General features: G+C 73.5%; 63 protein-coding genes and 1 tRNA gene (1 of these 64 running past the window's edge). 40 read left to right on the top strand and 24 right to left on the bottom strand.

The annotated features are described in order from the left end of the window. Together FVA95_RS12005 and FVA95_RS33690 are read right to left on the bottom strand one after the other, a co-directional pair. A protein-coding gene (locus tag FVA95_RS12005) for a response regulator transcription factor (protein WP_149664283.1) crosses the window boundary here: on the bottom strand, positions 1–136 show its beginning. 533 nt of this gene lie to the left of the window's left edge; only the first 136 of its 669 coding nucleotides appear in the window; its start codon is at positions 134–136; the stop codon falls past the left edge of the window. After that, positions 133–1,422: a sensor histidine kinase gene (locus FVA95_RS33690; RefSeq protein ID WP_149664282.1), complete on the bottom strand. Its 1,290-nt coding sequence runs from the start codon at positions 1,420–1,422 to the stop codon at positions 133–135. The genes FVA95_RS12005 and FVA95_RS33690 overlap by 4 nt, the downstream gene beginning before the upstream one ends. Positions 1,423–1,589: 167 nt before the next feature. On the opposite strand from FVA95_RS33690, the gene FVA95_RS11995 reads away from it, so the two are divergent. From FVA95_RS11995 to FVA95_RS32855, 3 genes are all read left to right on the top strand, one after another. Then, on the top strand, positions 1,590–2,123 hold the full coding sequence (locus tag FVA95_RS11995; protein WP_149664281.1) for a DUF1707 domain-containing protein: 534 nt from the start codon (positions 1,590–1,592) through the stop codon (positions 2,121–2,123). A 102-nt stretch (positions 2,124–2,225) separates the two neighbouring features. Beyond that, entirely contained in the window at positions 2,226–2,549 is a 324-nt protein-coding gene (locus FVA95_RS32860; RefSeq protein ID WP_149664280.1) for a helix-turn-helix transcriptional regulator, read from the top strand. Further along, positions 2,542–3,027, top strand: a complete 486-nt coding sequence (locus FVA95_RS32855; protein ID WP_149664279.1) for an SRPBCC family protein — start codon at positions 2,542–2,544, stop codon at positions 3,025–3,027. The genes FVA95_RS32860 and FVA95_RS32855 overlap by 8 nt, the downstream gene beginning before the upstream one ends. A 95-nt stretch (positions 3,028–3,122) precedes the next feature. Here FVA95_RS32855 and FVA95_RS11980 read toward each other — a convergent pair whose 3' ends face one another. Continuing rightward, the gene (locus FVA95_RS11980) at positions 3,123–3,638 is read right to left on the bottom strand and encodes a DUF1992 domain-containing protein (RefSeq protein ID WP_149664278.1); all 516 of its coding nucleotides are present in this window, start codon (positions 3,636–3,638) and stop codon (positions 3,123–3,125) included. Between the two features lie 73 nt (positions 3,639–3,711). Between FVA95_RS11980 and FVA95_RS11975 the strand changes: the two genes are divergently transcribed. From FVA95_RS11975 to FVA95_RS11950, 6 genes are all read left to right on the top strand, one after another. Further along, positions 3,712–4,368: a nuclease-related domain-containing protein gene (locus FVA95_RS11975; protein WP_161992286.1), complete on the top strand. Its 657-nt coding sequence runs from the start codon at positions 3,712–3,714 to the stop codon at positions 4,366–4,368. A gap of 58 nt (positions 4,369–4,426) precedes the next feature. Then, positions 4,427–6,589, top strand: a complete 2,163-nt coding sequence (locus FVA95_RS11970; RefSeq protein ID WP_149664276.1) for a chorismate-binding protein — start codon at positions 4,427–4,429, stop codon at positions 6,587–6,589. Positions 6,590–6,626: 37 nt separating this feature from the next. Further along, positions 6,627–7,544 (top strand): alpha/beta hydrolase, encoded by a 918-nt coding sequence (locus tag FVA95_RS11965; protein ID WP_149664275.1) that lies wholly within the window; start codon positions 6,627–6,629, stop codon positions 7,542–7,544. 209 nt (positions 7,545–7,753) lie between these two features. Beyond that, positions 7,754–8,641 carry an alpha/beta fold hydrolase gene (locus tag FVA95_RS11960; RefSeq protein ID WP_149664274.1) on the top strand — a complete coding sequence of 296 codons (888 nt, stop codon included), beginning with the start codon at positions 7,754–7,756 and terminating at the stop codon, positions 8,639–8,641. Position 8,642: 1 nt separating this feature from the next. Next, positions 8,643–9,653: a TIGR03617 family F420-dependent LLM class oxidoreductase gene (locus FVA95_RS11955; RefSeq protein ID WP_149664273.1), complete on the top strand. Its 1,011-nt coding sequence runs from the start codon at positions 8,643–8,645 to the stop codon at positions 9,651–9,653. Then, the gene (locus FVA95_RS11950) at positions 9,650–10,801 is read left to right on the top strand and encodes an acyl-CoA dehydrogenase family protein (protein WP_020627417.1); all 1,152 of its coding nucleotides are present in this window, start codon (positions 9,650–9,652) and stop codon (positions 10,799–10,801) included. The genes FVA95_RS11955 and FVA95_RS11950 overlap by 4 nt, the downstream gene beginning before the upstream one ends. A gap of 64 nt (positions 10,802–10,865) precedes the next feature. Here the strand turns inward: FVA95_RS11950 and FVA95_RS11945 are convergent, their stop codons facing one another. The 6 genes from FVA95_RS11945 to FVA95_RS11920 all read right to left on the bottom strand — a co-directional run bounded on the left by FVA95_RS11945 (position 10,866) and on the right by FVA95_RS11920 (position 15,005). Further along, positions 10,866–11,270 carry a transglycosylase family protein gene (locus FVA95_RS11945; RefSeq protein WP_304627179.1) on the bottom strand — a complete coding sequence of 135 codons (405 nt, stop codon included), beginning with the start codon at positions 11,268–11,270 and terminating at the stop codon, positions 10,866–10,868. Positions 11,271–11,645: 375 nt separating this feature from the next. Further along, a complete protein-coding gene (locus FVA95_RS11940) occupies positions 11,646–12,029 on the bottom strand; it encodes a hypothetical protein (protein WP_149664272.1) in 384 nt (127 codons plus the stop codon). Between the two features lie 14 nt (positions 12,030–12,043). Then, on the bottom strand, positions 12,044–12,676 hold the full coding sequence (locus FVA95_RS11935; RefSeq protein WP_149664271.1) for a class I SAM-dependent methyltransferase: 633 nt from the start codon (positions 12,674–12,676) through the stop codon (positions 12,044–12,046). A gap of 31 nt (positions 12,677–12,707) precedes the next feature. Continuing rightward, positions 12,708–13,115 (bottom strand): hypothetical protein, encoded by a 408-nt coding sequence (locus FVA95_RS11930; protein WP_020627421.1) that lies wholly within the window; start codon positions 13,113–13,115, stop codon positions 12,708–12,710. Positions 13,116–13,350: 235 nt separating this feature from the next. Next, complete coding sequence (locus FVA95_RS11925) at positions 13,351–13,875, bottom strand: PadR family transcriptional regulator (protein ID WP_149664270.1); 525 nt, start codon at positions 13,873–13,875, stop codon at positions 13,351–13,353. Between the two features lie 17 nt (positions 13,876–13,892). Next, the gene (locus FVA95_RS11920) at positions 13,893–15,005 is read right to left on the bottom strand and encodes a hypothetical protein (protein WP_149664269.1); all 1,113 of its coding nucleotides are present in this window, start codon (positions 15,003–15,005) and stop codon (positions 13,893–13,895) included. A 256-nt stretch (positions 15,006–15,261) separates the two neighbouring features. Between FVA95_RS11920 and FVA95_RS11915 the strand changes: the two genes are divergently transcribed. The 11 genes from FVA95_RS11915 to FVA95_RS11865 all read left to right on the top strand — a co-directional run bounded on the left by FVA95_RS11915 (position 15,262) and on the right by FVA95_RS11865 (position 22,168). Continuing rightward, on the top strand, positions 15,262–16,287 hold the full coding sequence (locus FVA95_RS11915) for an NAD(P)-dependent alcohol dehydrogenase (protein ID WP_051050418.1): 1,026 nt from the start codon (positions 15,262–15,264) through the stop codon (positions 16,285–16,287). A gap of 102 nt (positions 16,288–16,389) precedes the next feature. Then, positions 16,390–16,716 (top strand): putative quinol monooxygenase, encoded by a 327-nt coding sequence (locus FVA95_RS11910; RefSeq protein WP_149664268.1) that lies wholly within the window; start codon positions 16,390–16,392, stop codon positions 16,714–16,716. Positions 16,717–17,030: 314 nt separating this feature from the next. Then, positions 17,031–17,573 carry a L,D-transpeptidase gene (locus tag FVA95_RS11905; protein ID WP_020627427.1) on the top strand — a complete coding sequence of 181 codons (543 nt, stop codon included), beginning with the start codon at positions 17,031–17,033 and terminating at the stop codon, positions 17,571–17,573. A 109-nt stretch (positions 17,574–17,682) separates the two neighbouring features. Continuing rightward, on the top strand, positions 17,683–18,576 hold the full coding sequence (locus FVA95_RS11900) for a trans-aconitate 2-methyltransferase (RefSeq protein WP_149664267.1): 894 nt from the start codon (positions 17,683–17,685) through the stop codon (positions 18,574–18,576). 30 nt (positions 18,577–18,606) lie between these two features. Then, positions 18,607–19,083 carry a hypothetical protein gene (locus tag FVA95_RS11895; RefSeq protein ID WP_149664266.1) on the top strand — a complete coding sequence of 159 codons (477 nt, stop codon included), beginning with the start codon at positions 18,607–18,609 and terminating at the stop codon, positions 19,081–19,083. A 277-nt stretch (positions 19,084–19,360) separates the two neighbouring features. Beyond that, a complete protein-coding gene (locus tag FVA95_RS11890) occupies positions 19,361–19,834 on the top strand; it encodes an Asp23/Gls24 family envelope stress response protein (protein ID WP_020627430.1) in 474 nt (157 codons plus the stop codon). After that, complete coding sequence (locus FVA95_RS11885) at positions 19,831–20,232, top strand: hypothetical protein (RefSeq protein WP_205015829.1); 402 nt, start codon at positions 19,831–19,833, stop codon at positions 20,230–20,232. The genes FVA95_RS11890 and FVA95_RS11885 overlap by 4 nt, the downstream gene beginning before the upstream one ends. Before the next feature lie 67 nt (positions 20,233–20,299). After that, the gene (locus tag FVA95_RS11880; RefSeq protein ID WP_149664265.1) at positions 20,300–20,512 is read left to right on the top strand and encodes a hypothetical protein; all 213 of its coding nucleotides are present in this window, start codon (positions 20,300–20,302) and stop codon (positions 20,510–20,512) included. A gap of 5 nt (positions 20,513–20,517) precedes the next feature. Next, on the top strand, positions 20,518–21,027 hold the full coding sequence (locus tag FVA95_RS11875) for an Asp23/Gls24 family envelope stress response protein (protein WP_226352263.1): 510 nt from the start codon (positions 20,518–20,520) through the stop codon (positions 21,025–21,027). Next, positions 21,024–21,569 carry a DUF6286 domain-containing protein gene (locus tag FVA95_RS11870; protein ID WP_149664264.1) on the top strand — a complete coding sequence of 182 codons (546 nt, stop codon included), beginning with the start codon at positions 21,024–21,026 and terminating at the stop codon, positions 21,567–21,569. Before FVA95_RS11875 ends, FVA95_RS11870 begins: the two co-directional genes overlap by 4 nt. Then, positions 21,569–22,168: an alkaline shock response membrane anchor protein AmaP gene (locus tag FVA95_RS11865; RefSeq protein ID WP_149664263.1), complete on the top strand. Its 600-nt coding sequence runs from the start codon at positions 21,569–21,571 to the stop codon at positions 22,166–22,168. Before FVA95_RS11870 ends, FVA95_RS11865 begins: the two co-directional genes overlap by 1 nt. Positions 22,169–22,233: 65 nt before the next feature. Here the strand turns inward: FVA95_RS11865 and FVA95_RS11860 are convergent, their stop codons facing one another. Together FVA95_RS11860 and FVA95_RS11855 are read right to left on the bottom strand one after the other, a co-directional pair. Further along, entirely contained in the window at positions 22,234–23,124 is an 891-nt protein-coding gene (locus FVA95_RS11860) for a hypothetical protein (RefSeq protein ID WP_149664262.1), read from the bottom strand. 106 nt (positions 23,125–23,230) lie between these two features. After that, positions 23,231–24,205 (bottom strand): aldo/keto reductase, encoded by a 975-nt coding sequence (locus tag FVA95_RS11855; protein ID WP_149664261.1) that lies wholly within the window; start codon positions 24,203–24,205, stop codon positions 23,231–23,233. Positions 24,206–24,291: 86 nt separating this feature from the next. Here FVA95_RS11855 and FVA95_RS11850 point away from each other — a divergent pair, with 86 nt between their 5' ends. From FVA95_RS11850 to FVA95_RS11835, 4 genes are read left to right on the top strand one after another with little or no spacing between them, the layout of a single operon-like run. Continuing rightward, positions 24,292–24,858 (top strand): Chromate resistance protein ChrB, encoded by a 567-nt coding sequence (locus tag FVA95_RS11850; RefSeq protein WP_149664260.1) that lies wholly within the window; start codon positions 24,292–24,294, stop codon positions 24,856–24,858. A gap of 15 nt (positions 24,859–24,873) precedes the next feature. Then, positions 24,874–27,402 carry a cation-transporting P-type ATPase gene (locus FVA95_RS11845; RefSeq protein WP_149664259.1) on the top strand — a complete coding sequence of 843 codons (2,529 nt, stop codon included), beginning with the start codon at positions 24,874–24,876 and terminating at the stop codon, positions 27,400–27,402. A gap of 20 nt (positions 27,403–27,422) precedes the next feature. Further along, positions 27,423–28,136, top strand: a complete 714-nt coding sequence (locus tag FVA95_RS11840; RefSeq protein ID WP_240051436.1) for a S9 family peptidase — start codon at positions 27,423–27,425, stop codon at positions 28,134–28,136. Positions 28,137–28,171: 35 nt separating this feature from the next. Further along, entirely contained in the window at positions 28,172–28,597 is a 426-nt protein-coding gene (locus FVA95_RS11835; RefSeq protein ID WP_149664294.1) for an acyl-CoA thioesterase, read from the top strand. Positions 28,598–28,658: 61 nt separating this feature from the next. Here the strand turns inward: FVA95_RS11835 and FVA95_RS11830 are convergent, their stop codons facing one another. The 4 genes from FVA95_RS11830 to FVA95_RS11815 form a co-directional block, all read right to left on the bottom strand. After that, positions 28,659–29,045, bottom strand: coding sequence for a hypothetical protein (locus FVA95_RS11830; protein ID WP_149664258.1), 387 nt, complete (start codon positions 29,043–29,045; stop codon positions 28,659–28,661). A gap of 327 nt (positions 29,046–29,372) precedes the next feature. Continuing rightward, positions 29,373–29,720 (bottom strand): hypothetical protein, encoded by a 348-nt coding sequence (locus FVA95_RS11825; RefSeq protein WP_149664257.1) that lies wholly within the window; start codon positions 29,718–29,720, stop codon positions 29,373–29,375. A 155-nt stretch (positions 29,721–29,875) separates the two neighbouring features. Further along, positions 29,876–30,403 (bottom strand): manganese catalase family protein, encoded by a 528-nt coding sequence (locus FVA95_RS11820; RefSeq protein WP_240051434.1) that lies wholly within the window; start codon positions 30,401–30,403, stop codon positions 29,876–29,878. Between the two features lie 30 nt (positions 30,404–30,433). After that, on the bottom strand, positions 30,434–31,363 hold the full coding sequence (locus tag FVA95_RS11815) for an oxygenase MpaB family protein (protein WP_149664256.1): 930 nt from the start codon (positions 31,361–31,363) through the stop codon (positions 30,434–30,436). Between the two features lie 99 nt (positions 31,364–31,462). Here FVA95_RS11815 and FVA95_RS11810 point away from each other — a divergent pair, with 99 nt between their 5' ends. Then, positions 31,463–32,092 (top strand): TetR/AcrR family transcriptional regulator, encoded by a 630-nt coding sequence (locus FVA95_RS11810; protein WP_161992285.1) that lies wholly within the window; start codon positions 31,463–31,465, stop codon positions 32,090–32,092. Here the strand turns inward: FVA95_RS11810 and FVA95_RS11805 are convergent. Together FVA95_RS11805 and FVA95_RS30820 are read right to left on the bottom strand one after the other, a co-directional pair. Then, positions 32,080–34,029 carry a hypothetical protein gene (locus tag FVA95_RS11805; RefSeq protein ID WP_149664254.1) on the bottom strand — a complete coding sequence of 650 codons (1,950 nt, stop codon included), beginning with the start codon at positions 34,027–34,029 and terminating at the stop codon, positions 32,080–32,082. The two genes, FVA95_RS11810 and FVA95_RS11805, sit on opposite strands and share 13 nt — an antisense overlap. Continuing rightward, a complete protein-coding gene (locus tag FVA95_RS30820) occupies positions 34,026–34,175 on the bottom strand; it encodes a hypothetical protein (RefSeq protein ID WP_161992284.1) in 150 nt (49 codons plus the stop codon). The genes FVA95_RS11805 and FVA95_RS30820 overlap by 4 nt, the downstream gene beginning before the upstream one ends. 87 nt (positions 34,176–34,262) lie before the next feature. Between FVA95_RS30820 and FVA95_RS11800 the strand changes: the two genes are divergently transcribed. After that, complete coding sequence (locus tag FVA95_RS11800; RefSeq protein ID WP_240051438.1) at positions 34,263–34,844, top strand: DUF5134 domain-containing protein; 582 nt, start codon at positions 34,263–34,265, stop codon at positions 34,842–34,844. 258 nt (positions 34,845–35,102) lie between these two features. Here the strand turns inward: FVA95_RS11800 and FVA95_RS11795 are convergent, their stop codons facing one another. Then, positions 35,103–35,690, bottom strand: coding sequence for a hypothetical protein (locus tag FVA95_RS11795; RefSeq protein ID WP_240051433.1), 588 nt, complete (start codon positions 35,688–35,690; stop codon positions 35,103–35,105). Positions 35,691–35,794: 104 nt separating this feature from the next. Here FVA95_RS11795 and FVA95_RS11790 point away from each other — a divergent pair, with 104 nt between their 5' ends. Beyond that, positions 35,795–36,400, top strand: a complete 606-nt coding sequence (locus FVA95_RS11790; RefSeq protein ID WP_149664252.1) for a TetR/AcrR family transcriptional regulator — start codon at positions 35,795–35,797, stop codon at positions 36,398–36,400. A gap of 139 nt (positions 36,401–36,539) precedes the next feature. Here FVA95_RS11790 and FVA95_RS11785 read toward each other — a convergent pair whose 3' ends face one another. Beyond that, on the bottom strand, positions 36,540–37,343 hold the full coding sequence (locus FVA95_RS11785; RefSeq protein ID WP_149664292.1) for an alpha/beta fold hydrolase: 804 nt from the start codon (positions 37,341–37,343) through the stop codon (positions 36,540–36,542). Positions 37,344–37,403: 60 nt separating this feature from the next. Between FVA95_RS11785 and FVA95_RS11780 the strand changes: the two genes are divergently transcribed. Both FVA95_RS11780 and FVA95_RS11775 read left to right on the top strand, forming a co-directional pair. Then, on the top strand, positions 37,404–37,829 hold the full coding sequence (locus tag FVA95_RS11780; protein WP_149664251.1) for a helix-turn-helix domain-containing protein: 426 nt from the start codon (positions 37,404–37,406) through the stop codon (positions 37,827–37,829). A gap of 307 nt (positions 37,830–38,136) precedes the next feature. After that, on the top strand, positions 38,137–38,592 hold the full coding sequence (locus FVA95_RS11775; RefSeq protein WP_205015828.1) for a hypothetical protein: 456 nt from the start codon (positions 38,137–38,139) through the stop codon (positions 38,590–38,592). Positions 38,593–38,608: 16 nt separating this feature from the next. Here FVA95_RS11775 and FVA95_RS11770 read toward each other — a convergent pair whose 3' ends face one another. After that, positions 38,609–40,306 (bottom strand): FAD-dependent monooxygenase, encoded by a 1,698-nt coding sequence (locus FVA95_RS11770; protein WP_205015827.1) that lies wholly within the window; start codon positions 40,304–40,306, stop codon positions 38,609–38,611. Between the two features lie 130 nt (positions 40,307–40,436). Between FVA95_RS11770 and FVA95_RS11765 the strand changes: the two genes are divergently transcribed. Genes FVA95_RS11765 through FVA95_RS11755 form a run of 3 tightly spaced genes read left to right on the top strand, consistent with a single transcriptional unit; the run spans position 40,437 to position 42,303 of the window. Beyond that, positions 40,437–40,850 (top strand): nuclear transport factor 2 family protein, encoded by a 414-nt coding sequence (locus FVA95_RS11765; protein ID WP_240051437.1) that lies wholly within the window; start codon positions 40,437–40,439, stop codon positions 40,848–40,850. Beyond that, positions 40,847–41,473, top strand: a complete 627-nt coding sequence (locus FVA95_RS11760) for a VOC family protein (protein WP_161992281.1) — start codon at positions 40,847–40,849, stop codon at positions 41,471–41,473. Before FVA95_RS11765 ends, FVA95_RS11760 begins: the two co-directional genes overlap by 4 nt. Then, the gene (locus FVA95_RS11755) at positions 41,470–42,303 is read left to right on the top strand and encodes a fumarylacetoacetate hydrolase family protein (protein ID WP_149664248.1); all 834 of its coding nucleotides are present in this window, start codon (positions 41,470–41,472) and stop codon (positions 42,301–42,303) included. The genes FVA95_RS11760 and FVA95_RS11755 overlap by 4 nt, the downstream gene beginning before the upstream one ends. Before the next feature lie 45 nt (positions 42,304–42,348). Here the strand turns inward: FVA95_RS11755 and FVA95_RS11750 are convergent, their stop codons facing one another. Further along, positions 42,349–42,936, bottom strand: a complete 588-nt coding sequence (locus tag FVA95_RS11750; RefSeq protein ID WP_240051432.1) for a TetR/AcrR family transcriptional regulator — start codon at positions 42,934–42,936, stop codon at positions 42,349–42,351. 337 nt (positions 42,937–43,273) lie between these two features. On the opposite strand from FVA95_RS11750, the gene FVA95_RS11745 reads away from it, so the two are divergent. The 3 genes from FVA95_RS11745 to FVA95_RS11735 are packed head-to-tail and all read left to right on the top strand — an operon-like array spanning position 43,274 to position 46,900. Then, positions 43,274–44,611, top strand: coding sequence for an MFS transporter (locus FVA95_RS11745; RefSeq protein ID WP_240051431.1), 1,338 nt, complete (start codon positions 43,274–43,276; stop codon positions 44,609–44,611). Further along, entirely contained in the window at positions 44,601–46,307 is a 1,707-nt protein-coding gene (locus FVA95_RS11740) for an FAD-dependent oxidoreductase (protein WP_149664246.1), read from the top strand. Before FVA95_RS11745 ends, FVA95_RS11740 begins: the two co-directional genes overlap by 11 nt. Beyond that, on the top strand, positions 46,304–46,900 hold the full coding sequence (locus tag FVA95_RS11735; RefSeq protein ID WP_149664245.1) for a VOC family protein: 597 nt from the start codon (positions 46,304–46,306) through the stop codon (positions 46,898–46,900). Before FVA95_RS11740 ends, FVA95_RS11735 begins: the two co-directional genes overlap by 4 nt. Before the next feature lie 27 nt (positions 46,901–46,927). Here the strand turns inward: FVA95_RS11735 and FVA95_RS11730 are convergent, their stop codons facing one another. Further along, complete coding sequence (locus FVA95_RS11730) at positions 46,928–47,125, bottom strand: response regulator transcription factor (protein ID WP_149664244.1); 198 nt, start codon at positions 47,123–47,125, stop codon at positions 46,928–46,930. A gap of 304 nt (positions 47,126–47,429) precedes the next feature. Between FVA95_RS11730 and FVA95_RS11725 the strand changes: the two genes are divergently transcribed. From FVA95_RS11725 to FVA95_RS11705, 5 genes are read left to right on the top strand one after another with little or no spacing between them, the layout of a single operon-like run. Next, the gene (locus FVA95_RS11725) at positions 47,430–47,636 is read left to right on the top strand and encodes a hypothetical protein (protein ID WP_149664243.1); all 207 of its coding nucleotides are present in this window, start codon (positions 47,430–47,432) and stop codon (positions 47,634–47,636) included. Between the two features lie 7 nt (positions 47,637–47,643). Next, positions 47,644–49,077: a hypothetical protein gene (locus FVA95_RS11720; RefSeq protein ID WP_149664242.1), complete on the top strand. Its 1,434-nt coding sequence runs from the start codon at positions 47,644–47,646 to the stop codon at positions 49,075–49,077. Next, positions 49,074–50,969, top strand: a complete 1,896-nt coding sequence (locus FVA95_RS11715; RefSeq protein WP_149664241.1) for a S8 family serine peptidase — start codon at positions 49,074–49,076, stop codon at positions 50,967–50,969. The genes FVA95_RS11720 and FVA95_RS11715 overlap by 4 nt, the downstream gene beginning before the upstream one ends. Next, a complete protein-coding gene (locus tag FVA95_RS11710) occupies positions 50,966–52,147 on the top strand; it encodes a lanthionine synthetase C family protein (RefSeq protein WP_149664240.1) in 1,182 nt (393 codons plus the stop codon). The genes FVA95_RS11715 and FVA95_RS11710 overlap by 4 nt, the downstream gene beginning before the upstream one ends. Then, entirely contained in the window at positions 52,090–53,265 is a 1,176-nt protein-coding gene (locus FVA95_RS11705; protein WP_161992279.1) for a hemopexin repeat-containing protein, read from the top strand. The genes FVA95_RS11710 and FVA95_RS11705 overlap by 58 nt, the downstream gene beginning before the upstream one ends. A gap of 227 nt (positions 53,266–53,492) precedes the next feature. Here FVA95_RS11705 and FVA95_RS11700 read toward each other — a convergent pair. Further along, positions 53,493–53,569: transfer RNA gene (locus FVA95_RS11700), tRNA-Thr, on the bottom strand. A gap of 214 nt (positions 53,570–53,783) precedes the next feature. After that, the coding region (locus tag FVA95_RS11695) for a transposase (RefSeq protein WP_193564333.1) at positions 53,784–54,194 on the bottom strand (411 nt) is incomplete at its 5' end.

Genomic DNA, 54,194 nt, shown 5'->3' with positions numbered 1-54,194 from the left:
GGTCGCGGACCGCCGCGACGGCCTGCGCGCCGTCGGCGGCCTCGGCGACCACGTCCAGATCGGGCTGGGAGCCGAGCAGCGCGCGGAACCCGGAGCGGACGAGCGCCTGGTCGTCGGCGAGCAGGACACGGATCACCTGTCGGCTCCCGGGGTCGCGGGGTGGTCGGGGACGTGGCCCCGCGCGAGGAGGTCGGCCGGGACGGGATCGGCGGCGGGTTCGGCGGTGGCCGGATCAGCGATGGCGGGGCTGGTGGTGGCGGGGTCGGCCGGGGGTGCGGGCAGGTGGGCGTGCACCCGGAACCCCTGCTCCGGGCCCGGGCCCGCCGCCAACGTCCCGCCGACCGAACGCGCACGCTCGCGCATGCCGGTCAGTCCCGTGCCGTCCACCGCGCCGGGGGCGGGGCCGGCACCGTCGTCGTCGACGGTCAGGTCCAGGGCGTCGTCGCCGAACCGCAGCGTGACCACCGCGGTGCCCGCCCCCGCGTGCCGACGCGTGTTGGTCAGCGACTCCTGCACGATCCGGTACGCGGCCAGGTCGACCCCCGTGGGCAACGGCCGCGGGGTCCCCTCGGTGGCGCGCCGCACCGGCAGCCCCGCGGCGCGCACCTCGTCGAGCAGCGCGTCGAGCCGGTCCAGGCCGGGGGTGGGCGCACGCGGGGCCTGCTCGTCGACCCCACGCAGCACCCCGAGGGTGGAGCGCATCTCGCGCAGCAGGTCGCGGCTGGCCCGTTTGATCTCGGTGAGCGCGGTGCGGGCCTGCTCCGGGTCGTCGTCCATCAGGTAGAGCGCGACCCCGGCCTGCACGTTGATCAGGGAGACGTGGTGGCCCAGCACGCCGTGCAGCTCCTGGGCGATACGCAGCCGTTCGGCGTCGGCGCTGCGCCGACGCTCGGCCTCGGCGGCCCGCCGGGCCTGCGCCGTGCGCTCGCGCCGCACCCGCCACAGGGCACCGGCCGCGACGAGTGCCGCCAGCCAGGCCAGCACCGGGGCGGTCGCCGGCCACGGGATCGGCCGCCCGGCCACGAGCAGCCACCCGGCCAGCACCGCCGCCGCGACGACCACCACCGCGAGGGCCCGATGATGGCGTCCCGCGGCGACCGCGGACACCAGCGCCACGGCGAACGCGAACCCCAGCGGCCCCGTCAGCGGATACCCCAGACCCAGGTAGACGACGACGGCGGCCGCGCACACCGCGAGCGCCACGACCCGGTTCAGGTGCCGGAACAGCAGCGCGACCGGCCCCGCCGCGAGCAGCACGACGGCGAGCACGTCGAGCGGGAGCGCCGTCGTGCCCGGGTCCGGGTACCGCGCGCTGCGGGCGACGGTGAACGCCGTCCCGCCCGCGGTGAGCAGGCCGACGACCAGGGCAGGGACGAGGACCCGCGCGATCGGACCCCACATCGGACGTCGGTCGGCGGGCACGCGGGACACCATAGACCGGGGCACCGACAGCGGGCGTCGTCCGGACGATGACCGGTGCCGTACACCCGAGGGAGTACGCGGACGGGCGTTCCTCCCCCGGTGGCGGCAGCGGGATCGGCCACCGCGGGCGGACGCGCGCGACCCCCGGCACCGCGACGCTGGCCGTCATGACAGCGACTCCGGACACCCGTCCCGCACCCGGACCGGACAGCACCCCGGTACCGGCCACGCCCCTCCCGGCCGCGGCCACACCGGCCACGCAGGGCCCGGCGACTCCGCTCCGGTCGGACGCCGTGCTCGCCTCCGACTCCGAGCGCGAGCACGTCACCGCCCGGCTGCGGACCGCCGCCGCCGAGGGGCGGCTGACCCTCGCCGAGTCCGACGAGCGGCAGGCCGCCGCCTACGCCGCCCGCACCCGCGACGAGCTCGTCCCGCTGCTCTCCGGGCTGCCCCGCCCGCCGCGGCCGCGGCACCCCCGGCGTGGTCCGCTCACTCCCCGCGCTCGGCGCAACCTGCGCATCCACGCCGGGGTGACCGTCGTCGTGCTGCTCCTGCTGGTCCTGGGCGCGGTGCTCGGGCCGGCGCCGCTGTTCGCGCCGATCGGGCCGGCGTTCTGGCTGGGACTGATCCTGTTCGTGCACTCCCGGCGGGCCGAGCGCGAGGTCTCGCCGGACGAGGAGCTGCCCGAGGAGCTGCGGTGACCGCCGTCGCCGAGCAGGCCGGGCGGACGGTGCACGTACTGCTCGCGGTCGTCTGGACCGGCAGCGATTGACAGGCAACCAAATAGTTGCATAATTGGCCGCGTGACCGACCTGGACGCCGTCTTCCGCGCACTCGCGGCCCCGACGCGACGGCGCATCCTCGACCGGTTGCACGAGCAGGGTGAGTCGACGCTCGGCGCGCTGTGCGAGGGGTTGGACATGAGCCGCCAGGCCGTGTCCAAGCACCTCGCGCAGCTGGAGGCCGCCGGACTGGTGACGACCCTGCGGCGCGGCCGGGAGAAGCTCCACCACCTCGACCCGGTCCCCATCCAGGAGATCCACGACCGGTGGATCGGGAAGTTCGAGCGCAGCCGGGTGCAGGCGGTCACCGCCCTGCGCGCGGCGCTGGAGGAGAACGATGAGTGAGCGTCGCTACGTCTACACGACCTACATCCGCAGCACCGCCGAGCAGGTGTTCCGGGCGCTGACCACGCCGGAGTTCACCATGCAGTACTGGGGCGGCGCGGAGCTGACCTCGGACTGGCGCGTCGGGAACCCGCTGGAGGCGATCCACCCCGACCACGACGACTTCATCGGCGAGATCCTCGCCGTCGAGCCGCCGCACCGGCTGTCCTACACCTTCACCGGCCGCGCCGAACGGGCCGCGGGGCGGCCGCCGACCGTCGTCGAGTTCGCGCTCTCCCCGTTCGGCGACGAGGCGGTCAAGCTGCAGGTCGTCCACACCGGTTTCACCGACGACGAGCAGGGCGCACGGGACGCCCGTGACGTCGGTGAGGGCTGGCCCGCGATCCTGTCCGCGCTCAAGACGCTGCTGGAGACCGGACGTCCGCTGGCCTCCCCCGGTCACTTCGCACCACGGACACCGGCGGCGCCTGCGCGGTGAGGCCACGCACGGACCTGCTCACCGTCGGTCCGGGCCGCCGATCGGGCCCGGCGACGCCCGGTCCCGGTGGCCGACGGGCGCCGTGAGCGACGGTCTCAGCGGCCGAGCAGACGGGCCCACCAGCCCCCACGGGACCGCGGTCCGGACTCCGACACGGTGCCGAGCCGTGCCGCGTCGGAAGGAGCAGCGGGCCGGGCGGCGGCGCGGCGGCGTTCCCGGGCCGCGTGCCACCGCGCGACGACCTCGTCGGCGTCGAGCCTGCGGATCGGGACGCGCGGGCCCATCGGGTGGCGCATGTGGTCGACGACCCGGGAGTTGACCTCCTCGACGTGCTCGCGCACGCGGCGCTCGTCGACGAAGCGGGTGACGGTCTCGTCGATCCGGTCCAGCTCCTTGCGCAGCTGGAGCGACGGCGGGAGCAGCGCGTCACCCGGGACGCCCTCCCGCTCCAGGTAGCCGCGGATCCACCAGTTCTCCTCGACCGGGCCGATCCGTCCCGCGCCGGGCAACGGCTTGCCCTTGCCGGGCAGGTCGTCGAAGTCGCCCCGCTCGACGGCCTCCCGGATCGCCCGGTCGACCGGCGACTCGAACCGCGGGTCCACACCGTTCATGGCTGCACCACCCCACCGCGAGGGTACCGGCGGGCACCGATTCCTGTCGGTGCTCGGGTGCACACTCCCGGCCATGACGACGACCTCCTCGACGACTCCCTCGACCGATCGTTCCCGCGCCCTCGACCTGGCGCGCCACTACCCCGGCCGGCGGGCCGGGCACGTCGCGGCGCAGCAGCGGAGCGCGGGGTTCCCCGACCGCAACTGGCGCCTCGGGGCCGACGGGGAGCAGCGCACCGCGCACCTGCTGACCGCGCTGACCGGCCGGACCCGACGGGATCGGCTGCTCGGCAGGCCCGCGGCGTGGCAGGTCCTGCACTCGGTCCCGCTCGACGGCGGCGCCGCCGATCTCGACCACGTCCTGATCGGGCCGCCCGGCATCTGTGTCATCGACACCCGCCATCACCGCGGCCGCTCCCTGCTGCTCGACGGAGAGCGGCTGGTCGTCGCCGGGACGGCCACGGACGCCGTCCCGCGGGCCCGGGCCGAGGCGCAGCGGGTCCGTGAGCTGCTGCTCCCCCGTCTCGGGCCTGCCGCCGCCTCGACGCCGGTCCGCCCGGTGATCGCGCTGGTCGGGGCGCCGCTCCGGGTGCGCCGCTGGCCCGACGACGTCGTGGTCGCCACCGAGGGCGCGCTGGTGCACGCCCTGCGCGGGCTGACCGCGGTCCTCGGCCCGTGGGAGATGGACCGGATCCACGCCGTGGCACGGCGCCCGGAGAGCTGGGGGTGAGGCGTGCGCCGGGTCACGGCGCCTTCCCCGCGCGGGGACGGATCAGCATGCTCTCCCGGTGACCTCGACCGCACCGGCCCGGACCGGGCTGCACCGTGTCCCGATCCCGGCGGACGTCGCGCCGTCCGGGGTGGCGGCGGCGGTGCGCCGGCTCGCCCACCGGCCGCGGCTGGTCGCCTTCGGTGGGAGCTGGTCCTGGGGGGCGCTCGTCGCCACCGACCCGGTGCTCACCGCGCCGGCCGGGGCCGACCCGTTCGCCGTGCTCGACGCGCCGCCGCGGTCCGCGGGTCCGCAGGCGACCCCGGGCGCGCCCCGGGACGCAGGGGCGGACACCGGAACCGGCACAGGGACCGACGCAGGGATCGACACGGGGATCGACACGGCTGTCGGGGGTGGCTGGTTCGGGCTGCTGGACCACGCCCCGCCCGGCGTGCGACCGACGGCGGCACTGTCCTGGTACCGCGACGTGCTGCGCCACGACGGCGAGCGCTGGTGGTTCGAGGCGCTGGTCGCCTGCGGCGCCCCGCTGCCGGGCCTGCCCGACCACCCGGGCGCGGTGCACCCCGACACCTGCTCGGCCGAGCGCCGGTACGCGCGGCTGTGCGCCGACCTCGCCCGACCGGCGCCGGAACGGACGGCCCGGATCGCGGTCACCCGATGGCCCGACCGGGACGCGCACCTGGCCGCGGTCGAGCGGTGCGTCACCGAGATCCGGCGCGGCGAGATCTTCCAGGCCAACATCGCGACCCGGCTGGAGGTCCGGCTCGACGGCGACCCGCACGAGGCGTGGGCCCGGCTCGTCGAGCCGGTCGCGCCCGCCCGTGCCGCGCTCGTCGTGACGCCGGAGCGGGCGGCGGTGGGCGCGAGCCCGGAGCTGTTCCTGCACCGTGCCGGCGACCGGGTCACCACCGCGCCGATCAAGGGCACCCGGCCGCGCACCGGCGGCGTCGGCGACGACGCCGAACGTGCCCGGCTCGGCGCCTCGGTGAAGGACGCGGCGGAGAACGTCATGATCGTCGACCTGATGCGCAACGACCTGGCCCGGGTGGCGCGGCCCGGCGGGGTGCGGCCGGGGCGGCTGCTCGCCGTCGAACCGCACCCGGGGGTGTGGCACCTGGTGTCGCGGGTGCACGCGACCCTGCGCGAGGACGTCACCGACGCCGACCTGCTCACCGCCACGTTCCCGCCGGGTTCGGTCACCGGGGCGCCGAAGATCCGGGCCTGCGAGGTGATCGCCGACTGCGAGGACGGCGACCGCGGACTGTTCACCGGCGCCGTCGGCGGGGTGAGCCCGCTGGCCGGGCTGGAGCTGAACGTCGCGATCCGCACCCTCGACCTCGGCCCCGCCGGGCCCGACAGCAGCCGCACCGGCCGGCTCGGGGTCGGCGGGGGCATCACCGTCGACTCCGACCCGGCGGAGGAGTTCGGCGAGGTCCTGACCAAGGCGGCCCCGGTCCTGGCCGCGCTCGACGGCCCGCCACGGCCGGTCCGGCCGCACGTCGGACGGCCCGCCGACCGGGCAGCGGGCCTGTTCGAGACGCTGGCCTGCGTCGACGGCCGGGCCCACCGGGTCGGCGAGCACGCCGCCCGGCTGCGGCGCTCCTACCTCGCGGTCACCGGCCGCCCCCTCGACGCGCGGATCGAGGCCGAGGTCGCCGCGGCCGTCGCGGAGACTGCCGGGCACCACCGGGTCCGGGTCGAGGCGGCGCCGGACGACCCGTCACGGCTCACGGTGCACGCGGTCCCCTGGCCCGGGCCGGTCGCCCTCGACACGCAGGGCGGTGTGGTCGCCGTCGTCCGGCGCAGCGCCGACGGCGAGTCCCACAAGTTCGCCGACCGACGGTGGCTCGACGCCCACGAGGCCACGACGGCGGGCGGGGACGGCACGCCGCTGCTGTGCGACCCGACGGGGCTGGTGCTGGAGACGACGCGGTCCGCCGTCGCCGCCGTGCACCGCGGCCGGCTGTGGGTCCCCCCGCTCGACGGCCGCATCCTCCCGGGCACCGGCCGACGCGCGTTGCTCGACCTGGTGGGCCCCGACGCCGTGCGCATCGCGCCGCTGCCCCTGGCCGCGCTCGCCGAGGCCGACGGGTTCCTGCTGGTCAACGCGCTGCGCGGGGTGCAGTGGGTGCGCCGGGTCGACGACGACGGCCGCACCGTCGCGGGCTGGGACGGCCCGGATCCGCTGACCCGCCGCCTCGCCGAGGCCCTGTCCCGGTGACCTGTCGCCCCGGGGCGGCGCCGGGCAGGATCGGGTCGTGAGCACCGACCGGATCGCCACCGAGCTGCGCCGCCCCCTGCGCTGGGTACCGCCGCTCCCGCTGCACCGCCCCCGGTTCCTGCGCCTGCTGCAGCGACTGTCCCGGCGCGGCAGGCCCGCCGCCGTCGACGGGGTCCGGTCGACCACGCATCCGGGCCCACCGCTGCTGCGCGTGCACGTCCCCGACCACCGCACGACGCCCGCGGCACTGCTGTGGTTCCACGGCGGCGGCCTCGTGCTGGGCTCCGCCATGATCGACGACGAGCGGTGCGGCGAGCTGGCCGCGGAGCTGGGGATCGTCGTCGTCTCGGTGGACTACCGGCTCGCCCCCGGTGACCCGTTCCCGGCCGCGCTCGACGACTGCCACGCCGGCTGGACCTGGCTGCGCGACGCCGCCGACCGGCTGGGGATCGACCCGGCGCGGATCGCCGTCGGCGGGGCGAGCGCCGGGGGCTGCCTGGCCGCCGCGCTGGTCCAGCGCCTGCACGACGAGGGCGGCCCGCAGCCGGTCGCGCAGTGGCTGGTCTACCCGATGCTCGACGACCGCACCGCCGCCCGCCGCGAGCTCGACCGGCCCCCGCACCGGGTGTGGAACAACCGCAACAACGAGGTCGGCTGGCACGCCTACCTGGGGCGCCCGCCCGGGACCGGCGAGCCCGCCCCGTACGCGGTGCCCGCCCGTCGCCCCGACCTGTCGGGGCTGCCGCCCACCTGGATCGGCGTCGGCGACGTCGACCTGTTCCACGACGAGGACGTCACCTACGCGCGGCGGCTGCGCGAGGCCGGGGTGCCGGTCGAGCTCGACGTCGTCCCCGGCGCCCCGCACGGCTTCGACGGCTGGGGCAAGGGCATCGCGATCGCCGACGACTTCACGGCGCGCTCGGTCGCCTGGCTGCGTGGCGCGCTCGGCGGCTGACCACCCGGCGAGGTCCGGCAGCAGCGCGACCGGCTCGCGGACCGGTTCTGCGGGACCAGGCCGCCGACGTCGACGCCACCCTGCGTGTCCTCGCGGCGATGGTCGCCGACCTCGCCGAGATCGAAACCCGGTGGCGGGCATTGACCCCCTCGGCCCCGTGACGCACGATCCGACCGAGATCGACCCCTCACCACTGGCGGTGCCCACGCATGTCCGACACGTTCACCTTCTCCGGCCGCGACGGCACCGCCGTCACCGCCTACCGCTGGCTCCCCGGCGAGGCGGGCGACCCGGTGCGCGGGATCGTCCAGATCACCCACGGCATGGGTGAGCACGCCCTGCGCTACCTCCCCCTGGCCGAGGCGCTGACCGCCCGCGGCTTCGCCGTCTACGCCCAGGACCACCGCGGCCACGGCGCCACCGCGGGCGGGCCCGAGAACTTCGGCGTCCTCGGCGACGACGGCTGGGCCCAGCTCGTCACCGACATCGGGCTGCTGTCCGCGCACGCCCGCACCGAGCACCCCGGCGCCCCGCTGGTGCTGCTCGGCCACAGCATGGGCTCGTTCGCCGTGCAGCAGTTCCTCGTCGCGGACGGGACCCCGCCGGACGCGGTGGTGCTCTCCGGCACCGCGCTGCTCGACCTCATGGAGCAGGGGCTGGACCTGTCCGCGCCGCTGGACCTGTCGTCGTTCAACGCGCCGTTCGAGCAGCGCACCGGCTTCGAGTGGCTCAGCCGCGACCCCGCGCAGGTCGACGCCTACGTGGCCGACGCCCGCTGCGGCTTCGGCATCGACCTGCCCGGCACGCAGGCGATGTTCGCCGCCGGCCGGCCGCTCGGCGACGTCGCCACCCTGAAGCGGATCCCGGGCGGGTTGCCGGTCTACGTCGTCGTCGGGGACGAGGACCCGGTCAACGCCGGGCTGGCCCTGGTGCGGCCGTTGATCGAGCGCTACGCCGAGGCCGGGCTGCACGACGTCACGCTGAAGGTGTGGCCGGGCGCCCGGCACGAGGTGTTCAACGAGACCAACCGCGACGAGATCGTCGCGGACCTGCTGTCCTGGCTCGACCGCGTCGTCCCCGGGAAGCGGGACGCCTGAGGTGCGCGTCGACACCACCGGCGGCTTCTCCGCCTCCCCGCTCGAGACCGAGGCGGCCGCGGTCGCCGCGGAGACCGCGGGCTACGACGCCCTGTCGGTCCCCGAGACCGCGCACGACGCGTTCGTGTCGCTGGCGCTGGCCGCCCGGGCCACCAGCCGGATCCGGCTGCAGTCCGCGATCGCGGTGGCCTTCGCCCGCACTCCGATGACGCTGGCCTACCAGGCCAACGACGTGCAGCTGCTCTCCGGCGGCCGGTTCGATCTCGGGCTGGGCTCGCAGGTCCGCCCGCACATCGAGCGCCGGTTCGGGATGCCGTGGAGCCGCCCCGCGGCCCGGATGGAGGACTTCGTCTCCGCACTGCGGGCGATCTTCCACGCCTGGGCCACCGGGGACCGGCTGCACCACCGTGGCGAGTTCTACTCCCACACCCTGATGACCGAGTTCTTCTCGCCGGGGCCGAACCCGCACGGGATGCCGCCGGTGATGCTGGCCGCGGTGGGCGAGCGGATGACCGAGGTCGCGGGCCGGGTCACCGACGGTCTGCTGGCGCACTCGCTGACCTCGCCGTCGTACCTGGCGGAGGTGACGCTGCCCGCGCTGCGCCGTGGGCGGGGCCGTGACGACCTCACCGGCTTCGATGTCTGCCTGCCGGTCTTCACCGTCCTGGGCGCCGATGCCGACGCCCGGGCCGCGGCCGAGGCCGGGGTGCGCCGTCAGATCGCCTTCTACGCCTCCACCCCGCCGTACCGCCCGGTGCTGGAGCACCACGGCCGCGGGGCGCTCGCCGACGAGCTCAACGGACTGTCGCGCCGGCAGGCCTGGGACGAGATGGCCGGCCTCGTCGACGACGACCTGCTGGACCTGTTCGCCGTCTCCGGGGACCCGGCCACGGTCGCCTCCGGGATCGCGGACCGCTACCGGGACCTCGTCGACCGGGTGTCGCTCTGCACCCCCTACGACGCCGACCCCGCCCTGGTGCTGGACGTGGTCACCCGGCTGCGGGCGACGTGAGCACGCACCCGGAGATCCGGGAGGGGGTCCGCGCGGTCTGCTCCGGCTTCGGGCCGGAGTACTGGCGCACCTGCGACCGCGAGCACCGGTTCCCCCAGGAGTTCCACGACGCGATGGCCGCCGGCGGCTGGATCGGCGTCGCCGTCCCCGAGGCCTACGGCGGCGGGGGCGCCGGGATCTCCGAGGCCGCCGCCGTGATGGAGGAGGTCGCCGCGTCCGGGGCGGCGATGAACGGGGCCTCGGCCATCCACCTGTCGGTGTTCGGGATGAACCCCGTCGTGAAGCACGGGTCGGAGGAGATGCGGCGGCGCTACCTGCCCCGGGTCGCCGACGGGTCGCTGCAGGTCGCGTTCGGTGTGACCGAGCCCGACGCAGGCCTCGACACCACCGCGATCACCACGACCGCTCGCCGCGACGGCGACCGTTACCTGGTCCGCGGACGCAAGGTGTGGACGTCGAAGGCGCCCTACTGCGACAAGGTCCTGCTGCTGGTGCGCACCACCCCGCGCGCCGAGGTGGCGAAGCGGACCGACGGGCTGTCGCTGCTGCTCGCCGACCTGCAGCGCCCCGAGGTCACGATCACCCCGATCGACAAGCTGGGCCGCAACGCGGTCGTGTCCTGCGAGGTCGTCTACGACGACCTGCCCGTCGACGCCGCCGACCTGGTCGGGGAGGAGGGTCGCGGCTTCCGGCTCATCCTCGACGGGCTCAACCCGGAACGGATCCTGATCGCCGCCGAGGCGCTGGGCACCGGACGGGCAGCGCTCGCCGCCGCCGTCGCGTACGCGAAGGAACGCACCGTGTTCGGGCGGCCGATCGGGCAGAACCAGGGCATCGCGTTCCCGCTGGCCGAGGCGCACATGCGGCTGCACGCGGCGGCACTGGTGATCGCCGACGCCGCGGCCCGCTACGACGCGGGCGAGCCGTGCGGCGAGCAGGCCAACACCGCGAAGTTCCTGGCCGCCGAGGCCGCGTTCTTCGCCGCGGACCGGGCGGTGCAGACCCTCGGCGGGTTCGGCTACGCCACCGAGTACGACGTGAGCCGCTACTTCACCGAGGCCCGCCTGATGCGCCTGGCCCCGCTGCCGCAGGAGATGGTGCTCAACCACGTCGCCGAGCACGTGCTCGGGCTGCCCCGCTCCTACTGAGCCCGCACACGACGGCGGCCGGTGCCCCCGCGCAGGGGACACCGGCCGCCGGTCGTGCCGTGTACTACCGCAGGCCCAGCTTCTTGGAGCAGGCCGGCCACGCCTTCCAGCCCTGGGCCTCCAGGACGTTCTCGGCGACGCGGATCTGCTCGGACTTGCTGGCGTTGTGCGCCTTGCCCGACCCACCGAGGGCCTTCCAGGTGGACTGCGTGAACTGCAGGCCGCCGGAGAAGCCGTTGCCGGTGTTGGTGTTCCAGTTCCCGCTGGACTCGCACTCGGCGAGCTTGTCCCACGTCGAGGTGGAGACGGACTGCGTCGGCGCCACGACCGCCGCGGGAGCGACCTGGGCCGAGGTCTCGGGGGCGGCCGTCGCGGGCCCGGCCAGGGCGAGCGGAGCGCCGAACGCCAGGACACCGGCGACGAGAGTTCCGACGAAACGCCCACGGATGGACATGCGAGTGCTGCTCATTGTTGATCACCTGAGGTCCGGACCCACGGCTTTCCGGGCGGGCCGGTCGCGCGGGGAGCGCAGTGCCGGTGTCGACGCGAGGGGACTCGCGGCCCGCGGCCCCGTCCCGGTCCGTGCAGATCGACTGGCCGGGGACCGCGGGACGGGGCCGTGGTGGCGTGGGCGGTTCCGGCGCTTCGGTGCAGCCCGGCCCAGTGGACCGGAGCGACCACGAAGGTCGCCGACCGGCCGAGATCAGGTCAAGCGGATGACCGGTGACGTATCACACGACGATAACGGCACAGCACATCATCGCAGCTCAGAGGAACTTTCTGCCGATCACGGAACCGACCGGAAAGGCATCGATACTTTCGATCCGGAGATGTTCCACCGGTCTCAACGGCGCTGTACGCCCTCTGCCCGGCGCAGGGTGAACACCGCGATCCGCACGACCATCGCGTCGAGCAGCAGACCGCCGAACGACCACGCGTCGAGCCAGGCGGTCCAGTTCGTCCCCTGCGCGACGGCGAGGAGCCCGGGCACGAGGAACAGCGCGACACCGAGCCCGCCGGCGACGGCACAGGCGAGCAGCGCCGGACCGTCGGCCCGGCGCAGCAGCAGGAGCAGCGACACGACGGCGGCCGCGGCCACGAGCCCGTCGAGCCCGGCCAGGACCGGCCCGGTGGCGCCGAACGCGAGCCGGACGTGCACGGCCGCCGAGAGCACCAGCAGCACGGTCAGGATCCGGCGTCCGGTCACCAGGCCGCGGTCGTCGCTCATGGGAACATCCTCGCCTACCGCACCCGCAGCACCAGGAGGCGGCAGTCGACCTGCTGCCCGGACCGGTAGGGCGCGACCTCGATCGAGACGGCCTCGAAGACGTCGGCGGCGGCGAGCCGGTCGACCTCGGCACGGTAGCCACCGGACTCCCAGACGTCGTCGAGGACGGTCGCGACCAGGTACCCGCCCGGCCGCACGACCCGGGTGAACTCGGCGAGCGCCGAGGGCCCGACGTGGGCGTGGGTGAGCGTTCCGACGCAGACGACGACGTCGTAGGAGTCGTCGGGCAGTGCCAGCGCGGCGGTCAGGTCGGCCTCGCGCAGGTCCCGGTACGCCCCGGTGGAGCGGGCCCGCTCCAGCATCCCGGGCGACAGGTCGATCCCGTCGACCGTGGTCGCACCGCGCTCGCGCAACGCGACGCCGACGAGCCCGGTGCCGCAGCCGGCGTCGAGGATCTCGCCGTCGGGGCCCGCCGCCGCGACGACGGCGTCCGCGGTGACCGCGGGCGCGACGTAGCCCTGGGCCTCGCCGGAGAGGTCGGCGTCGTAGGTGGGGGCCCACTCGTCGTAGAGCGCCCGGGCGTCGGCCGGGCCGCTCAGCGAGTAGGCGCGTTCCAGATGGGGGTCGCCCCCGGTGCTCGTGGCCATCGCCCGATCATGGTGGACGGCCCGTGGGCTGTCATGCGCGCCCGAGCAACCCCCGGCGCGGCGGGTCGGCGGCGAGCAGCGAGAGCGCGCACAGCGCGCCCCAGCCGGCGGCGACCATGGTCGCCTTCTCCCGGGCGTCGCGGTCGGGGAGCTGCGAGCCCAGCACCACGAGGTCGACGACGTCGGCGCCGACCCGCACTGCGATCGCGGCCTTGAGCGGGGTGCCGGCCGGGGCCAGCGCCATGGCCAGGCCGGACGCGAGGTCGCGCCCGCCGACCGCCCGCGCGAGCAGCGTGGTGCCCGCGGACGGGGTCCGGCCGCCGCCGGACAGCTTCGTCGGCGACAGCAGCACCTCCGGCTTCGCGGCGACGGCCGCACCGTAGGCGGCGGTGGCGGCGCCCAGCAGGCGGGGGATCCAGGTCAGGTCACGACGGGGCATGCACCCGGTGTACCCGTTCCGCAGCGGTTCTCGCCCACCCACACGGACCGGCGACCGAGCGGCCGGTGAGCGTGCCGAGTGCGAGCAGGGCCCCCACGGCCCGATCACCCAGATCGGCCAGAAGTGGCCCCCGCCCCCGCCCAGCGCGACGGCGGCCCAGATCGTCAGGACGATCACCACGACCCCCCCCCGCTCGGATACCGAAACTATCCACTATCCGCATCGGGACTGCACGTCAGAGCTCGTCGAGGAAGGCCAGTGCCGCCTCCGCCGAGGTGCGCCGCCAGGCGGCCAGCATCCGGTCGAACTCGTCGCCGTCCCCCGCCGCTGCGGCCCGGTCCTGTTCCGCCCGCAGCGCCGCGACGATCGGGGCCAACTCGCGGCGCTGGGCCTCGACCAGCGCGGTCGCGTCCCGGCCGTGCCGGTGCAGCACCGCCAGCTTGAGCAGGAACTCCGAGCGCAGGTCCCGCACGTGCGGCACCGGGATGCCCAGCCAGGCGTCGACGTGGCCGCGGCCGACGGGGGTGGCGGCGTAGAGGGTGCGGGGCGGGCCGCCCTTGGTCTCGACGGCCTCGGCGGTGATCAGGCCGGCGTCGACCAGCCTGCCGATCGCCCGGTAGACGACCGGGCGCGGGATCTGCCAGACCCGGCCCAGCTCGCCGTCGGCGGCGGTGAGCGCGGCGACGGCGAAACCGTGCACCGGGCGCTCGCCGGCCACGGCCAGCACGACCCACTCGGCGAGCCCGAGCCGTGGAAGCATCGGGCCAGCGTAGGGCCTCAGCGGTGGACGGCCGCCTCGTTCCCCGCATCCCAGGAGAAGCCGCGATCGTAGAGGAAGCGCAGCTCCGGGTCGCTCTCCAGCACGAGCCGCTGGCCGTCCCCGGTCAGCTCGACCCGGCCGTCGGACCGGGGCGTCCAGGTCAGCTCGGCGGTCCGGACGGCGGGCTCGGCCAGGGAGGTCGCCCCGGACTGCGGCGCGTTCCACTCGACCCGGATCGTCCGGTCGCCGACGGGCCGCCAGGTCCCGCGGACGACGGTGCTGTCGGCGAGCCGCACCGAGATCCCGGCGGAGCCGGTCTGCGGGTAGCCGGGTACCGGGAGCGGCGGGCCGACGTAGGTCCACTGCCCCACGGCCACGTGCTGCCAGCGGCGGTCGTCGGCGAGCTGCGCGGCGGGGGCCGTCGGGTCCTCCACCACCCGGTAGACCCCGGCGAGCGCGATGTCGGAGCGCTGGAACGGGGGCTGGAACTGCTGGAACAGCGCGCCCTGCGCGGCGATCAGCACCAGTCCGAGCACCGGGACCAGCCATCGGGTCACCCGGCGGACCCGCGGCCACGGCAGCAGCCGCGGGGACCCCTCGGTCGCCGCCGTCGGACGCCCGGCCAGGAACCGGACCACCCGTGGCAGCTCGGGGGCCGCGACGAGCGCGAACCCGACCGTCAGGGCGAGGGCGAGCTGCTTGACCGGCACGTCGTAGGTCATGTTCAGCAGGAAGACCGTGCCGAGGGCGACGGTCCCGAGCAGGCCGCCGATCCAGGCCGTGCGCCGGAACACCAGCAGCAGCACGACGACGAGCTCGGCGAACCCGGCCAGGAACTGGATCACCGGGGAGTAGGCCATGAACCCCCACAGCACCCCCATCGGGCTCTTCTCGCCGGTCATGACGAGCGCCTCGGAGTAGTCGGCCCGGCCCATCTGGGTCAGGGTGAGCTTGGACCAGACGTAGGGCTGCATGAGCAGGATCAGGACGAACCGCAGCAGCGCGTGCAGCGCCCACCCCACCCGGTTCCACCACGGTCGCGGCGCCGCCGCCTCCGCCGTCCCGGCCGCCGCGGCACCGTCCACAGCGTCCTCCCGCCGCACCGCGGCGTCCCCCCTCGTCCCGGTCATGGGCCGACGGTAGGGCGCCACGGCACGGTCGCGGATCCCTCGTCCGACCGATCCTCGGCGCCCGGCACTCCTCCGCGGGTGGGAGATGTGACGCACAGCCCGTCGATGCATCGCGCAACCATCCATGGGTATACACATGTCGATGCGGCCGTACGACCGCCCGCAGCTCGCCGTGGCACCGGCGCCCGGCCACACCCGAACCACGGCGTCGGCAGCGACGCCACGAGGAGGAACCGTGCCCACGACCGTGTCCGCCATGAAGACCGCAGGCCCGAACAAGCCGTTCGAGCGCGGCACCATCGAGCGCCGCGACCCGCGGCCGCACGACGTCGTCATCGACATCGCCTACGCCGGGATCTGCCACTCCGACATCCACCAGGCCCGCGACGAGTGGGGCGAGGGCATCTACCCGATGGTCCCCGGCCACGAGATCGCCGGAGTCGTCTCGGCCGTCGGCGACCAGGTCTCGCGCTACGCGGTCGGCGACCGCGTCGGCGTCGGCTGCTTCGTGGACTCCTGTCGCGAGTGCGAGAACTGCCTCGCCGGTGAGGAGCAGTACTGCCTCAAGGGCGAGGTGCAGACCTACAACGGCCGGCAGTACGACGGCGAGCCGACCTACGGCGGCTACTCGACGCAGATCGTGGTCGACGAGAACTACGTGCTGCGCATCCCGGACGGCGTGGAGCTCGACGTCGCCGCTCCGCTGCTGTGCGCCGGCATCACCCTGTACTCGCCGCTGCGCCACTGGAACGCCGGCCCCGGCAAGCAGGTCGCGATCGTCGGCATGGGCGGCCTCGGCCACATGGGCGTCAAGATCGCCGCCGCGATGGGTGCCGAGGTGACCGTCCTGTCCCGCACGCTGTCCAAGCAGGAGGACGGGAAGCGGCTCGGCGCGGACCACTACTTCGCCACCGAGGACGAGAGCACGTTCAGCGAGCTGGCGGGCCGTTTCGACCTGATCGTCAACACCGTCGCCGCGCAGATCCCGGTCGACGCCTACCTCGGGCTGCTCAAGCTCGACGGGACGATGGTCAACGTCGGTGTGCCGGAGGGCCCGCTCTCGTACCACGGCTTCTCCCTCGTCGCGAGCCGCAGGAGCCTGGCCGGTTCGAAGATCGGCGGCATCCGCGAGACCCAGGAGATGCTCGACTTCTGTGCCGAGCACGGCTTGGGCGCCGACATCGAGACGATCTCCTGCGACCAGGTCGACGAGGCCTGGGAGCGGGTCGTGCGGGGCGACGTGCGCTACCGCTTCGTGATCGACACCGCGACGTTCTCCTGAGCGCTGTCAACCCGGTGGGCGTCCCTGATTGAGACGCCCGCGCGCCACCGATCCGTGGAACGATCCCCGCGACGTTCCCGACGACCGTGACCGGAGGCTCACATGATCCTCATCGTGCTCAAGGCACAGATCCGCCCGGACAAGCGCGAGGAGTGGCTGTCCGGCATCGCGCAGTACACGAAGGACGTGAACTCCGAGCCGGGCAACATCTCCTTCGACTACTACGAGAACGTCGAGAAGCCGAACGAGTTCGTGATCGTGGAGGTCTTCCAGGACAGCGCGGCCGGCGACGCCCACGTGAAGACCGACCACGCCCAGAAGTTCTTCGACTTCATGGGCTCGGTCGTGCCGGAGAAGCCGCTCATCAACTTCCAGAGCGAGGACGGCAAGGACGTCTGGGTCGAGATGGGCGAGGTCACCCCGCACTGACCCGACCCTCCCGACGATGCCGGCGGCCCCACGGGTCGCCGGCATCGCCGTGTCCGGAGCGCAGCGAGCAGGCGGCTCGACTGCACCGGGCGGTGGAACCCGGGCGGACCGGACATCGGAACCGAGACGGTCCTTCCGGGTGATCGGGACGGGAGCGCACCGCGTCCGGGCCGGTCGGGAACGGGGTGCAGACTGACCCGGCACGACCGAACTTTTCGTCACGCAACCTGGGCGCTCCCCACGCGTCTCCCACGGTGACGGAACGATCACGTGGCGTCGCCACCCCGAGCGACGCGGACGAACAGGAGCACCCCATGGACACCGTCCGGCAGCGGCCCCGCCGCCTCGTCGCACTGGGCCTCGGACTGGCCACCATCGCGGGTGTCGCCGTCGCCGGGACCGCCCTGGCCGCCTCCCCCGCCGCCGAGCAGGCCCGCGCGCAGCCGCTCGTCCCCGGCACCCCCTGCTCGATCACCGCCAAGGCGTGCGTCGACCTGGACTCGCAGCGGTCCTGGCTCATCCAGGACGGCAAGGTCATCCGCGGCCCGATCGGTATCTCCTCCGGCGGCAACGGCCAGGAGACCCCGGTCGGTCACTCGCTGCGCGTCTACCGCAAGGACGCCGAGCACAAGAGCGAGGAGTCGCGCCTGCCCAACGGCGACCCCGCCCCGATGCCGTGGTCGGTCTTCTTCAACGACGGCGGCATCGCCTTCCACAGCGGCGACCCGAACCGGTCCTCCGCGGGGTGCATCCACGTCCCGCCGGCCGACGCCAAGGCGTACTTCGACTACCTGCAGATCGGCGACCAGGTGCAGGTCGTGAAGGCCTCCGAGGAGACTGCGGCCCGTAAGGGCTAGCTCGCGGGGGGTCACCGCATCGGGGGTTGCTGGGACGTCCGGCGTAACGCGGAGACGGTCGTGCGGCGACACATCGGACGTATCACCCGCACGTCCCCCGGAGCCCCCGATGGCCGAGAGCCGACCCGTCCGTCGCACGCCGATCGACCACGCCCGGCGGGTCGCCCGGCTCTCCCTCAGTGGCGGCGCGCGGGCCGCCGCGGTCCCGGTACGCGGCCTGGCCCGGCTCGGCCGCGACGTCCACGACCCCCGTTGGACCGGCCAGACCTGGCTCTGGCAGCCGGGCTGGGGGCGCCGCACGCACGACCGGCTCTACCGCAGCCCGGACCCGTACTCGATCGGGCTGTCGGCCTACGAGCAGCAGAAGTACGGCACCGTCATGGACGCGCTCGCCGGCCGCCGTTTCGACCGGGTGCTGGAGGTCGGCTGCGGCGAGGGCGACCTGTCGGTCCGTCTCGCCGGGCACACCGCGGCTCTGCTCGGGGCGGACATCTGCTCGGCCGCGGTCGAGCGGGCCGCCGCCCGGGTGCCGTCGGGGACCTTCGTCCGTCGCACGCTCCCGCACGAGATGCCCGAGGGCGACTTCGACCTGATCGTCTGCTCCGACGTCCTCTACTACTGGGAAACGGTCACGCTGCGGGTCGGTCTGACCGCCCTGCTGGACCGCCTGCGGCCGGGCGGGATGCTGCTGGCCTACCACTACCGCGGGGCGTTCGGTCAGGCCGGGACGGCCGACCGGGTGCACGAGGCGCTCGTCGCCGCCGCGACCGCCCGCGGACTGACGGTCCGGGCACACGAGACCGTCGACGGTGTCGGTCCCGACGGCGCCGGGCCCGCTTCGCCGTCGTCGTCCACCCCCAGGTCGCGGTGCCGTCCCCGCGCCGCCCGGAGCCGGGCGTCGCAGTCCGCGCACGTCGTTCCTGAGGGGTCGGCTGGGCCGGGTGGCGGTGCGGTCGCTGGACCGTCTGGGCGTTCTCGTCAGGTCGACGTGGACCTGTCGTGACCGGTCGGTTCCTGGTTACCGTCCGGAGCCATGACGGTCGACGCCGACGGACCCGCCGGGATTGCCGACGCACAGCGCGTGGTCACCATCCCCGAGCTGAGCGCACCGAGCTACCTGCAGGCGGTGGTGCTGTCGATCGCCTACCGCGACGAGCGCAACAGCGTCCCGCTCACCGTCGCCACCCCGGCCGGGCTGGTGTTCGGCAACGCCGTGCACCCCTCGGCCTGGCTGCGCGGCCTGGGGGACCAGCTGCGCCGGCTCACCGCCGACGATCCGGGCAACGAGTCCGCGGCGTCGATGGCCGACATGTTCGACGAGATGGCCGGCGGTCGCGGCGACGAGCGCCCCGGCCCGGACGTCCCGACGAAGGACATCCACTGGATCTACTTCACCGACGCGCTCGTGGTCCCGACCGCGGCGGGCGGGCCGAACTACGGCGAACCCGCCTGCTGGCAGGTGGCACTGCGCGACGTCACCGGCTGGACGATCGGCCTGCCGCCCGCCTGACCACCACGTCCGATGAACACCCGAACACGTGATCGCAAACTCGCAGGATCCGGGCCCCGCCACAGCCTCCCTTCGCAGGTCAGACGCTCCCTGCCCAGGTCAGCGGCACATCGGCGGAGCGCAGGTGTGACGACGACCACCCGGATTCGTCCGTGAGGATGCGCCACCCACGGGACTCCCATGTGTGTCGAGCGGATCGACAGGGCACCACCGGTACGAACCGGCCCCGATCCGGCCACTGTGAGGCCCGATACCGGGCCATGACCTGGAGGCACACATGAGCACCACCGAGACCAAGGCGACCAAGGCCCCGGCCGTCACCGGCACCCCGTCGGCCCTTCAGTCCGAGCACGGCAGCACCCGCATCGCCGAGACCGTCGTCTCGAAGATCGCCGGGCTGGCCGCCCGCGAGGTCAGTGGCATCTACGCCCTCGGCGGCGGCGCGGCCCGCGCGTTCGGCGCGCTGCGCGAGCGCATCCCGGGCGGCACCACCAACGCCTCGCAGGGCGTGTCGGTCGAGGTCGGCGAGAAGCAGGCCGCCGTCGACATCAACGTCGTCGTCGAGTACGGCGTCTCCATCGCCGACCTGGCGAAGGCCGTGCGCCGCAACGTCATCTCCGCCCTGGAGCGGATGACCGGGCTCGAGGTCGTCGAGGTCAACATCTCGGTCGACGACGTCCACCTGCCGTCCGAGGACGACGGCAAGGACGAGGAGCCGAAGAAGATCGAGTCCACCTCGCGGGTGGCGTGAGCGCCCGTACCGCCGCGGGCGGCGACGGGATCGTCGCCACGGGTGCCATCGACACCGACCGGATCGCCGACGCGGTGCTGGGCTGCCCCGGCGTCGCGCAGCTGCACGGCGGCCGGTTCGGTGAGGTCGCCACCTACCTGCCCGGACGCCGGGTGAGCGGCATCCGCGTGGACCCGACGGCCCCGGCCGTCGAGGTGCACGTGGTCGGTCGCTACCCGGCCTCCGTGGCCGAGATCGACCACCAGGTCCGCACCGCGCTGCTCCCGGTCCTCGGGGGCGCGCGGGTGGACGTGGTGGTCGGCGACTACGCCGGTCCCACCGAGCCGACGCCCGCCCGGCAGTCGGACTCGGCACCCGCCACCGGCGAGCTCCCGGTCCCGCCCGCGGCCACCCCCTGACCCGCCCGGACGCCCGTCCACATCCCCGGACGTCCGGTACCTCCTCGTCTCGAAGGACGTGACTGTGATGTCCCTGTCCACCAACACCCAGATCGGCCTGATCGCCGGTCTCGTCCTGGCCATCGCCGGCATCGTCGGCGGCTTCGGCGGGTTCGTCCTCGCCCTGATCCTCGGCGCGATCGGGCTCGGCGTCGGCCGCTGGCTCGACGGCGACCTCGACCTGTCCGAGCTCTCCGAGCGGTCGGGGCTGTCCGGGCGCGGCCGCGACAAGGTCCGGTGAACCCGGTGAGCACCGTCGAGCCGACGGGGACGGCGACCGGGGACCCGGACACGATCCGGGCCACCCGTCTCCCCCCGCCCCCGCCGGACGACACCCCGACCCGCTCGATCGACACCGGCACGGGCTCCGCGGACGCCTCCGCCGGTACGGCCCCGGAGGACCGGGGCCGGGTCGACGTCGCCGACCAGGTCGTGCAGAAGATCGCGCTCGGCGCCCTGGAGGAGACCGAGGGCGTCGGCGGAAGCACCGGCACGGTCGGGCGGATGCTCGGCCGCGACGACGCCGACGGCCACCCGCGCGTCGAGGCCACCGTCTCCGGGCAGTGGGCCCGGATCGACGCGCGGATCTCCGTCGCCTACCCGTCCCCGGTCGCCGCGGTCTGCGACCGCGCCCGCGCGCACGTCGTGCGGCAGGTCGAGGCGCTGACCGGGCTGTCCGTCGCGCGGGTCGACGTCGTCGTCACCGCGCTCACCGTCCCGGGCGCCGCCCGCCCGGCCGGGAGGGAGCTCGAATGATCCGCCGCCCCCGCAAGTCCCTCGCCGCGGGCATCGTGGCGCTGGTCCTGCTCGCCCTCTGCGTCGTCGTCGCCGTCGCGGTCGTGCAGCTGCTCCTCGGGCAGCGGCCGATCGTCGACTTCGGCCTGCTGGGCTCCACCGTCGCCGGGTACACCGGCGCCGACGTGCCCGTGCTCGTCGCGTCCGGCGTCGTCGCGCTGGTCGGGTTGGTTCTCGTCGTGGTCGCGCTGCGGCCGGGCACGCCGACCGTGTTCCCGCTGGCCTCGGCGGACGGGGCCGAGAAGCTCGACTCCGGCATCACCCGGCGCAGCCTGAACCGGGCGCTGGCCGACGCCGCCACCGACGTCGACGGCATCACCAAGGCGTCGGTGAAGAACACCGGCCGCCGCGCCGCCGTCACCGCGCACGCCGCGTTCGGTGACCCCAAGGACCTGCGCGACCGGGTCCGCAGCGCGGTCGCGCAGCGGCTCGACGCCGTCGGACCGGCCCGCAGCCCGAAGGTCACGGTGTCCGTGACCGGCACGAAGCAGCAGGAGGCGTGATGGCCAGCGCGACCCCACCGTCCCGGCTCAACCGGACCCTGCTGTTCCTGATCGGGCTCGTCCTGCTCGCCGTGGGGGTGTTCGGGCTGCTGTTCGGCACCGGCGTCCTGCGTCAGGTGCTCCCCGCGATCGACCCGTCGGTCCCGCTGCTGCCCGCCGGTCTCACGCTGCCCGGGTGGGCGCCGTGGGTGACCCTCGCCGTCGCCGTCGTGGTCGGGCTGCTGGCCCTGCGCTGGCTGCTCGCCCAGGCTCGTCGCAAGCCCCGCACCTCGGCATGGACGCTGCCGTCGGCGCAGGTCGCGGGTCGGGACGCCGGCACGACCCGGATCCACTCCGACCACGCCGCGGACGCCCTGGCCGCCGACATCGAGAGCTACGACGGTGTCCAGCGCGCGGCCGCAGCGCTCGTCGGCGACCGCCGTCGTCCGGAGATCCACCTGGACGTGACCGCGGACGACGGTGCCGACCTCGCCGCGCTGCGCACCCGGATCACCGACCACGCGCTGCCGCGACTGCGGTCCGCACTGGACATCGAGTCCGGACGCGCCGACCTGGTGCTGCGCCTGGCCGAGGAGAAGGCGCACTCGCGGGTGGGCTGAGCGACCGCACGCAGACGACGACGGGGCCCCGGATCACCGGGGCCCCGTCGTCGTGTGCGGGTGGGTCAGCGGGACCGGTCGACGAACCCGGCGCCGGCGATCCGCAGGCCGCTGCCGCCCGCCATGCGGAGCAGCCCGGCCATGGCGATGACCAGACCGACCATCTCGAGGGTCTCCTCGGTGCCGGCCAGCACGTTGTAGGTGAAGGACTGCACGTCGCCGGTCTGCTCGAACAGCGCCCCACCGGCCGACTCCAGCCCGACCGCGCCGAGCAGGAACACCGCCGCCCCGGCGACGACGAGCCAGGCCCCCGGCCGGCGCAGCACCATCGGCAGGCACAGCACCGCGACCGCCGCGACCAGCGCCACGGCCGGGATGATCCAGGCGTAGGTCAGGAAGCCGCTCGTGCCGAACGTGGTGTGGATGATCCAGCCGACCTGCTCGTGGTTCGCGGCGGTCTCGTCCATCGCGACGACCGCGCAGGACAGGCTGAGCAGGATCCAGCGCCATCGCTCGCGACGCACCGAGTTCGCCGCGATCAGCGCGAGCAGCGCCGCGTTGGTCAGGTGCAGCGCCGAGCTGAACCAGGTCGAGATGTTCAGCTCGGTGCCCAGCCGGATCGGGGCCGGGATCTCGAAGCCGGGCCGCCCGATGCCGTAGACGGCGGCTCCGTAGTGGGCCAGCGCCAGCACGGCGACGATCGCGGCGGCGGTGCCGACGACCGGTCCGCGACGCACCAGCGCCAGGTGCGGTGCGCCGGGCGCGGCGGCCTGCGCCTGCGGGGACGGCTCCGCAGGAGCCGGGCTCGCGGCCCCGGAGGCCCCCGCGGGCCGCGGACCGGCCCCGGCGTCCTCGGTGACGCGCGGGATGACGACCGTGGCCGGGTCGTCGTCGGCGCTGTGCGCGCCGCCGCCCTGGGCGCGGCGGCCCCGGGCGAGATGGTCCTGGGCGGTCATGTCCCCTCCTCCTCACCAGCGGCCGGGCAGCATCAGCGGGCGACGTCGACGAGACCGCAAGGTGGCTGGAAGGTAAACGAGCGTATGTCCGCCGGGAAACGCCGGGTCAGCTCCAGGGGCGCGCGGAGCGGGTGCGCCAGTAGCTCTCGGCCGGTTCGGCCAGCGCGGCGAGCTCCTCGGCCACGTCCGCCGGCAGCGTGAGCTCCGCGCCCGCGAGGTTCGACGCGAGCTGGTCGGTCCCGACCGGGCCGAGCAGCACCCGCCACGCCCACGGGTTCGCCAGCGCCGCGGCGACGGCGATCCGGTCCAGCCCGATCCCGGTCCGCGCGGCCAGCGCCGCGGCCGCACGGGCGCCCTCGGTGCCGTCCTCACCGCCCGGGGCGAGCCTGCCGTTGGCGAAGACCTCCTTCAGGATCACCCGGGCCCCGGCGTCGGCGGCCTCGGCCAGCGCCGGGCCCACCGAGGGTTCGAGCGGGTTCCAGGTGCTCTGGAACGAGGTGAACAGCGGCTCGCCGTCCACCCGGACCTCCAGCGCCCGGCGCACCGCGTCGGCCTGGGCGGGGCCGGAGGTGGAGATCCCGACCCGGATCCCCCGGTCGCGCAGGTGGGCCATCGCGCGGTGGACGCGCTCGTCGTCGAGGACGCCGGTGTCGAGCGTCGCGGAGTGCACGTGGTAGATCCCGAGGTGGTCGCCGAGCAGCTCGTGGCTCAGCGCGTACTGCTCGGTGAAGGCGTCGAGCGAGTGGTCCTTGATCTCGTGGGTGTCGGCGTCGGTCCGCCATCCGCCCACGTAGCGGTAGCCCCACTTCGATCCGATCTCGACGGGGTCCTCGCCGCCGGTCACCCCGGGCCGGTCGGCGAGCCAGCCGGCGAGGAACTCCTCGGCGCGGCCGTAGGAGCGGGCGACGTCGACGTAGCGGACGCCCGCGGCGTACGCGGCGTCGAGCAGGGCACGGGAACGGTCGCGCAGGTCGGCGACGTCGCGGGCGTCGCCGAGCTCGGCGGCACGGCCGGAGGTGATGTAGGCGGGGCGGGCGATCGCGGCCAGGCCGAGACCGAGACGGTGGGCGGGGGCGGGCATGCCCCCAGCCTGCCCCACCCGACGCCGGCGCCCCACCCGACGAAACACCTGTTGCACGACGGGGGCGGCCGGTACCGTCCCCCGGCATGACCGACGCGCCGTCCGGTGGCTGGGTCCTGCTGCTCGCGCAGCTGCCCGCCGCGCCCTCGAGCCCACGGGTCACGCTGTGGCGCCGGGCCCGCGCCGCGGGCGCGGTCGGCCTCCAGAACGGCGCGTGGGTACTGCCCGCGACCGACGAGCACCGCACGTTCCTGGAGGGGCTCGCGACCTACGTCCGCGAGGCCGGCGGCACCGCGTTCGCCCTCGACGTCGCCGCCGGGAGCAGCGACGAGGGCATCGTCGCCCGGATCCGCGCCGAGCGCGGCAAGGAGTTCGCCGAGTTCACCGAGCGCGGCGAGGCGCTGCTGGCCGAGCTGGCGAAGGAGTCCTCCCGGGACAACTACTCCTTCGCCGAGCTGGAGGAGAACGAGCAGGACCTGGATCGGCTCACCCGCTGGCTGGCGACGATCTCGTCGCGGGACTTCTTCCCCGACGAGCGCGGCAAGGACGCCGAGGCCCTGCTCGACCGCTGCCGGCACGCACTCGACGCGTTCACCGCCGCCGTGTACCGCGCCGAGGGCGTGGCCCCCGACCTGCCACCGCGTACGGACTGAGGCCGTGGGCAGCCGGTGAGCACCGGGGCGCACGCCGCGACCGGCGCGGCCGTGGTGGACGACCTCGGCACGGACGCCGTGCGGGGTCTGACCGACGCCGAGGCCGCGACCCGTCACCGGCGGCACGGCCCCAACCGGTGGGTGGTCCCGCGCCGGGTCACCTTCCTGCGGGTGCTGACCGACGAGGTCACCGAGCCGATGATGCTGCTCCTCGCGGCGATCGCGGTGCTCTACGGCGTCTGGGGCAGGTTCGACGACACCGTCGCCGTCGTCGTGATCATCGCGGCGGTCGTCGGGGTCGAGGTGTTCGCCGAGTTCCGGGCGAAGTCGGTCATCGCCTCGCTGGGCGAGCTCACCGCACCGACGACGCCGGTGGTGCGCGACGGGAGCACCGTCTCGGTCGATGCCACCGACGTCGTGCCCGGCGACCTCGTGCCGCTGGCCGCGGGCTCACGAGTGCCAGCCGACCTGCGCCTGGTCGAGTCCTGGGGTCTGCGCGTCGACGAGTCGACCCTCACCGGGGAACCCGTCGCCGCCCCCAAGGACGCCGCCAGGGTGCTGCCCGGCGACACCGCGCTGGCCGAGCGGGCGAACCTGGTGTTCGCGGGGACGACGGTCGTCGCCGGGCGGGCCCGCGGCGTCGTCGTCGCGACGGGGACGGCCACCGAGCTCGGCACGCTGACCGGGCTCGTCGTCGCCGCGCGACCACCCCGGACCCCGCTGCAGCAGGCCATGCGCGAGCTCGCGGGCAGCCTCGCGACGCTGGCGATCGCGTTCAGCGTGCTCGTCCCACTGATCGGGGTGCTGACCGGTCGGCCGTGGCGGGAGATGGTGCTGACCGGGCTCACCCTGGCCTTCGCGACGGTCCCGGAGGAGCTGCCGATCATCGTCAGCCTGGTGCTCGGGCTCGGCGCGCACCGGCTGTCCCGGCGACGCGGGCTGGTCCGGCGGCTGCGCGCGGCGGAGGCGCTCGGTCTGGTGACGGTGTTGGCCACCGACAAGACCGGCACGCTCACCCGCAACCGGATGGCCGTCGCGCGGATCGAACCAGCTCCGGGCACGGACGGCGACACCGTGGTCGCCCTCGGCGCGGCCTGCACCGAGACCGCCCCCGAGGCCGACGGCGGCTGGTCCGGCGACCCGACCGACGTCGCGTTCCTGGTCGCCGCCCGCGACCGTGGCCTGCCCACGCCGGCCGAGCCGGTCGCCCGGTTCCCGTTCGACCCCGGCCGGGAGACGATGACGGTCGTCCTGCCCGCCGGCGCGTCCGGCACCGCCACGGTGGTGACCACCGGCTCGCCGGAGTCGGTGCTGGCCCGGTGCGCGGCGCCGTCGCCGGAGACCGCGGGCCGGGTCGCGGTGCTGGCCGCCCGCGGCCTGCGCGTGATCGCGGTGGCGAGCAGGCCCGCGCCGCGGGTCCCGGCGACGGTCGGCGACGCCGAGCGCGACCTCGTCCTCGCCGGGCTCGTGGCGCTGTCCGACCCGCCGCGCCCGGGTGCCGCCGGAGCCGTCGCCGCCGCACGACGGGCCGGGGTGCGGGTGGTGATGCTGACCGGAGACCACCCCGCCTGTGCCCGGGCCGTCGCCGCCGAGGTCGGCATCGACCCCGACCCGGTGCTGACCGGTCGCGACCTCGACGGTCTCGACGACGCGACGCTCGCCGCCGCCGTCGCGTCGACGCCGGTGTTCGCCCGGGTCACCCCCGCGCACAAGCTGCGCCTGGTCACGGCACTGCAGGCCGGCGGGGAGGTGGTGGCGGTGACCGGGGACGGCGTGAACGACGCCCCCGCGCTCGCCCGGGCCGACGTCGGGGTGGCCATGGGCTTGTCGGGCACCGACGTGGCCCGCGAGGCGGCCGGGCTCGTGCTGGCCGACGACGACGTCTCCACCCTCACCCGTGCCCTGCACGAGGGCCGCACGCTGCACGGGAACCTGCGCAAGGGCGTCGCCTACTACCTGGCCTGCAAAGCCGGGCTGGTCGCGACCGTCGCCGCCGGGGTGCTCACCGGGATGGCCGTGGCGTTCACCCCGATCCAGATCGTGGTGCTGGAGATGTTCATGGACATCGCGGGCAGCGCGACCTTCGCCGCGGAACCCGCCGAGCGCGACGCCATGACCCGCCCGCCACGCGATCCGGGCGCACGCTTCCTGGACCGGGACCTGCTCGGCGACCTCGCCGCGGGAGCGGTGGCGTTGTTCGTCGCCGTCGGCGGGCTGTACCTGGTGACCGCCTCGCAGACGGTGGCGTTCGTGGCCTGGCTGTCCGGGCACCTGGCGCTGGCCTGGGTGATGCGGACCGAGCGGACACCGGTGCTGCGGTCGGGTCTGTTCGCGAACCGGTTCCTGCCCTGGTGGACGGTGGTGACCGCCGCGGCCGTGTGGGTGGCCACGACGGTGCCGGCGCTGCGGGACACGCTGCGGCTGACCCCGCTGACCGGTCCGCAGTGGATCGCTGCGGTGCTCGTGCCGGTGGCCGCGGTCGCGGTGCTGGAGCTGCGCAAGGCCGGCCGGCGGCGGGCCGCCACGGCACGCCCGGCGGGGTGATCCGTGCTAGACCACCGGTCGTGAACGGATCGGTCCTCTCCCGCCCGGCCCCCGAGCCGCCCCGTGTCGTCGCCGTCGGCGACGACCCCGACCAGGTCATGGACCTGTGGCCGGACGGCGGGCCCGGCCGCCCGCTGGTCGTGCTGGTGCACGGCGGGTTCTGGCGGCCCCGGTTCGACCGGGTGCACCGTCGGTCGACGGCAGGTGCGGTGAACGCGCTGGGGCTGCCCGTGGCGTCCCTGGAGTACCGCCGGGTGCCCGGCGACCCGGACGCGACCGTCGCCGACGTGCTCGCCGGCCTGCGGGCCGCCCACGCGATCGCCGGACCGGTCGTCGCGGTGGGGCACTCCGCGGGCGGGCACCTCGTGCTGCACGCCGCGGCCGTCGAGCCGTCGCTGATGAGGGCGACGGTGTCGCTCGCCCCGGTCGCGGACCTGGCGCTGGCCGACGCGGAGAACCTCGGCGACGGCGCGGTCCGCGCCTATCTCGGCGGCCCCGCGGCCGGGCGCACCGACCTGGACCCCGCGGTGGGCCCGACCCCGCCCGGACCGGTGACGATCGTGCACGGCGACGCCGACGAGCGCGTCCCGCCGGCCGTCTCCCGCTCCTACGTCGGCCGGCACCCGTCGGTGCGGCTGGTCGAGCTGCCCGGCTGCGACCACTTCGCGGTGGTCGACCCGCTGTCGGCGGCCTGGCGGACGGTGACCCGGGAGATCCTGGCGGCGGCGACGTGAGCGCGCCCGGCGGCCTGCCCCGTCACCAGCTGACGATGACCGTGCTGATGACGCCGGACATGGCGAACTTCTCCGGCAACGTCCACGGCGGCGCGATCCTGAAGCTGCTCGACCAGGTCGCGTTCTCGTGTGCGAGCCGCTGGGCCGAGACCTACGTCGTGACGCTCTCGGTGGACCGGGTCCGCTTCCGCGAGCCCATCTACATCGGTGAGCTCGTGACGTTCCAGGCGTCGGTGAACCACACCGGGCGCAGCTCGATGGAGGTCGGCATCCGGGTCACCACGGAGAACATCACCGAGCGGACCCAACGGCACGCCAACAGCTGCTACTTCACGATGGTCGCGATGGACGAGCACCGGCGTCCGGTCCCGGTCCCGGAGCTGGTCCCGTCGACCGACACCGAGCGCCGTCGCCGGGACGACGCACGCCGGCGTCGCGAGGTGCGCCGGGCCGGGGGCTGACCCCGGACACGACAGTGCCCCGGGACCGCGTTGTCCCGGGGCACGTCGAGGTGCGGAGAGATCAGTTGATCGAGTCGCCCGCGCCGGAGGTCTGGCCGCAGCTGTCGGACTGGTCGGTGGCCGAGTCACCGGAGACGGCCTTGGCCTTGCCACCCAGGCCGAGGGCCCCGGTGATGCCGCTCAGCAGGTTCGCGTCCTCGACCGGGACCTGCACGCCCAGGACGTTGACCGGGATGTTGTTGTTGCAGAGCTGGATCGGCACGTTGATGTTGTTGCCGCTCAGGCCACCCGCGAGCAGGCCCTTGGCGTCCTTGTCGATGTGGCCCGACTCGTGCTTGCCGTGGTGCTTGGCGGAGTCGCCCGCGTAGTCGCCGGCGAACGCCAGCGGGGAGACGGCGAGCAGGGACGCGGCGGACGCCGCGACGATGATTCCGGCCTTCTTCAGCACAGTTCTTCTCCTGATGAGGTGTCAGGGCCGTGGTGAAGGCCCCGTTCCATGTCGGCACGCTGACAGAAAGGGGGGAGCCCGTGCCGGCTGGCTGCGAATCTAGCGGGGTGGGAGTGCCCGAACAATTCTTCTACCACCATCGGGTGGCCGAATCACTTTCCGTTCGGATACTCCCACGATGGGGTCGGATGTGATCGGGGCGAATCGCCCGGAACGCCACCCGAACCGGCGACGACGACCACGGCGGGTGCCCACGGGCCCCACCCCGGACACGGACGTGCCCCGGAGCCGCGAGGGCCCCGGGGCACGTCAGCGACGAGGATTCGGTCAGTTGACCGAGTCGCCCGCGCCGGCCTCCTGGCCGCAGTTGTCCGACTGGTCGGTGGCGGAGTCGCCCGACTTGGCCTTGCCCTCGCCCAGGATGCCGGCGCCACCGGTGAGGCCGTTGGCCGCAGCGGCGTCCTCGACCGGAACCTGGACACCCAGGACGTTGACCGGGATGTTGTTGTTGCACGCCTGGACCGGAACCTGGGCGTTGTTGCCGTTCAGGCCGGCAACGAGGCCCTTCGCGTCCTTGTCGATGACGCTGTCCGAACCGGCGAACGCCAGCGGCGACAGGCCGATCAGGGCGACGGCGGACACGGCGGCGACGAAACCGGCCTTCTTCTTCTGCACAGTCTTCTCCTGGTGAGTCACAGATCCATGCGGATCCGGGCACGTGCCGGTCCGACGACAAAGGGGGAGCCCGAACCGGCTGAGGAGAACGATAGGGGGCGGAAAGCGCACGGATCAACCCGGGAAACACCATCGTGGGGAACAATCACCGAGGGTCAGTTATTCACACGATACGGTTTCGTCGCCGAGTCGGCCGTTCTGCACGACGACGGGGCATCGCCAGCAGGGCCGCGGCAGGGCTTCCCGGCCTCGGAGAGCTGGGCGAGACTGAACGTGTACCGCTTGCTCTGTGGACCCTGGTAGACCCTGCTCCAGCAGCGCCGCCACCTCGGGGTACTTCTCGGCGTTCGTCTTCGGGATCGGCAGCAGCGAGGTCCAGTGACGCCGAGCGCCTCGAGCGCCTTGGCGTAGGCGTTCTCGTGGGTCTGGTCGCGCACGATCAGGTAGGCGATGGTCGAGCGCGCCGTCCGGTTCGCCGTGCTCTCGTAGAGCCGACACTTCTGCAGCCGGCCGGTCGACCCGAGCATGAGGTTGTAGAGCAGGTTGCCGCTGTCGTAGACGTACTTGCCCGTCCACGGGTCACCCTGCGCGTCGACCGGCAGCGCGCCCTGGGCCCCACCAGATAGCCGCCTGCGCCCCGGGCGTTCTGGGGCCTCCGCGATCGACGCCGGGTGCTGTGGCACGACTGCGCGACGTGGCCCGTCGGCAGCCCATCACCCCGTGTTGTCGGCCCGGCCGCCGGGCCTGCGGTAGCCGACCTCCGCGGGCCCGTCGGCCCCGGCGCACCTGTGCCGCCCGAAGGTCCGACTCAGGGACCGGTCGAGCCGCACCGGACGCACCACGACACCGTCGAGGTAGGCACGCCCGACCGCGCGCACCGCCGCACGGACCGCGGGGCGCGGGCGGGGCAGACCGTGGATCTCCCGTAGGTTCGCTGGGGCGAGGACCCCCAGGATCTCCCGCCCGTAGGGTCGCAACGGGCCCGGCAGGACCCGGGCGCTGAAGTCGTCGGCCAGCGCGTCGGCGACCGCCCGGCCCGCCTCGCTCGGGGCGAACTCCCGGCGCTCGTAGTCACGCGCCCATGCCCGCATCTCCTCCCGCGAGCCGGGGATGTCGCGCAGCCGCTGCCGCTGCGCGACCGCCCGCCAGAACCTCCAGTGGGCCTCGAGCTCGGCCGGGGTGAACGGGGCCGCCCCCAGCTCCGCGGCGATGTCCGCCGGGTCGAGGGCCAGGGTGCTCAGCGTGTAGAGCGCGTCGTCGTCGCGGATCGGGAAGTGCGCGTGGATCTCGTTCATCCGCTCGATCCAGGCGATGCCCTCCGGCGAGTCCGGACCGAGGTCCAGGAAGCGGCCGAAGAACAGGATGGTGTCGTCGTTGCGCAGCGCGGTGTCGCGCACGATGTCGCCCGTGCCGCGCCGCCACAGGATGCGGGCCATCGCCGGCACCGCGACCTGCTTCATGAACGCCACGGTGAACAGCCCGAGCACCAGCCGGCGGTCGCCGTGCAGGGTCTGCAGGCTGGACCGTGCGATCTCGGCGTGGTCGGTCACCGGATCCAGCCGCGCGATGCGCCGGCGCTCGACGCCACCGATCGTCCACCGCAACCCGGCCGGGGCCGACGGACTTCCGGACGCACTGCTCATCGGACGGTCTCCGTTCCCGAAAGTTGACACTGCCTCGTGTCAATTTCAACGATGCTTCCGGAGACCACCCCGTGTCAAGATGCGGTGGTGGCCCACAGCGTGACCCGACCGCACCGCGGCGTCAGCGCCGCGGACCGGACGGCCGCGCGGCGGGCACGCCTGCTCGTCGCGGGCCGGGAACAGATCGCCGACGGCGGCATCGCCGGCGCGTCGATCGACGCAGTCTGCCGGCGGGCCGAGCTGACGAAGCGCTACTTCTACGAGAGCTTCGACGGTCTGGACGCCCTGCTTGCGGCGCTGTTCGACGAGGCGGTCTCGGCACTGGGCGAGGCGCTGGGCGAGGCGCTGGCCGCCGCCCCGCCGGAGTTCGAGCTGCGGGTGCGGACCGCCGTGCGCACCGTGCTCAGCACCCTGTCCGCCGACCGGGGCTGGTCGCGGCTGTGGGCCGAGGCGCAGGCGCACCCGACGCTGCGGGCCCGGCGCCACGCCGCGCTCGACGGGTTCGTCGCCGCGCTGTCCGCCGAGCTGACGGCCCCCGACACCGGGCGGCAGGACCCCGCGACCACCCTGCTCGTCCTGGTCGCGGGGGTCACCGAACTCGTCGAGCGACGGCTGCAGGACGACCTGGACATCGGCGACGACGCGCTGGTCGACCAGCTCGTGCTGATCGGCGTGGCCGCCTGTGCCCCGCTGCGCCCCGGCGCCGGGCCGCGGGGTCAGGCCGGGTAGAGCCGCACCGCGAGACGGTCGCCGAGGTCCACCTCGACCAGGGCCCGACCGTCGCCGTCGGCGACGACCTCCGCCGACCGCGCCCCGCTCACCCGGTAGGTCGCCCCGGGCACGAGACGGTCGACGGCGAGCACCGTCCGCACCGGCCTCCCGCCCGGGCGGAGCACCAGGTCGAGCGCGCGGCCGTCGGTCACCGCGCGGGCCACGAGCACGTCCGGGTAGGCCGCGTCGGCCAGCCGCGGACCGGTGCGCCACGTCTCCGGGACACCTCCGTGGCCCAGCAGGTCGCGCAGCGCGTGCCGCCGCCCGAAGCGGCCGAGGACGGCATAGAAGTTCACCATCGGCGACGCGGCGGCGTAGCGCCGCGCCCCGTCACGCTCCTCGACCGTCTCCCGCTCCGCGAGCAGCGCGGCCGCGGCGTCGGCCATCTCGTCGTCGCCGATCTCGCGGGCGGCCATCGTGATCGCCACCTGGGCGAAGGTGTCCCGGCCGAGCCGGTAGGAGCCGACGTCCACCCGGTTCGACGCCCGGGGCGGCAGGACGGGGCGGCCGTCGCGCAGCGACAGCTCGTTGCGCCGCAGCAGCCACCACGCGCGCTGCGCCAGGTCGGGGAAGGCGGGGTGCATCCAGTAGACGGTGTTGAGCTGCACCGCGGCACCGGTCCAGAAGTTCCACGACAGGCCGAGGTGCCGCGCCCGCACACCGACGATGCGGCCGTCGGGACGCAGGAACTCGTGCTCGTAGGACCACCGGAGCCGCTCGCGCAGGTCCTCAACGTAGGCGGTCCCGTGCGCCCGGTCGTGCCCGAGCATCGCGTTGATGCCGAACGCGTTGCAGACGGTGTAGACCCAGTTCGGCTCGCAGGGGATCAGCGTGTAGTCCGAGCGGTCCATGCCGTCGTGGATCTGCCGCGCGACGGCGTGGTGGTCGTGCGGGTAGGTCTCGTCGGGCGACCAGCGGAAGGTCAGCGCGCCCGGCTCGGCGTAGCGCCGGTCGTTGAGCAGCGCGTGGAAGCCGAGCATCGTGCCGTGCCAGCCGGTCAGCATGATGTTCTCGTCGGTGGCCAGCGGGTCCCGGGAGGTCGAGAGGTTGCCCCAGAGGTTCTCGGTCCGCCAGTAGCCCCAGACGCGACGGTCGAGCATCTTCTCGATCGCGTTGCGCTGGGCCTCGGCCAGATAGCCGGAGAAGGCGGGGGTCCGGGTGTACTGCGACATCCCGAGGCCGGTGCCCAGCGAGGTGAGCTGGTAGCGCAGGGCGCCCTCGCGGTACTGCTCCAGGACGATGAACCCGTCGAACCGGTCGAGCGGCTGCAGGGCGATGTCCAGCGCGTAGCGCAGGTGCGCCAGGTCCTCCGGGGAGCTCTCCGCCACCGGCGGACCGGTGTCGAGGTCCGGCGGGCCGCTGACGACGAACGACGTCGTGGCGAGCTCGGCGTTCAGCGCCGCCCGCCGCCGGTGCTGGGCACGGTGCCGCACGAGGTGGACGACGACCGCGAGCACCAGCAGGACGACCGGGACCGCGGGGACCACGGCGGCCGCCGCGCCCGGCACGGTCCGCGGCGCGACCGTCAGGGCGGCGACGACCGCCGCCGCCGTCCAGACCAGCGGCGGGAGCACGACCGGGCCCGCGTACCACCACAGGGCCAGGGACAGGACGAACACCACGACGGCGACGACCGCCGCCACGAACGACCCGTCGAGCAGGAAGCCCCCGCCCGGCAGGACGAGGCCGTGGCCGAACGCGGTGAACGCCAGGCCTGCTCCGAGCCACCCGGGCAGCGAGCCGGCGAGCCACACCACCGCGTAGACCGCCAGCGCCCGCCGCATCCGGCGGGCGGTCACCGGGCCGAACACGGGCACGTCGGGCAGCAGGACGGTGACCCCGCGGTCGCCCCCCTGGCTCGGCGCGGGACCGGCCGACGGGGCCGTCGCGCTCACCGGGTCACCCCGGCGACCGCTCCAGGCGCGGCACGCCGGGCGGGCGGCGCGAACGGGACGGGTGGCGGCGCCGCCGACGGGCGCAGCCGGAACCACAGCTCACGCACGTGGGCGACCACCAGTGCCAGGGCGACACAACACGCCATCACGTCCTCCTCGACGTCGACCGGGTGACGGGGACAGCGTCATGTTGATACGGCGCCGTGTCAACTATGCTCCGGCCCGTGTCCGGGATGGGATCGTTCGACACGGTGCTCGTCGCCGCACTGCTCGCGGCGGCGCTCGTCAGGGTCGCACGCCTGGGCGACGGCAGGCGGGTCGACACGGTGTGGACCACCCGAGAGTCCGACGCCGCGCACGTGGTCATGAACCTGTCGATGGCCGCGATGCACGGCCCGCTGTGGGGGCCGACGACCCGGTCGTGGGTCCTGGCCGTCATGGCGGCGGGTGTCCTCGCGACCGGCCTGGGCGTGCTCCGCCCGCCGGCCGGGCCCGGGCGACGGGCCGCGCTCGCCCACCACCTGCTCGCCTTCGCCGCGACGGGGCTGGTCGTGCTCCTCAGGAACGGCCACGGCCACGGCCACGGTCTTCCCGGCGGCACCCCGGTCGCGGTCGTCGTGGTGGCCCTGGCGGTGTGGTTCACGTTCGACCTGGTCGTGACGGTCGTCGTCGCGGTGGTGGGGCCGCCGGCCCGGGTGCTCCCGACAGGCGTCGGGGCACCGGCCGGACGCGACCTGGCCGCGCTGCGGGTGGCCGCGGTGCCGCACGGGGTGATGGACGCCGCGATGGTCGTCATGCTCCTGGCGGCGCTGTGACACGCCGGTTCAGCGCGGCGTCGTGACGGTCCGCACGGCCGCGGCGGGTCAGGCGGCGTAGACCTCGGCCGACAGCGCGGCATCGACCGCGGTGGCGAGCAGCGGACGCAGGTCCGGGCGGTCGGTCCCGACGGCGAGGACGAGCGCCACCGCGCGGAGCTGCCACGCACGGTCAAGGAGCCGCCCGTCGAGGTCGTAGCCGGACGGGCCGCGGGCCCACCGGGCATCCGGCGGCGCCGGGAACGGGGCGGGAGCCGGTCATCCGGTGACGTCCTCCCGGCCGAGCCTCAGCGCCGACACCAGGAAGAAGACACCACCGAGCAGGGCGTAGCCGGCGCCCCCGGTCAGGGACGCCTCACCGCCCGAGGCCATCAGCACGAACGAAGCGCCCGCGACGACCGAGAGGGACCCGCTCGCGATCATGGCCCCCTGGCCGCCCGCCGCGCGGCGCCGCAGGGCGACGACGAGCTGGGCGACCCCGGCGAGGACGGCCCAGGCACCCCAGACCCGCAGCACGGCCGGCACGCCCGAGCCGAGGGCGACGACGAGCCCGACGGCCGCGAACCCGCCCAGGACGATCGTGGCGTACAGGCCCGGGGGCACCCCGGTCGCACGCGAGGAGCGGGCGTCGATCACCGCGGCGGCCAGGTCCACCAACGGGTAGAGCACCAGCAGCGCCGCGGTCAGTGGGCCGACCTCCGCCGCGTTCGGCAGCAGCAGCGCCGCCCAGAGCAGCGCGAACGCGAACCGCGCGAGGTACAGGCGCCGTAGGGCGACGATGCCGTCGACCGGCCCCGGGCGGGGGGTCCGCACGGTGCGCCGGCCGGTGGTGGGCGAGCTCGACATGATGCCTCCTGGAGAGAGAAAGACCGTTCTTCCTACGCATCCCGAGCATGCACGCCTGACTCGCCACAAGCAAGACCGATCGTTCTTTCTGCTAACGTGGGACCGTGGCTGCACCGACACGCACGACGTCCGGGGCCGGGCGCTCCGAGGCCCGCGAGCGGCTGCTCGCGACGGCGAGCGGGCTGTTCTACCGCGAGGGCATCCGGGCGGTCGGGGTGGAGCGGATCCTCGCCGAGACCCCGACCACGCGCGCCACGTTCTACCGGCACTTCCCCTCGAAGGAGGCGCTGGTCGTCGCCTACCTGCGCGGCGTCGACGCCCACACCCGCGCCGCCCTCCGGGACGCCGTCGCCTCGGCCGCCGCCCCCGACGACGCCGTCCGCGCCGTCGGCGCCGCGCTGGTGGACGACCTGAGCGGCGCGGACTTCCGGGGGTGCGCGTTCCTCAAGGCCGCGGCCGAGTTCCCCGACCCGGAGGACCCCGTGCGCAGGGTCGTCGCCGAGCACCGCAGCTGGTACGTCGCCAGCCTCACCGAACTGTTCGCGCAGGTCTTCGGGTCCGCGCCGGGGCACGGGCGACCCGAGCACGCGGCCCAGCACTTCCTGATGATGCGCGACGGGGCCATGGCCGGTGCCGACATCGACGGGGCGGGCCACGTCGGCGCCGCGTTCCGGCGCGGACTGGAGGGGCTGCTCACGCTGACCCACTGAGGTCGGCGATCGCGGGCCTACCGCACCCCGCAGTCGGTGCACTCCGCCGGGCCGAAAGGACGGCCATCCGACGCTACGCAGGTCGATGTGCGGCCGCCGGCGCGGCTCGTCGACAGGGCCGGGACGACACGCCCCGGCATCACGTGCGCAGAAGTGCCACGAGCGCGTCGGGCCGGTCGAGGGGCACGATGTGCCCGCAGTCGTCGAACAGGTGCCCGTCGAGGACGTCGGCGACCCCGCGCAGCTGGTTCTCCAGCGCGCGACCGACCGACGCGGCGCCGACCGCGGTCGTGGGCACCGTCAACCGGGCCTCGGCCACCGCCGCGGCGAGCTGCCGTCCCGTCTCGGGCAGCGCCCGGTAGACGGCGAGCGCGCAGCGGAGGGCGTCCGGGCGCGCGAACGCGTCGGCCATCGCGACCCGCAGCTCCGAACGGATCCCACGCCCGCGGGTGCCCTGGTCGAGGAACCACCCGGCGTAGGCGGCCTCGTTCCCGCGCAGCACGCTCTCCGCCAGCCCCGGGACCCGGTGGAACCCGAACCACCACGGGGGTCCGCCCTCGAAGAACTCCTCGGCGCCGGGGAGTGTCCCCAGGGTCGACTCGACCAGGACGAGCCGCGCGACGAGGTCCGGGCGGCGCAGGGCGAGCAGGAACGCGGCGGGGACACCCGCGTCGATCGCCACCACGACCGCCGGCGCGGCTCCGAGGGCCACGACCAGCTCCTCGAGGTCCCGGGACAGGGTTCCCGCGTCGAGCCCCTCGGCCGTGCGGGTGCTCGCCCCGAACCCGCGCAGGTCCGGCACGACGACGCGGTGGTCCTCCCGCAGCGCGTCGCGCACCTCGGACCACACCAGGCCGGTGTGCGGGAAGCCGTGCACGAGCACCATCGGCGGCCCCTGCCCCACCTCGTCGACCGCCAGCTCGACCCCGTTGACGGCGACCATCCGCACGACGACCTCCCAGTCGGTAACTCCTGGTGACCAGATCACCTAAGCTCACCGACCATGGAGGCGGAAGACGGCACGTCGACGGCACCTGGTGAGCCCGGGGTGACCGACCCCCGTCGCGGGGACCTGTTCTCCCCGGACTGCCCCACCCGTCGCCTGCTCGACCGGCTCGGCACGAAGTGGACCTCGATGGTCGTCGGACCGCTGGCCGACGGCGGGGAGCTGCGGTTCACCGAGCTGCGACGACGCGCGCCTGGGATCTCCCAGAAGATGCTGTCCACGACGCTGCAGAACCTCGTGCTCGACGGCCTGGTCGCCCGCCGCGTCGAGGACACCGTCCCGCCACGCGTGCACTACCGGCTCACCGAGCTCGGCGCCTCCCTCGAGACCCCACTCTCCGCGCTGCGCGAATGGGCGCAGCAGAACATGGCCCGCATCGACGACCACCGCACCCGGACCGAGGCGTCCCGCGCGGGCCGATGAGCACGGGCCGGGCCCCGTCCGTGCGGGGTCCCGCGTGCACCGCGTCGGCCACCGCCGCGAACCCCGCTGTCCGGGCTGGTCGGGCACCAGGAGGTGGACCGCGACGGCGAGGCGTCGACGATAGGCGTCACGGGTCTCCACCTGGTGCTTCACGCCCACCGATGTGCTGATCAGGGTGTCGGCGATGTCGACGGCCGTGGGGCGGTCGACCGTCCGGGCGAGTGCGTCGACGATCAGCTACCGGAACCTGGCGCAGCGGCTCGGCGGTCGACGCGAGCGAACGTTCCGCGGCAGCCAGCGAGCGGACGTGGATTTCGACGACCTCCACTTCGACCGCCGCGCCTACGACCCCCAGATCGCCTACGCACAGTCGAAGACCGCGAACTCCCTCTTCGCGGTGGGTGCGACCCGACGATGGGCCCGGGACGGCGTCGTCGCGAACACCGTCAACCCCGGCGGGGTCGCCACCGGGTTGCAGCGGAACTTCACCCGGCACCAGAAGGACTCCCTGGCCGCCGCGGAAGCAGCAGGAGTGTTCACCTACAAGACCGTCGAGCAGGGAGCGGCGACGAGCATGGTGGCCGCGGTCGACCCGCAGTTCGCGACGTCCGGAGGCCACTACCTCGACGACTGTCAGGAGGCCTACGAGGTCCCGAACGACGCCGACCTCGCCGACCACCCCCACGGCGTCAAGGCCTGGGCGCTCGACCCCGACCGCGCCGACCGGCTGTGGACGGTGTCGGAGCAGCTCCTCCGTCCATGAGCTCGTAGGTGCCCGCTCAGCGTTCTCCCTGCGCAGCTGCGCGGACTCCTCGAACTCCTCGGTCGTCGAGCGGGCCGGCGCCACGGACGCGGTCCAGCAGCGCGATCGGGTCGTCGGACACACTCGCTCCGCGCCACGCCACGTAGCCGTCAGGTCGAACGAGCACCATCGGCGCCGCATAGAGCCGGACGACGGCGGGACGGTCGATGCGCAGCACCCTCAGCGGCACCCCGAGGGCGCTCGCGGCACGGACCATCGGAGCCGGGTCGGCGGTGGCCGTGGCGACCAGCACGAAGCCGTGGCCGAAGTGATCGAGGGTGGAGCTGCCGTCGGGAAGCCAGGCGTGCGGCGCGCGGCACCCGGGCCAGGTCGAGGGAACATAGGCGTCCGGCTCGTCGGGCGGCTCGGGGGTGCCGTCCGGCAGGCAGATCGGTGAGCCGGCGTAGCGGTGGCCGAGCTGCACCCCGATGCTGCGGAACTCGCGCCCACGCAGCCGCGTGATGAGATCGCCGGTCACTCTGCGCGCCTGCGCGCCGACGCCGACCGGGCGATCGAGGAGCGGGTCGGGGGTCAGTCGGGCATCCGAGGTCCAGTTGCTCGACGCCTCGGAGACGTTGCGCATCGCCACCGGGCGTCGCTCGATCTCGTAGCTGTCCAGCAGGTCGGAGCCGCCCCAGCCGTGCAGGACGGCCGCGAGCTTCCAACCGAGGTCCACGGCGTCTCCGATCCCGGTGTTGGCGCCGAAGCCGCCCTTGGGCCACAGCAGGTGCGCGGCGTCGCCCGCCAGGAACACCCGGCCGTCCCGGTAGCGGTCGGCCACGACCCGGTGCCCGCTCCACGGCTGAGCCCGCAGGATCTCGGTCTCGATCGGCTCCCCGACGGCCTCGTGCACCCAGCGGACGGCGTCCCCGTCGGCCGGCTCGTGGTCGAGGTAGACCGACAGACGCCACTCGTCGACCCCGTCGACGACCGTGATGTAGGGCCGCTTCTCCGAGGCGAGGGTCTGGATCTGTGCCGCCCGCCCGCCGGTGCGCTCGACCAGCAGCTCCCGCAGCCGCGGGGCCCGGAAGTGCACGGCGAAGTTGTGGCCCTGGGCGAAGTCTCCGACGAGCTCGATCCCGAGCGCGCGCCGGATCCCGCTGCGGCCGCCCTCGCAGCTGACGAGGTAGGCCCCCGCCTCGATCCGTTCGACACCGGTGACGACGTCCCGGACGCGTGCGGTCACCCCCTCGGCGTCCTGGGCGAAGTCCTCCAGCCGGTTCCCGTGGGCGATCTCGACGGTCGGCAGTCCGGCCGCGATCCGCTGCAGCAGCGGTAGGAGGGAGAACTTCGAGATGAAGGCGGGGCCCTCGGGGGTCACGTCGGCGTACTCGCCGGGGCTGGAGTTGGTGACCCCGTAGTCGAACTCGGCCAGCACGTGCCCGACCACCTGGGTCATGAACAGGATGCGGTGCGGGTGGTCCGGTCCCGGCAGGCACTCGCGACGCGCCTCGGCCGCATGACCCCACCGCCGCAGGTGCTCCATGGAGCGGGAGAAGATCGCCTCCCCGGCCGGGAAGACCACCGACCCGTCGGTCTCGTCGACGAGCAGCACCGGCACGTTCCGCCAGCCCAGCTCGATGGCCGTGCAGAGGCCCACCGGGCCGCCGCCCACCACGATCACACGCCCCGGCCCGGGCGTCCGGTGCGCGCTGTCCGCTGCAGGTCGTCTCACTCCGGCACCTCACACGTCGTCGTCGATCGAGCTGGGCACTGCCGCGGGAGCGCCGCCGCCGTGCGTTGACACCCGTCATGGAAGCACTACTCTTGAGTCACACTCAAGAGAGGAGCTGCCCGTGAATCTCATGCTCGACGACGACGTCAGCCAGTGCCGGCAGCACGTCATCGGCTACCACCTCGCGATCGACCGCGGACGGGCCACCACGGGGATCGACGCCTTCACCGACGACGCGGAGTTCGAGATCCGCGGCGAACGGCTCCGTGGGCGCGCCGCGATCCTCGATTTCCTGACCCGCCGGGAGGCCATGCCGGACCGGCAGACGACCCACCTGATCAGCAACGAGCACCTCGTCGAGCGCAGCGCCGACGAGATCACGCTCGGCTGCCTGGTGCTGCTCCACATCCGCGGTACCGACGGCACCTACGACCTCGAGAAGATCCTCGACACCACCCACACCCTGCGCCGCACGGCCGAGGGATGGCGCATCGCGCGACGGACCTCGCGTCCGTTGCACGGCCCCACCGGAGGTGCGGCATGACCGCCGCGACCGACCGGCCCGCACCGGGGCAGACCCCGACGCGGGCCGTCCCGCTGCAGATGGCGGAGCTGGTACTGAAGACCGGGCGCTTCGAGCAGATGCACGCCTGGTACTCGCACGTCCTGGGCGCCGGCCCGTTCTTCGAACGCACCCCCGACCCGGACGCCCCGCCCCGCCCCGCGGGCATGCCCGAGCGCGCGGTGGACGTCCGCCTCGCCTTCTTCCCCGTCCGGGACGGTCAGGTCCTCGCCCTGTTCGGGATCGACTCCCTCGCCGGCGTCGAGCCCGCCGGGCCGGGCCTGCACCACTTCCAGTTCGGCGTCGCGTCCCTCGCCGACCTGATCGCCCAGTTCGAGCACCTGCGGGCCGCCGGAACCCATCCGCACCGCGCGGCCAACCACGGTCAGGCCACGAGCTTCTACTTCCGCGATCCGGACGGCAACGTCGTCGAGTTCTCCTGCTCGAACTTCGACACCCCGGAACAGGAACGGGAGTTCATGGCGAGCGCGGAGTTCGCCGCGAACCCGTCCGGGCTGGAGCTCGATCCCGACCGGTTCGCCGGGCACTTCCACGCGGGCGATCCGGACATCCTCGACCTCGACAACCAGGCGGTGGCCCGATGAGCAGGCTCGTCAGCACCACGAAGGGCATCGGCAGCCACGACGGCGAGACCGTCGCCCTGCTCGACGTCGACACCCCCGACCTGGGCGAGGCCCTGCGCGCGGGGTACGACGTCGCGGACATCGCCGCGGCCACCGTGCGCGAGCGGATCCCCGTCGCCCAGGTCGAGCTGCTCCCGACGATCCCCAGGCCCTCGAAGATCTGGGCCGTCGGCTTCGCCTACGCCGCGCACCGCAGCGAGGTCGGGCGCACCGAGCACCCGGACGAGCCGCACATCTTCCTGAAGGCGCCCTCGTCGGTCATCGCCTCGGGACAGGCGACCCGGTTCCCGCGCGTGGCGCCCGAGCACGTGGACTACGAGGGCGAACTGGCCGTCGTCGTCGGGCGGCGCGCCACGGACGTCGAGGTCGACGACGCGATGAGCCACGTCGCGGGCTACACCATCTGCAACGACGTGAGCGCCCGGGACGTGCAGAAGGGCCTCGTCCCGGGACGTGGCGCGGACGTGAGCGCGGCCAAGAGCTTCGACACCTTCACCCCCATGGGGCCGTGCCTGGCCACCCTGGACGAGTTCGACGATCCCGGAGACCTGCACCTGCAGACCTGGGTCGACGGCGAGCTGCGCCAGGACGCGCGCACCTCCGATCTGATCCACCCGGTCGGACCCCTGATCTCCTACCTGTCACGGCAGACGACGCTGGAGCCCGGCGACGTCGTGATGACCGGGACCCCGGCGGGCGTCGGCCATCCGCAGGGGCGCTACCTGCGGTCCGGCTCGGAGGTGCGGATCGCGATCGAGGGGATCGGCACCCTGGTCAACCGCTGCGCCTGATCAACCACTGCGCCTGAGCCGCGCGGTCACCGCGGTCGGGCGGAGTCAGTCCGACGGGACCGGCGCCGGCAGGTCGCGGGCGCGGGCGGAACCCAGGACCGACTCGAGGAGGAACCGCATGAGCTGAGCACCCGGGCGCGGCGGCGCGACCTCCACGTTGAAGCCCTCGAAGAGGGTGACGGCGGTGTCGGCGACGAGCTCACGATCCACGGACGGGTCGTCGAGGTCGTCGACCATCTTCCGGACGAGGTCACGGATCCAGTCGAGGAAGCGGTCGTGGGCCTCGCGCACGGCTTCGGACTGCAGGAGCCTGCCGTGCATGGCCTGGTGCAGCGGCCGGAACACGCGCATGTCGTTGAGGCCCCGGACCAGGTGCGACATCGGGTCGTCGTCCGCGTGGTCCTCGTCGAGGATGCGGATCTCCCGGCTGAGCATGCGGTCCATGACCGCGGCGAAGACGTCGTCCTTGGACGGGAAGTACCAGTAGACCGCCGCCGGCGCGACGCCGGCGGCGCGGCTGATGTCGGCCATCGTGGTGCCGGAGTACCCGTGGCTGAGGAACAGCTCGGTGGCGACCGCCAGCACCTCGGCCTTCCGCTCCTCGCGCGGGATGTGCTGCCTGTTCCGGGGCACGGCCGATCGCCTCCTTCGGGTGCTCCGCGCGGCGCAGAGGCGGCTCCAGCTTAGCCATCCGCGAGTGAGGGGTCGGAGGGACCTCTTGATCGATCCTCATCCTCTTCGCCGGGATGCCGCCGATTCCGCGGCTGAACGAGCCACTGGGACGTCCTTGACAGTACTCTTGATTGCCATTCATCATTCGTCCCCATCGCAGCGGCACGGCCCGGCGCGCCCCTCCACTCGCCGGTTTCCCGACCCCACCGTGATCACGCCGAGCACGGCAGGTCTCACGCACGAACACTCACGACAGAGGAGTCCAGTGTTCCCGCAGAGCGAATCCCCACCCGCCCCCGTGAGGTCGGGCACGCGCCACACCCGTCGGGTCGCCACGGCGAGCTTCGTCGGCACCGCGATCGAGATCTACGACTTCAACATCTACGGCCTGACGGCGGCGCTGATCTTCGGTCCGCAGTTCTTCCCGACCTTCTCGCCCGTCGCGGGCACCCTGGCCGCCTTCGTGACCTTCGGCGCCGGGTTCATCGCCCGGCCTCTGGGCAGCATCGTCCTCAGCCATCTCGGTGACCGGGTCGGCCGCAAGTCCACACTGGTCGCCTCGCTGGTCATCATGGGTGCGGCCACGTTCCTCACCGGGCTGCTGCCCACCTACGCGGTGATCGGCATCTGGGCACCCGTCCTGCTGGTCGTGCTGCGCCTGGTGCAGGGCTTCGCGGTCGGCGGGGAGTGGGGCGGTGCGGTCGTGCTGGGGGTCGAGCACGCGCCGACGCACCGGCGCGCCTTCTTCGGCTCGTTCACCCAGATGGGCAACCCGGTCGGCATCGTCCTGGCCTCGCTGACCTTCGTCCTGCTGACGACGTACCTGCCCGCCGACGTGTTCAGCTCCTGGGGCTGGCGGATCCCGTTCCTGGCGAGCATCGTGCTGATCGGCATCGGCATGTGGGTGCGGCTCGGGGTCGCGGAGAGCCCCGACTTCACCGCCGTGCAGCGCTCCGGCGCCATCAGCCGCTCGCCGGTCTGGGACCTGATCACGACCAACTGGCGGGAGATGCTCCTGGGCGGTCTGTCGTCCACCGCCGCGCCCACCCTGGGCTACCTGATGTTCGTGTACATGCTCGCGTACTCCAGGCAGGCCCTCGGGCTGCCCCCGACGTACGTGCTCTGGCTGACCGTCGCCGCCGGGGTGGTGTGGATCCCGCTGGTGCTGGTCACCGCGCGGCTCGCGGACCACATCGGCCGCAAACCGGTCCTCCTCGGCGGGCTGATCGGCATCGTCGTGTGGTCCCTGCCGTTCTTCGCCCTGGTCAACACCGGGTCGCTGGCCGCGATGATCGTCGCCTACCTGGGCGGCGTGATCGCCGTCTCGTTCGCCACCGGCGCACAGGCCGCCTTCATCGCGGAGCTCTTCCCGGCCCCGGTGCGCTACAGCGGGACCTCGATGGCCTACCAGCTCGGCTCCATCCTCGGCGGTGGCGTGGCGCCGATCGTCTTCGCCCTGCTCTACGCCAGGAGCGGCTCCTCGACCCCGATCGCCGGCTACCTGCTGGCCACCGCCGCGCTCAGCCTCGTCGCCACCGTCGTGCTGTTCGCCAGGGGCAGCGCCCGCAACGGCGGGACCGCGTCGACGCGCCCCGAACCCACCCCCGCAGTGGAGGGCACTGCCGATGCGCACTGACCACGACCCGACACGCGTCCTCGACCACGACGTCGTCGTGGTCGGGGGCGGCCCGACCGGGCTGAGTGCGGCCATCGGTCTCGGCCGCCTCGGGGTACGGACGCTGCTCGTCGAACGGCGGGCGACGACCTCGTACCACCCGCGAGGGCACGTGGTGAACGGGCGCTCCCTCGAGATCTTCCGCAGCTGGGGGGTCGCCGAGGAGGTGCTGGCGGCGGGTCTGCCGCGGGAGCGCAACCGCGGAAGCGCGTTCGTCACCCGGCTCGCCCACCCCGAGTTCGGCGCGCTGGTCACCCACGGCCACTCCCCGGAGTTCGACCGTGAGGTGGCCGGTTACGCGCCGCACGTCAAGAGCTCCTGCCCGCAGGACGTGCTGGAGCCGATCCTGCTCAGGGCCGCCTCGGCCCTCCCGGCCGTGGACGTCCGGTTCGGCACCACGGTGCTCGGTGTCGACGACGCCGACGACGCCGTCACGGTCCGCCTGTCCGCGGACGGAGGACCCGAGTCGCAGGTCAGAGCCCGGTTCGTGATCGCGGCCGACGGAGCGGCCAGCCCGCTGCGCGACCAGCTCGGCGTGCGGCTGGAGGGCCCGGAGCGCCTGGGCGCCCAGATGGGCATCTACTTCCACGCCGACCTGTCGCGCTACGTCGCCGACCGCCCCTACCTGCTGTGGTGGGTCTACAACCCCGAGACCACCGGCGTGCTCATCACCCTCGACGGCCGCCACCGGTGGTCCTACAACTTCGCCTACGATCCGGCCACGACCGAACCCGGCTCGTTCACCCCCGAGCGCTGCGTGGAGATCGTCCGCGCCCTCGTCGGCGACCCCGATCTCGACGTCGACGTCCGCAGTGCCCGGCCCTGGCAGATGCAGGCGCGCGTCGCCACCCGGATGCGCGTCGGGAACGTCTTCCTCGCGGGCGACGCCGCGCACCCGCTGCCGCCCACCGGCGGGCAGGGGATGAACACCGGTGTCGGTGACGTGCACAACCTCGCGTGGAAGATCGCCGCGGTGCTGCGGGGGCGGGCCGGCCGGCACCTCCTGGACACCTACGAGGAGGAACGCCGTCCGGTCGCCCGGTTCAACGTCGACCAGAGCCTCGCCAACGCCGAGCGGATGGCGCGCGCCGGGCTCGGCGGGATGCTGGAGAACGACCTCGACTTCGTGGCCCGGATCGAGACGCTCGACGACGCCGAGCTCGAGCCGGTCCGGGCGGCGATCGCCGAGCAGCGCGAGCACTTCGAGTACTACGGCCAGGTGTTCGGCATCTCCTACGAGTCACCCGGGATCCGGCCGGACGGGACCGAACCCGTCCCCAGCCCCGTCGGCCGCTACCTCCCGGTCGGGCGCCCCGGCGCGCGTGCGCCCCACCTGTGGCTCGACCCCGACCACACCCGTTCCCTGCAGGACCTGTTCGGCGCCGGGTTCGTCCTGCTCACCACCGCGGCGGGGAAGCGGCGGTGGACGGCACCGGACGAGGTCGACGTCGTCGCCGTGGGAGCCGAGGCGCGGCACGCCGGCGTCGAGGACGACTTCCGCGCCGTCTACGGCATCGGCGCCGACGGGGCCGTGCTCGTCCGCCCGGACGGGCACATCGCCTGGCGCGCTCCCGCGTTCGATCCCACGATCGACCTGGGCGACGTGCTCGACCACCTGCTGCTCCGGCAGCCCGACCTCATGGAGGCAACCGCATGACCTCGACCGACCAGCACGCAGGGGCGGCGCGCACGCTGCCGGACCCGACCGTCGCGCGGCCCCCGGTGGGGCTCGCCCACGTGGTGTTCCGCACCAACGACCTGCCGCGGATGCGGGAGTGGTACTGCACGGTGCTGGGCGCGCACCCGGTCTTCGACAACGGCAAGCTCGCGTTCCTGACCTACGACGAGGAGCACCACCGGGTGGCCCTCATCGCCACCGGGCCGTACCCCGTTCCGAGCGACGAACCGCAGGTCGGCTTCTACCACTCCGCCTTCACCCATCCCGATCTCGGCGCGCTCCTGGCCACCTACCGTCGGCTGCGGGACGCGGAGATCCTCCCCGTCCGCGCCATCCGCCACGGTCCGACCGTGTCGCTGTACTACCGGGATCCGGACGGCAACCACGTGGAGCTGCAGGTCGACAGCTTCGCGACCGCCGACGAGGCGACGGAGTGGATGAAGGGGCCGGTGTTCTCGGCGAACCCGATCGGCACCCTGTTCGACCCTGAGGAGATGGTCGCCGACTACGAGCGCGGCGTCCCGTTCGAGGTCCTCGTCCGGCGCGACGACGACCCCGTGCCGACTTCCTGACCGTGTCCGGGGCGCCGGGCCGACGGACTAGCGGGTCTGGCCGATCACCCACGCCGCGACCTGGGTGCGTGAGCCGACGTCGAGCTTGCGCAGGATCCGTTCCACGTGACCGTCCACGGTCCGCCGGGAGATCACGGGCCGGTCCGCGATCTGCTTGTTGCTCAGTCCCTCGGCGACGACTCCGCGACACGCGACGTACTCGACGCGTTGCCGGCACCCGCGCATCGTTGCTCAGACCTTCCGGGCTCTGAGCTTCACCTCGAAGGGGACTGCTCCGCGGGAGACACGAGCCGGAAGTGCTTCTCGATCTTTCCGAATTGGTCATAGGGCCCGGAATGGGCCTCTGCTGTGGAGTCGCCTTGGGGAGTCGAACCCCGGACCTGCGCATTCGTTGGGGCGTCGACTGGCCGCGTCAGCCCGAGTTCGAAGTACGAGGGTCTCGGCCGGACGTGATCTGGGTAACGTCAGGCCCTCTCCGATCGAGTTCTCGGCGGCGCAAGCCGGATCTCCCCACTTTCGGAGGAAGCAGATGTCGACACCCAACCCGCTCGAGGACCGGATCGAGAAGCTGGAGAAGAGCCTGAAGCGTGTCGAGCGGATCCTGGGGCTGCAGCAGCTCGGCGGCGTGAGCACGGACGACGGCGAGGACGGCGGCGGGCTCAGCACCCGGTCGATCGGCTGCGCGCACAGCGCTCTGAGTGTGGGGTGCCTCGTGGAGGAGATGGCCGAGTCCTGACCTCGTCGTGAGCATCCCGGACTACGCCGCCAGGCTGGCGGCGCTCGTTCCGTCGAGCTGGCGCGTCCTGCCCACGGACGTGTGGGCACACGCGCTCGCGCCGCGCACCACTCCACCGCCCGATCAGGGATTCAAGATCCACGTCTCGGCGACTGAGGAGCACGCCGACCGGGTGTTGGAGCTCGTGGCACCCGAGTGCGTGGCCGCGGGAGTGGACTTCAAGGTCGTTGTGGACGGTGCGCGGCACCGAATCCTGAACGGCAAGCGGCAGCGGCGTGAGCAGTCCGGGAAGTTCATGACGATCTATCCGGAGGAGCGGGAGTTCGTGCCGCTCGTCGAACGCCTGTACGCCTGCACCGTGGTTGAGCCGGTTCACGGTCCGCGGGTGCTCTCGGACCGACGTTTCCGGGACAGCGAGATCCTCTCTTACCGTTACGGCGGGTTCCGCCCCCGCAGCAGGGTCCGCTACGACGGCACGGTGGAGCACCTCATCGCCGAGCCCGATGGCCGCCTCGTACCGGACGAGAGGCGACCGTGGTTCCAGCTCCCGGACTGGGTCGCCGACCCCTTCGCCGAGCCGGTCACGCGTCCTCTAGGCCCCGAGTCCGCCATCGTGCTCGATTCCCGGTTCCGCATCGAGGGCTCGTTGCGGTTCTCGAACTCGGGCGGGGTGTACACGGGGACCGATCTGCTGACCGGGGACCCGGTCGTGGTCAAGGAGGCACGCCCGCACACACACGTCTGGTCCACGACCGGGTATGCGCGAGACGCGGTGGACCTGCTCCGCCGCGAGCACGCGGTCCTGCTGCGGCTCGCCGGCGTGGACGCTGTGCCCGCGGCGATCAGCCTGTTCACCGACGGGGGGCACACCTTCCTCGCCCAGCAACGCGTTCCAGGTCTGCCGTTCAACACCTTCTGCGCGTCCCACGAGATGGTGATCGCCCCGTACCTGCACCGCACCGAGCGGCTCGGACCGTGGACGGAGACGTTTCTGGCACTGGCTGACAGCCTCATCGACGCCGTGTGTGCTGTGCACGAGGCCGGACTGTTGGTGGGTGATCTGTCCCCGGGCAACCTGATCGTGGATCCAGACGGACGGCGCGTGCGGCTGGTGGACCTGGAGAGCGCAGTGGCGGCGGACGAGGATCCGGTGCTCCTGCGGCACGCCGCACGCTGGGTGACACCCGGCTTCTTCCGCCCCAGCCGGCTCACCGCGGACCAGCCGAGCGTGTCCGACGACCTCTACGCAGCGGCGATGGTGCTCTACTCGGCCTTGTTCCCGGTTACCGCGTTGTTCGCGCTCAAGCCGACCGCCCACCAGGACTTCCTTGCGTTCTTCGCCGAACGCGGTGTCCCGGCCGACTTCCCCGCGGTGATCGACGCGCTGGCCCGCGGTTCGGTCGCAGACGCTCGGGCCGCGATCGGGAGCGTCGCGCGATGACGCTCCCAGATCCGACGTTCGAGGTCCGCCTGGGCGCCGCCCGCTTCGACCCGGCCGTCGCCGGGGCCGAGATCACCGACGAGCAGAGAGACGCGCGGGTCGGTACCTGGCTGGTGCAGCTGACCGGCCCGCTTCGGGCTGCGGCATCGACCCGGCTGCGGGGCCTCGGCCTGCGGCTGCGGGACTACGTGCCGCCGTTCGCCTACATCGAACGGCTGGCAGGCACCACCGTCGAAACGGTTCAGGCGGATCCCGCGGTCCGCGCGGTGGCCGAGGTGAGTGGGGAGATGAAGCTGGCTCCGGCGGCGACCCAGCCGCTGGTGTCCACGGACGACGGCCTCACGCCCTACCGCGCTCTGCTCGTCGACGACACCGACCCGGCAGCCATCACCGCGGGCCTCATCGCGTTCGGCGCGACCGACGTCCATGTCGACGATCAGCGGATGGTCGGCGGCAGAGTCTCGGTCCGCTTCGTGATGGACTCGGATCGGGTGGCCGACCTCACCACGATCGGTGAGCTGCAGTGGATCGAGCCGCTGCCGCAGTTGGCCACGGACGCGGCCCCGGGTGTGGCCGCGCAACATGCGACCGCGGAGCACGCCGCTGCCTGGGCGCTCGGGCTGCACGGCGAGGGCCAGGTGATCGGTGTGATCGACGACGGTCCCGCCGCGCTCGCGCACTGCTACTTCCGCGACGCCCCCGACAACACGCCCGGCCCGCAGCATCGCAAGGTGCTGCAGGTCCGCAACGGCTCGCAGCAGGCCGGACGGGCGCACGCGACCTTCGTGGCCGGATGCGCCGCGGGTGATCAGCTCGGTGAGCCGCCCGGTACCGCGCCGGATCGCGGTGGGGCGTGGGCGGCCCGGCTCGTGCTGGGCAACTTCAACGACATGGCCAGCTTCGGGGCCGATCCCGCGGACGGCGCGACCTCGCTGCTCGACGAGTTGACCCGGGCCGCTGCAGCCGGGGCGACCGTACACAGCAACAGCTGGCACGCGCTCCTGTCCGACCCCGGCGATCCGACGCCGTACGACCTCGTCGCCGCGGACGTGGACACGTTCACCTGGACCAACGAGGAGCAGCTCGTCCTCGGTGCCGCGGGCAACTCGCGAGAACAGCAGGGCCCTCCGGGCAGCGCGAAGAACGCCGTGTGCGTCGCCGCGGCGACGGCGAACGGGACCGCGCTGGGTGATGGCGCCCCCGGGCCCACCGAGGACGGACGCCAGAAACCCGAGCTGATGATGATCGGCTGCGGGGTGCGCTCGGCGCTCTCGGGCACGGCCTGCGACACCGGACCGCGCTCCGCGTGTGCGAGCAGCTACGCCACCCCTTACGCGGCGGCCGCCGCGGCCCTGCTGCGTCAGCACCTCGGCGGGACGCCCAGCGGGGCGCTGCTCAAGGCGCTCCTGATCGGCGCCACCGACGCCCCCACCGGCCTGACGGTGCCCGACGCCCGCACGGGCTGGGGCACCGTCCGGCTCGCCCGCTGCCTGGCGCCCGAGCTGGCGCTCTGGGACGTACGCAAGACCGACGGCCTTGTCACCGGCGAACGTCGGTCGCTCACCGTCGACGTCGCAGGGCCCGAGCTGCGGGTGGTCCTGACCTGGACCGAACCGCCGGGCACACCCGGGGCCGCGACGGCGATGATCAACGAGCTGGTGCTGGAGGTCCGCCCGCCGAGTGGCGCGTCGCTGCGCGGAGACCTACGGCGGCGCGGCGTGCCCGCCACTCAGACCAACGGGGTGCGAGACGCGGTCGGAATGCTGTCGGTCGACGCCCCGGTCCCTGGCCGCTGGACGATCTCGGTGGAGGCGTTGATGGTCAACGTCGGCGATCCCGGGCAGGGCTTCGCCGTGGCCGTCTTCGGTGCAACCCCGGTCGCCGTCGGATGACCGCCGACCGGCTGCTCACCGGCACCCTCGCAGAGCTCTGCGCCACCGCGGAACCGGAGCATCCGGACCGCCTCTGGGTCGCGGACCCCCGAATGGCCCAGACCAACCCGCTCAGTGTCGCCTACGGCGCGTGTGGCCCGATCCTGCTGGTCACGGCCGCCGAGCGCTACGGTCTCGTCGAAGCCGGGACCACAGCACCGTGGGTCGACTGGGTACTCGAGAAGCGCCCCTCGACCCAGACCTGCCCCGCCGGGCTCTACCTGGGCCTGGCCGGGATCGCCTACACATTGCTGGACGTCGGACGCACGGCGCAGGCTGAGCAACTGCTCGCCGAGGTCCCGGAACACCCGACCGCCTTCACCGATCCCGGCATCCTGTACGGGTCGGCAGGCTGGGGCCTCGCGGCACTGCACATCGCCGCCCGGACCGGTGCGGCGCGCTGGCTGGACCTTGCCGTCCGCGCGGGTGACCACCTCCTCAGCGTCGCCGAGGGAGACGCCGGATCGGTCCGCTGGCGCGGCGCGGACGGCGTCCTGTACTACGGGTACGGCCGCGGCTCGGCCGGTATCGCCCTGTTCCTCGCTCACCTGTACCGCGCGACCGGTCGTGTCCAGTTCCGGGAGGCGGCGTCGGCCGGGCTCGATCACGATCTCGCACAACGGTTCGAGAGTGAGAGCGGCTGGTTGTGGGGCCGCTACGAGGGTGACGACCTCGTGCGGCCGTACTGGATGGAGGGCAGCAGCGGGATCGGCGCCGCCGCGCTACGGGTGGCCCGGCTGCTGGGCGAAGACCGCCAGGAGCTCGTCGACCGGATCGCCGACGACGCCTACTGCACACTCGCGCTCAACCCGAACCAGTTCCAGGGTCTGGCCGGGATCGGCGAGTTCATGCTCGACCTCGACCGCGCCGACGACGCCGCCGCGCTCACGCAGGCGATCGAGCTCTTCGCCGTGGACGGTCCAGACGGAACCGTGCGCTGGCCCGGCCGGCTGCTGGACCGGACAGTCGCCGATTACGCAACCGGCGCCGCGGGCCTCGGGGCGTACCTGCTACGCCAGTGCAGACCGGGCCCCCGGCTGCTCATGGACCTCGACGCCCCATGGTCACCCCAGGAGGATGCATGTCCGCCCAGGTCTACTTCTTCAACGCCGGCCGCTACGTCCGCTACGACGTCCTGAACGACGCGGTCGACGCGGGATATCCACTCTCGACCGGCGACCAGTGGCCGGGCATGCGCCAGACCGGCTTCGACACCGGTCTGGATTCCGCACTCGACCTGGGCGGCGGGTCGGTCTACTTCCTCAAGGCCTCGAAGTACGTGCGCTACGACATCGTCGCCGACACAGTCCCCGAGGGCTATCCGCGAGACATCGGCGACAACTGGCCCGGCATGCGGGAAGCGGGGTTCGCGAGCGGGATCGACGCCGCGGTGAACTGGGGGGACGGCAAGGCGTACGTGTTCAAGGGCAGCAAGTACGTGCGTTACGACATCGCCGAGGACAAGGTTGACGACGGCTACCCTCTCGACATCGGCGACAACTGGCCCGGCCTGCGGGCCGCCGGGTTCGCCGACGGACTGGATACCGCCGTGAACTGGGGCAACGGCAAGATCTTCTTCTTCAAAGGCTCACGATACGTCCGCTACGACATGACAGACGACCGGGTCGACGACGGCTACCCGCTCGACATCGGCACCCACTGGCCCGGCATGAGCGCCGCCGGTTTCGGCTCCGGCATGACCGTGGCCACCCCGCTGATCGGCGTCGGCCGGCCCACCCCGCTGACCGGAGACCTCAGTGAAGAATTCTTCCGGCTGATCCGCCAGGCGGGCACCGCGCTGCGCTGTCACCCCGCCAAGCTGCTCATAGTACTCAACAGCGAGAGCGGCGTACGCGCCAACGCGCTGCACCCGAGCGGAGTCGCCGCAGGCATCAACCAGTTCGTCGACGCCACCCTGCGCGGCCTCGGCTGGACCCGCGGGTGCGCCGCCTTCGCCCAACTCGATGCCGCGGCCCAAGTTCCTTACGTACAGCGCTACTTCACGCCGCACATCCACCTCGATCTCGACTCCATCGGCCGGATCTACCAACTCAACTTCCTACCCGCCACAGCCCGCCCGGGCCAAGGCGCGGAGACGGTCCTCGCCCAGCACGGCGGCGTCAACGGACAGGCCTACGACGACAACAAGATCCTCGACTCCGACGCCGACGGCACCATCACCATCGGCGACCTCGAGATCGTCGCCCTCCGCCAACGGAACAAGCCCCGCTGGAAGGAGATCGAGTCGCGCCTCTGAGCCCCTCTCAGCCACCGGTCGCACCCCGGCCCCTGCCTACGGGCGGCCAGCCAACGAAACCGCGCATACACCCGCGCGCGAGAACCTGACCTTCGCGTCTCGACCGAGCCCCTCGCCATGAGCAGAAGCCAGGACAGAACGGCGCGGACATGCCCGTACGCATGCCCCAGGTGGATCAGATGTGGATCTTCGAGCGAGAGGAACAGGCCCCTGCCCTGGGCCTTCTGTGGAGCCGCCTTGGGGAGTCGAACCCCAGACCTACGCATTACGAGTGCGTCGCTCTAACCGACTGAGCTAAGGCGGCGTGGTGCAGCACAAGTGTAGCGGCGCCCTTCACGCCCCGGAGCACCCCCCACCGGCTCCCCCGGACCGACACGGTCCCCGTGCAGTGTCCACCGTGTCCACGGCCTCGGGATCATCCGAAAGCCGGACGCCCACTGCACCGTCCGGAGACAGGATCACCCCCGTGACGATGCGGCTGCGGGTCTGTAACGAGAACGGTGGTTCCGGCGATGTTGTCAGTAGTGCTCGGCGCCCGGCCAGCGGTCACCGAAAGTGATGGCGAAGGCGTTGAGGACTGGCTTCCAGCGCATCATCCATCGGGTGTGGCCTCGTCCGGTCGGGTCGAGGCTGCGGGTGACAAGGTACAGACATTTCATCGCGGCCTGCTCGCTGGGGAAATGCCCTCGCGCTCGGACTGCTCGCCGGTAGCGGGCGTTCAACGATTCGATCGCGTTCGTCGTACAGATCACCCTCCGGACCTCGATGTCGTAGTCGAGGAACGGCATGAACTCGGTCCAGGCGTTACGCCACAAACGTATCATCGCCGGATAGGCTCGCCCCCACTCGTCATCGAGATCATCCAGCGCGGCTGCAGCGGCATCGGCGGTGGACGCGGTGTAAATAGCTCGGATGGCGCGTTTGACGGC

Source organism: Pseudonocardia sp. EV170527-09 (assembly GCF_008369905.1).
Classification (GTDB): domain Bacteria; phylum Actinomycetota; class Actinomycetes; order Mycobacteriales; family Pseudonocardiaceae; genus Pseudonocardia.
Note: the sequence above shows the minus strand (reverse complement) of the source record. Positions and strands in the feature narration are given on the sequence as shown.

What these genes read in the sequence shown, in the direction of transcription:
- FVA95_RS11930 (WP_020627421.1), bottom strand. Translation starts at nt 13,115, where the DNA reads ATGCCCCGTCGTGACCTGACCTGGATCCCCCGCCTGCTGGGCGCCGCC.
- FVA95_RS11945 (WP_304627179.1), bottom strand. Translation starts at nt 11,270, where the DNA reads ATGAGCAGCACTCGCATGTCCATCCGTGGGCGTTTCGTCGGAACTCTC.
- FVA95_RS11795 (WP_240051433.1), bottom strand. Translation starts at nt 35,690, where the DNA reads ATGTCGAGCTCGCCCACCACCGGCCGGCGCACCGTGCGGACCCCCCGC.
- FVA95_RS11865 (WP_149664263.1), top strand. Translation starts at nt 21,569, where the DNA reads ATGGCCAGCGCGACCCCACCGTCCCGGCTCAACCGGACCCTGCTGTTC.
- FVA95_RS11960 (WP_149664274.1), top strand. Translation starts at nt 7,754, where the DNA reads ATGTCCGACACGTTCACCTTCTCCGGCCGCGACGGCACCGCCGTCACC.
- FVA95_RS11730 (WP_149664244.1), bottom strand. Translation starts at nt 47,125, where the DNA reads ATGCGCGGGTGCCGGCAACGCGTCGAGTACGTCGCGTGTCGCGGAGTC.
- FVA95_RS11785 (WP_149664292.1), bottom strand. Translation starts at nt 37,343, where the DNA reads ATGGTCGCCGTCAACGGGGTCGAGCTGGCGGTCGACGAGGTGGGGCAG.
- FVA95_RS11835 (WP_149664294.1), top strand. Translation starts at nt 28,172, where the DNA reads ATGACCGTGCTGATGACGCCGGACATGGCGAACTTCTCCGGCAACGTC.
- FVA95_RS11935 (WP_149664271.1), bottom strand. Translation starts at nt 12,676, where the DNA reads ATGGCCACGAGCACCGGGGGCGACCCCCATCTGGAACGCGCCTACTCG.
- FVA95_RS11740 (WP_149664246.1), top strand. Translation starts at nt 44,601, where the DNA reads ATGCGCACTGACCACGACCCGACACGCGTCCTCGACCACGACGTCGTC.
- FVA95_RS11880 (WP_149664265.1), top strand. Translation starts at nt 20,300, where the DNA reads ATGTCCCTGTCCACCAACACCCAGATCGGCCTGATCGCCGGTCTCGTC.
- FVA95_RS11910 (WP_149664268.1), top strand. Translation starts at nt 16,390, where the DNA reads ATGATCCTCATCGTGCTCAAGGCACAGATCCGCCCGGACAAGCGCGAG.
- FVA95_RS11765 (WP_240051437.1), top strand. Translation starts at nt 40,437, where the DNA reads ATGCTCGACGACGACGTCAGCCAGTGCCGGCAGCACGTCATCGGCTAC.
- FVA95_RS11715 (WP_149664241.1), top strand. Translation starts at nt 49,074, where the DNA reads ATGACGCTCCCAGATCCGACGTTCGAGGTCCGCCTGGGCGCCGCCCGC.
- FVA95_RS30820 (WP_161992284.1), bottom strand. Translation starts at nt 34,175, where the DNA reads ATGGCGTGTTGTGTCGCCCTGGCACTGGTGGTCGCCCACGTGCGTGAG.
- FVA95_RS11760 (WP_161992281.1), top strand. Translation starts at nt 40,847, where the DNA reads ATGACCGCCGCGACCGACCGGCCCGCACCGGGGCAGACCCCGACGCGG.
- FVA95_RS11895 (WP_149664266.1), top strand. Translation starts at nt 18,607, where the DNA reads ATGACGGTCGACGCCGACGGACCCGCCGGGATTGCCGACGCACAGCGC.
- FVA95_RS11815 (WP_149664256.1), bottom strand. Translation starts at nt 31,363, where the DNA reads ATGAGCAGTGCGTCCGGAAGTCCGTCGGCCCCGGCCGGGTTGCGGTGG.
- FVA95_RS11900 (WP_149664267.1), top strand. Translation starts at nt 17,683, where the DNA reads ATGGCCGAGAGCCGACCCGTCCGTCGCACGCCGATCGACCACGCCCGG.
- FVA95_RS32855 (WP_149664279.1), top strand. Translation starts at nt 2,542, where the DNA reads ATGAGTGAGCGTCGCTACGTCTACACGACCTACATCCGCAGCACCGCC.
- FVA95_RS11920 (WP_149664269.1), bottom strand. Translation starts at nt 15,005, where the DNA reads ATGACCGGGACGAGGGGGGACGCCGCGGTGCGGCGGGAGGACGCTGTG.
- FVA95_RS11705 (WP_161992279.1), top strand. Translation starts at nt 52,090, where the DNA reads ATGTCCGCCCAGGTCTACTTCTTCAACGCCGGCCGCTACGTCCGCTAC.
- FVA95_RS11735 (WP_149664245.1), top strand. Translation starts at nt 46,304, where the DNA reads ATGACCTCGACCGACCAGCACGCAGGGGCGGCGCGCACGCTGCCGGAC.
- FVA95_RS11905 (WP_020627427.1), top strand. Translation starts at nt 17,031, where the DNA reads ATGGACACCGTCCGGCAGCGGCCCCGCCGCCTCGTCGCACTGGGCCTC.
- FVA95_RS11710 (WP_149664240.1), top strand. Translation starts at nt 50,966, where the DNA reads ATGACCGCCGACCGGCTGCTCACCGGCACCCTCGCAGAGCTCTGCGCC.
- FVA95_RS11940 (WP_149664272.1), bottom strand. Translation starts at nt 12,029, where the DNA reads ATGAGCGACGACCGCGGCCTGGTGACCGGACGCCGGATCCTGACCGTG.
- FVA95_RS11855 (WP_149664261.1), bottom strand. Translation starts at nt 24,205, where the DNA reads ATGCCCGCCCCCGCCCACCGTCTCGGTCTCGGCCTGGCCGCGATCGCC.
- FVA95_RS11860 (WP_149664262.1), bottom strand. Translation starts at nt 23,124, where the DNA reads ATGACCGCCCAGGACCATCTCGCCCGGGGCCGCCGCGCCCAGGGCGGC.
- FVA95_RS11995 (WP_149664281.1), top strand. Translation starts at nt 1,590, where the DNA reads ATGACAGCGACTCCGGACACCCGTCCCGCACCCGGACCGGACAGCACC.
- FVA95_RS11890 (WP_020627430.1), top strand. Translation starts at nt 19,361, where the DNA reads ATGAGCACCACCGAGACCAAGGCGACCAAGGCCCCGGCCGTCACCGGC.
- FVA95_RS11850 (WP_149664260.1), top strand. Translation starts at nt 24,292, where the DNA reads ATGACCGACGCGCCGTCCGGTGGCTGGGTCCTGCTGCTCGCGCAGCTG.
- FVA95_RS11725 (WP_149664243.1), top strand. Translation starts at nt 47,430, where the DNA reads ATGTCGACACCCAACCCGCTCGAGGACCGGATCGAGAAGCTGGAGAAG.
- FVA95_RS11980 (WP_149664278.1), bottom strand. Translation starts at nt 3,638, where the DNA reads ATGAACGGTGTGGACCCGCGGTTCGAGTCGCCGGTCGACCGGGCGATC.
- FVA95_RS11915 (WP_051050418.1), top strand. Translation starts at nt 15,262, where the DNA reads ATGAAGACCGCAGGCCCGAACAAGCCGTTCGAGCGCGGCACCATCGAG.
- FVA95_RS11800 (WP_240051438.1), top strand. Translation starts at nt 34,263, where the DNA reads ATGGGATCGTTCGACACGGTGCTCGTCGCCGCACTGCTCGCGGCGGCG.
- FVA95_RS11870 (WP_149664264.1), top strand. Translation starts at nt 21,024, where the DNA reads ATGATCCGCCGCCCCCGCAAGTCCCTCGCCGCGGGCATCGTGGCGCTG.
- FVA95_RS11755 (WP_149664248.1), top strand. Translation starts at nt 41,470, where the DNA reads ATGAGCAGGCTCGTCAGCACCACGAAGGGCATCGGCAGCCACGACGGC.
- FVA95_RS11925 (WP_149664270.1), bottom strand. Translation starts at nt 13,875, where the DNA reads ATGCTTCCACGGCTCGGGCTCGCCGAGTGGGTCGTGCTGGCCGTGGCC.
- FVA95_RS11975 (WP_161992286.1), top strand. Translation starts at nt 3,712, where the DNA reads ATGACGACGACCTCCTCGACGACTCCCTCGACCGATCGTTCCCGCGCC.
- FVA95_RS11780 (WP_149664251.1), top strand. Translation starts at nt 37,404, where the DNA reads ATGGAGGCGGAAGACGGCACGTCGACGGCACCTGGTGAGCCCGGGGTG.